This is a genomic window from Nocardiopsis sp. CA-288880 (assembly GCF_050955985.1).
In the GTDB taxonomy this organism is placed as follows: Bacteria; Actinomycetota; Actinomycetes; order Streptosporangiales; family Streptosporangiaceae; genus Nocardiopsis; species Nocardiopsis tropica.
This window is the reverse complement of record NZ_CP192105.1, coordinates 4,773,370-4,831,040: the sequence shown is the minus strand read 5'-3', so window position 1 is coordinate 4,831,040 and position 57,671 is coordinate 4,773,370. Positions and strand designations below refer to the sequence as shown.

Here is a 57,671-nt window from a genome sequence, read left to right as displayed (position 1 = left end):
GTTTCGGTGGATATTTGGGGGCTTTGGGTGATCCTTGTGAGCTTCGAGGCGAAATGCGCAGTTAGTTGCCCTTGTGGTCTGTGTGTGCATCAAAAGTGATGTACAACACTGAAAAAATGTCCGGGAAGTCCTGATAACTTCCTGATCGGTCCCAGGTCGCCACCAAGGTCCCGCTCCCATGGCGAGACATCCCCGCTCGGTGTTCCCCCTTCTGGGCTAGAGAGCACTTTGCCATGCCCCGCGCCGTGCCAGCACTGAGCGCTGCCGTTTTGTCGGCCGTGTTGCTCACGCCCTTCCTCGCCTCCACCTCCCATGCGGCACCGGACCTGTCCGAGGACGATGGGTCGGTGGCCACTGCCGAGCTCCTGGAGGGGGAGGCGCTCCGACAGGTCCAGGAGACCGGCGAAGCCGTCGAGATCACCGCCGCCACCACCGAGACCACCCGACACCTCGCCAACCCCGACGGCAGCTTCACCATGGAGCAGAGCGCCTTCCCGGTGCGGGTCAGGACCCAGGAAGGCTGGACGCCGGTCGACACCGACCTGGTCGTGGCCTCGGACGGCCGCCTTCGCCCAAGGTCGGTCAGCGCGGACATCGCCTTCTCCGGCGGGGGAGACCGGGCCCTGGCCGGCATCGGCATCGGCTCCAACTCCGTCGACCTGGGTTGGCACCAGGACCTGCCGGTCCCTACCATCGACGGCCCCCAGGCCACCTACGCCGACGTCCTACCGGATGTGGACCTGGTCCTCACCGCGGGGGTGGACGGGTTCGGACAGGTGCTGGTGGTACACACGCCGGAAGCAGCCCTCCACGAGGATCTCGCCGAGCTCGAGATGACTCTGGCCACCACCGGTGTCACCATGCGCCTGGCCGAGAACGGCACCCTGGAAGCCCTCGGTGACCTGGGCCATGAGAGCGTCTTCACCGCGGTCGCCCCGGCCATGTGGGACTCCGGCGGCGCACAGGAGACCGGTGAGGACCCCACGCTGATGGCCCCCATGGGAGCGTGCACCGCACTCCTGGACGTGGACCTGACCACCGACAGCATCCGACTGGTACCCGACGCGGCCATGCTCGGCGACGCCGAGACCGCTTACCCCGTCTACATCGACCCCTCTCTCGCCGTAAGCAGGGTGGGCCGCACCTACGTCGACGCCAACTACCCGAGCCAGTCGTACTGGAACTACTCCACTTCCCACGACCCCGGCGTCGGCTACGAACCCAGCGACGGCAGTACCAAGCGCGCGTTCTGGCGCTTCAACGTCGACTCGCGCACCCGCGACGCCGACATCACCCGGGTCACGTTCCGTCCCAGGGTCACCCACGCCTACGGGTGCACCAACGCGCAGATCCAACTGTGGCGCACCGACGCCATCTCCTCCTCCACCACCTGGAGCAGGCAGAACACCACTGCGTTCTGGAACACCAGGCTCGATACCAGGACCATCAACGCCGGACGCTCCAACTGTCCCGGCGGCACCTCCCCGACGGTGGAGTTCGATGCCACCGACGGGTACGTGTTCAGCCGTGACGCGGGTAACGCCACCACCACGCTGGGCCTGCGCGGCAACGAGAGCAAGTCCTCCAGCAACCACGACTGGCGGCGCTTCGACTCCAACCCGACCCTGCAGGTGGACTACAACAACCCGCCCGAGATCCCGACCAAGGTCTCGGACTCCCACGGCGGCACCTGCTCCACCGACACGGACAACCCGCGCCTGGTCAACGAGACCCGGCCCACCTTCACCGCCTACGTCCGCGACCGTGACTCCACCTCCGCCAACCGCCAGAAGGTCAAGACGCGCTTCGCCTGGTGGGTGGACGGTGAGCAGGTCGGCGAAGTGGACTCCTCCTCCACCAAAGTGGCCGTCTGGTCCTCGGGCTCCTACCAGTCGGTGCGCTCCGGTGAACTGCCCGAGGACGTGCTGATTGGCTACCGCGCCAACGCCAACGACGGCACCTCCTGGTCTGGATGGACCGGCTACTGCTACCTGATGGTCAGCACCGCCCGCCCCGAACAGGGCCCCTCGGTCAGCTCCACCGACTATCCGGCCGGGGACGAGTTCCACGGTTCCCCTGGACTGCCCGGTGAGTTCACCCTCTCCAACAACGGTGTCGAGAACGCCCAGAGCTACTTCTACGCCCTCAACGACGACTCCTGTGTCACCGAGGCCGAGCCCGCGCAGCCAGGAGGCGAGGTGACGGTGACCCTCACCCCGCGCCTGGAGGGGCCCAACTGGGTCTACGCGCGCACGGTCGACGCCTTCGGCAACTCCTCCGACTGCGTGCTCGCCTATTCCTTCCTCGTGGCCGCCCCCAGCGACCCGGTCGCCCACTACACCTTCGACGAAGGACAGGGCAACCGCGCCGCTGACACTGCCAACCCAGACCAGGGCGCCACCCTCTCCGAGGGGGTGGACTGGATCCGCGGACGCGTCGGTTCGGTGGACAACCCCGACACCGACCCCACCCCCCGCCTGGAGGGCACTGCCGTCCACACCAGCGGCTACACCGCCGGCGACCCCGGACCTTACGACGAGATCACCGCTGACGCCTCGGCCGTTGACACCTCAGGAACCTTCTCCGTCTCGGCGTGGGTCAGGCTGGACCGCGCCCACGCCCACCACACAGCCGTCGCCCAGGAAGGCGAGGAACAGAGCGCCTTCCATCTCGGCTACCAGGGCAACACAGGTGAGTGGGTCTTCAAGATGTCCCCGGAGGACGAGTACTGGGACGGCTCACGCGAGTGGGCCAGCGTCACGTCTCCCGTACCCGCCGAGGTCGGGGTGTGGACCCACCTGCTCGGTACCCACGACGCGCAGACCGGTGAGATCACCCTGTTCGTCGACGGCGTCGAGCAGGGGACGGACACCCACACCGGACCGTGGAACGCCCGGGGGCCGCTCACCGTGGGGCGCGCCCTCTTCCAGGGAGTCGGCAACTACTACTGGCCCGGCGCGATCGACGACGCGAAGGTCTGGGACAGGCTCGTGCTGGACGAGACGGTGTCCGAGTCCGAGACCGACTCCGAGGTGTGGCGCCTGGCCAACCAGCCGGTGGCAGCCCAGGGCCGATGGATGCTCGACGAGTACGAGGGAACCGCGGTGGCCGACGCCACCGACCACGGACTCGACGCCGTCCTCAAGGCCGATCCCGCCACGGCGTGGAACCTGGCGGAGAACTCGTTCACCGCATCTCCGGGGCTGCGTCTCAACGGCGTTGAAGAGTACGTCGAAGCGACCGGACCCGCCCTGCGCACCGACAGGAGCCTCAGCGTCTCGGCATGGGTGCGCCTGGACGAGACCGGTGAGGCGGTCAACACCACCGCGGTGAGTCAGGCAGGCGAGTTCCAGAGCGGGTTCCATCTCGGCTACCAGGGGTCGCGTGGAGCGTGGGTGTTCAAGATGGCTCCTCACGACGAAGCTCCCACCTCCGGTTCGGCCGGATGGACCTACGCCTACTCCACGACCGCCGCCGGTCTGGGGGAGTGGAGCCACCTGGCCGGTGTCTACGACCACGCCACCGGAGAGCTGGTGCTCTACGTCAACGGTTTCGAGGAGTCCCGCGTGCCGGTGGACCACGCCTGGCACGCCGACGGCCCTTTCCGGATCGGCAGCGCCCAGCACAGCGGTTCCAACGCCTACCACTGGACCGGCGACGTCGATGACGTCCACGCCTACCAGGGAGTACTCGACCAGCGCGGTATCCACCACGTCCGGGACGGCGTCTTCCCCAGCACTTGAGGCTGCCCCGTCGCCACATCCCCCACCCCCCACCCCGTGATCGTCCCCTGCCCGTTCGGGCGGGGCCAGGAGGACTGCTGTGACCCCGCGCAGTGACACCCCCGTCCGTCTCGGTCCTATCCGCCGAGGCCTTACCTACTCGGTCGGCCTCGTCCTCATGGCCGGACTGCTCAATACCCTTCCGGCGTCCGCCACGGCCTACAACCCGCGCCCGGAGGTGGAGGACCTGCCCTCCGTGGAGGGGCGGGACCTGGTCGCCGAGGCCTCGGCAGGAAGCAACGCGGTCGCCGAAGCGGACGTGACCGAGCCGGAGCAGGTCGACTGGCCCGAGGCCTCGGCCACCGAGGTGGACCTGGGCGGAGCACAGGCGAGGACGCTCGGGGCACAGGAGCAGTCACCGGTCACGGTCACGGCTGTGGCAGAGGAGGACCTCGCCGGCTGGGAGGTCCCCGAGCACTGGGGTGAATGGGCGCCCCCGATCCCCGAGTCCGACCCGCCCGAGGAGGAGACTCCCGCTTCGGAGGAGACGCCTTCGGCGGAGGAACCGCCGAGCGAGGACCCTCCGACACAGGAGCCCGATCCGGACACCGCCGCGGAAGAGGAACCGCAGGGCGCGCAGCCTTCCCCGTCCACAGGTCCGTCTCCCCAGCACAACGAGATGCGCAGAGACCCCGTCGCCGCGGACGAGCCCGAGGTAGATGCCTTCGCTTCCCCCGACCCTGTCGAGTCGGTCCAGGTCGAGGTCCTGGACCAGGCCGACGCCGAGACGGCCGGAGTGCACGGCCTGCTCGTCAACATCACCCGCACCGATGACTCGCCGACCATCGCGCCGGTCCGGATGGAGGTGGACTACTCCGAGTTCGCCGCCGCGTTCGGCGGTGATTACGCCTCCCGCCTGCGCGTCGTGGAACTCGACCCCTGTGTCCTGGACGACTCCTGTTCGGCGGATGACACGGTCGCCTTCGACGCACCCCAGCTCCTCGACAACAGCGTTGCGGACCAGAGCCTGTCCGCCGTCGTGAGTGCCGCCCCCGCTCAGGGGTCCCTGTTCGCCATCGCCTCCGCCCCTTCCGGGGGCAACGGCGACTACCGGGCCACCAAGCTCTCCCCCTCCTCCACCTGGAACGTCAACACCCAGTCGGGCGACTTCTCCTGGTCCTACGACCTGTCCGCCCCACCCGCGCCCAGCGCGCTCGTCCCCGCCATGGGCCTGAGCTACTCCTCCGGCGGGGTGGACGGACGCGTGGCCACCTCCAACAACCAGACCTCTTGGATCGGCGACGGGTTCTCCTACGCCCCCGGCTCCATCGAACGCCGCTACACCGCCTGCGCCGACTCCGGACACAGGACCGGTGACCTGTGCTGGAACACCGACAATGTCACCTTGTCCATGAGCGGACACTCCGGTGCGCTCATCAAACACGATGACGGTACTTACCGGCTCTCCAACGACGACGGCACCAAGGTCGAAAGGCTCACCGGCGCTGCCAACGGCGCGCACGAGGGCGAGCACTGGAAGGTCACCACCCCCGACGGCACCCAGTACTTCTTCGGCCGCAATCGCCTGCCCGGCTGGTCCAGCGGTGACCCCGAGACCGACTCCGCTCAGACCATGCCCATCTACGCGGCCGAGTCCGGACAGCCCTGCTACGACTCCACCTTCGCCGAGTCCTGGTGCCAGCAGGCCTACAAGTGGAACCTCGATCACGTCGTGGACGTGCACGGCAACGTCATGACGTTCTACTACGACGCCGAGACCAACCACTACGGCCGCAACCTCACCAACACCGCCACTCCCTACGTGCGCGCCGCCAATATCAAGCGCATCGAGTACGGGCTGCGCAGTGACGACGCCTATGCCACTGCCCCGGCTCGCGTGACCTTCTCCACCTCCGAACGCTGCCTGGTCACCGATTCCTTCGACTGCGCGGCCGAGGAGCGCACCTCCGACAACGCCGAGCACTGGCCTGACGTCCCCCTGGACCAGGACTGCAAGTCGGGCTCCTCCTGTGCGGGCAAGCACTCGCCCACCTTCTGGTCCACCACGAAGCTCGACGCCGTCACCACCCAGATCCACAACGGCGACGAGTACACCAAGGTCGATTCCTGGGCCCTGGAGCACTCCTTCCCCGAAGCAGGCGACGGCACCGGCCCGACCCTGTGGCTGGATTCCATCGAGCACACCGGCCACGTCGGCGGTACCGAGTCGCTGCCCAAGGTCACCTTCGGCGGCACCCAGATGCCCAACCGGGTGGACTCACCCACCGACGACATCGCGCCGATGCTGCGATGGCGCATCACCGAGGTCCGCACCGAGACCGGCGGACAGCTCGACATCACCTACTCCGCGCCCGAATGCGAACCGGGCAAGACACCGCAGCCGCACGACAACACCAAGCGCTGCTACCCGGTGAAGTGGACCCCTGAGGGCGGTGCGGAGCTGACCGACTGGTTCCACAAGTACGTCGTCACCGAGGTCAACGAACTCGACCTGGTCACCGACCAGCCGACTCTGACCACCAGCTACGACTACGTGGGAACACCGGCCTGGCGCTACACCGAGGCCGACGGCATGGTCGAGGACGAGTACCGCACCTGGGCGGACTGGCGCGGCTACGACCGCGTGATCGTTCGTACCGGTCACGCCGGCGAGGCCCGGACCGAGACCGAGTACCTGTACTTCCAGGGCATGGACGGCGACAAACAGTCGAGCGGTACCAGGGACGTCTCCGTCACCGACTCCCACGGCGTCGAGCACACCGACCACAAGGAGCTCAACGGCGCCCTCCTGGAGACCATCGTCCGCGATGGCGAGGGCGGTCAGGAGATCTCCCGGGAGATCACCACTCCTTGGCTGCGCAAGACCGCCGAGGTCACCCACGACTGGGGCAGCCAGACCGCGCACATGATCCGTACCGAACGGGTGGACAGCTTCGCCCGCCTCGCTGACGGCACCTGGCGCCACGCACGGGTGGACCACACCCTCAACGACGACGGCGTCATCACCCGCACGCGCGACCACGGCGACGTGGACGTTGCCGGTGACGAGAAGTGTGTCCACACCACCTACCTCAGCAACACCGACGCCTGGATCCTCAACCTCGTCTCACGTACCGAGACACTGGCCGTGGACTGCGGAGAGACCCCGGAACGCCCCGAGGACGTCGTCACCGATGAACTCGTCCTCTACGACGGCGGCGGCCACGGTGAGGAACCGACCCGAGGTCTGCCCACCCGCACGGAGAAGCTCGACTCCTACTCAGGCGGCGAGCCCGTCTACCAGACGGTGCAGGAAGCCGAGTTCGACTCCTTCGGCAACACCGTCGCCGAGACGAACGCCAACGGCGGGGTGACCACCACCGACTACACCCAGACCGCCGTGGGGCTACCGGAGTCGGTGACCGAGACCAACCCGGCGGGACACACCACAACCACGGTCGTGGACCCGGCGCGCGGGATGCCCGTGGCCGAGACCGACGCCAACGGCCGCACCATGCACATGGCCTACGACCCGCTCGGCCGTCTCACGAGCGTGTGGCTGCCGGACCGGAACCCCGACACAGACACCCCGACCGCGAAGTTCGAGTACCACATCCGCCAGGACGCGCCCACCTCCATCGTCACGCACACTCTGCGCACCTCGACCGAGTACGCCACCGGCTACGAGATCTTCGACGCCTTCCTGCGCCTGCGCCAGACCCAGACCCCCAGTCCGGCAGAGGAAGGGGGACGGCTGATCACCGACACCTTCCACGACACCCGGGGCCAGGTGGTGAAAGAACGCGAGGCCTACTACAACACCGAGGAGCCCAGCGGCACCCTGTTCGTGGCCGCTGACGACGCCGACATCCCCCGCCAGACCGAAACCCTCTACGACGGGGCAGGACGCGTCACCGACCTCCTGCATGTGGGGTTCGGCGAGGAGCGCTGGCGTACCAGTACCGAGCACCACGGGGACCGCACCCTGCTCACTCCGCCCGACGGAGGCGTGGCCGCTACCTCCATCACCGACGCCCAGGGGCGCCTGACCGAGGTACGCACCCATCACAGCCCCACCCCTGAGGGCGACTACGACGCCATCACCTACACGTACGCCAAGAACGACGAACTGGCCACGGTCACCGACCCCGAGGGCAACACCTGGACCTACACCTACGACCTGCGCGGTCGCCTGGTCCAGACCGAGGATCCCATCGCGGGCACCAACACGATGACCTACAACCGGCTCGACCAGCTGGTGACCACCACCGACGCCCGCGGCCAGACACTCGCCCACTCCTACGACGCCCTCGGCCGCCAGGTAGGCCTGCACGACGACTCACCGGAGGGGCCGCTGCGCGCCAAGTGGGTCTACGACACTCTGGCGGAGGGGCACCTCACCTCCTCCACCCGGTACGTGGACGGCAACGCCTACACGTCTCGGGTGGTGAACTACGACCAGTTCTACCGGCCCCTGGCCACCGAGGTCCTGATTCCCTCCAGCGAGCCCGGGCTCGCTGGACGGTACCGCTTCACCACTGCCTACAACCCCGACGGCACCGTGCAGTCACAGCGGATGCCCGCCGTCGGAGGCCTGGGCACCGAGTCGGTGGCCTACACGTACAACGACCTCGGCATGCCCACCCACATGTCCGGGTTCACCGACTACGTCGCCGCCACCGTCTACAGCAACACCGGTGAGCTGCGCCAGCGCACGATGGACATCGGCGACTCGAGCACCCACGCCACCTACCTGACCCGGCACTACGACCAGGCCACCGGGCGCATGGCCCAGACCACCCTGGTTCCCGAACGCGGTGTCACCGGTTCCCTGGTGCACCAGTACTACACCTACGACGACGCGGGCAACGTCCTCAATCTGCGCGACGAACCCACCGCCGAGCACCTCCAGTCGGATGTGCAGTGCTTCACCTACGACCACATGCGCCGCATGACCGGCGTGTGGACCCCTGACGCCACCGGTGACGAAGCCTGCGCGGCCGAGCCCTCGGCCGACGCCTTGGGCGGAGCCGCACCCTACTGGCACGCCTACACCTACGACACCCTGGGCAACCGCACCACCGAGGTCCAGCACGGCCCCGCCGGGGACATCACCCGTACCTACACCCACGGCGACACGACCGGACTGCGCCCGCAGGCGCTGACCCAGGTCGAGCAGACCAGCCCGGGCGGCGACCGACTGGAGACCTACGCCTACGACGAGGCCGGGAACATGACCGGCCGCACCACCGCCGCCCGCGACCAGGACCTGGAGTGGGACGCCGAGGGCAATCTGGACCGCGTCACCGAGGAGGACGGCTCCCAGACCTCCTACGTCTACGACGCCGACGGCCAGCGCCTGATCCGCCACGCCCCGGACGCCTCCACCCTGTACCTGCCCGGCATGGAGCTGCGCCTGGACCGGCAGAGCCTGATCAAGGAGGCCACCCGGTTCTACTCCTTCGCCGGCGAGACCGTGGCCGTGCGCAACAACGACGGCACCCTGTCATGGATCCACTCCGACCACCACGGGACCGGACAGGTCGCGATCGACGCCCGCACCGGGGAGACGACCCACCGGCACACCACCGTGTTCGGCACCGAACGGGGCAGCGCGGGCGCGTGGCCCGCAGAGCGCGGGTTCGTTGACGGCACGATCGACGCCTCCACCGGGCTGACCCAGCTGGGGGCGCGCGCCTACGACTCGGGCCTGGGCCGGTTCATCTCGGTGGACCCGCTCATGGACGTGACCGACCACCAGCAGATGCACGGTTACACCTACGCCAACAACAACCCGGTCACCTTCACCGACCCCGACGGGTTGATGCTGATCGGTGGGCACAAGGGGAGTGCTCGCCCGTCGCGGGTCTCTCCAGGCGCTCAGCTGGCGCAGGACAAGTGGTTGTGGCACCAGCAGTACAACCACCAGAACAATCCCACTGCTCTCAGGGACGCGACAGAACGTTATCGCCGGCAGACCAGCGGGCACTACAGGAGCGGTTCCGGCGGTGGCGGAACGACGTACCAGGCGCAGCGGGGGCCGTCACAGGCCTATCTGGACGCCCAGCGGGAGAAGGAGGAGGCCAGGCAGAAGCTGATCGCCGCCGCGGCGGGGCTGGCGCAGCTGGTCGCGGACGAGCTGGGGATCACGGCCGGCCTGGAGTGCTTCACCACGGGTGATCTGGGGGCGTGCGGTGAGACGGCGCTGAACGTCGCGTCGATGTTCGTGGGTGGCCTGGCGGGCAAGATCGCCGTCAAGTACGGGCTCAGATGGGGCAAGGCCGCAGAACTGGGGCGTAGGATCGCCGAGCTCGGCGGTGAGCTGATCGACGGGGTCAACGGCCTGATCAGGGCCAACCGCAAGGTCGACAACCTCTGCGCACCCGGTAACAGCTTCGTGCCCGGTACACGGGTGGTGATGGCCGACGGGTCGACCAGACCCATCGAAGAGGTCGATGTCGGCGAGAAGGTGTTGGCGACCGATCCGGAGACCGGTGAGCAGACCGCGCGGACGGTGCTGGCCACGATCGTCGGGTCGGGTGCCAAGCACCTGGTGCAGATCACGGTGGACCCGACCACCGAGCGCGAAGCGGCTGATGAGGACACCGGTTCCGAAACTGAAGGCCAGCAGGCCGAGCATTCGGGCATCCCTGGCCCGGTAACGGCGGGGGACGTGGTCATCGCGACCGACGAGCACCCGTTCTGGGTGCCCGACCTGGAGCAGTGGGTCGACGCGGTCGACCTGGCCCCGGGCACGTGGTTGCAGACCTCGTCCGGCACCTGGGTACAGGTCTCCGCAGTCCAGGCATGGACCCAGCCTGCGACGGTACATAACCTGACCGTCCAGGGCGTCCACACGTTCCACGTGGGTGCGGGATCGCTAGGCATCCTGAACCATAACGCCATGGCTTGTCAGGATGGGCCAGATGGATGGCCCATTCCTACCATGGATAACTGTAAGGAATGTGCGGTAAAAATTCGGGATAAAATCGGTGGTGAAGTATATGAGGTGAGAGACTCTATGGGCGCTCCCTCTCTTGGGCCATCGGTGCGAGATCCTCACGGTAAATGGACAGAACACTTCGTTGTCGTGAAAGATGATAGGGCTTATGATGGGTTCACGGGATCTCGGGGAATGGAGGTTGGGGCCTACCGCCAGCAATGGGATTACGGAGAGTATATCGAAATGGTTGAGCGTCCGGATTTGAGATAAGCGATGGAAATTCGTAGGCTCTGCTTCCACTTGAGGGAGCGCCGAAGAATGTATTTAATGGATGATCGATTTGTCACGGCAGTTGCCTTCGTGGAGGGGTTCAACCTTGCTTTCGGTGGCCAAATGCTGGATGGATTTCAAGCCTGGGTATGTGAGCGCTTGGCCACTGGTCGAATTAGTCGCCATTGGTCCTATGTTCTTATTGAAAAAGAGGTTCCATCTGGGCTCGAAGAAGGTTTTTCGATAGATCAAATTCCTCCTGGGGTGGAAGTTCATTTAATTGAAGTGATGATTGATTTGCTTGAAGAATTCTCCAGGGGTGGTTATAGTAAATTTTAATATTTCCATGCTTGCCCAAACGAAGAAATGTTACTTTTTGTGTGATATTTCAGCGTGGCCAGTGCAATTTGGAGACGTATTTACCAGGTTTGTCGCATGCCTGCCTGAATGCTCGGCAGGAGAGAGCGACAATCAGGAGCTGATCGCCGTTGCGGCCGAATTGGGGTTAATTTCGGTGAGCGGACCGCGCGGACGGTGTTGGCCACGATCGTCGGGTCGGGTGCCAAGCACCTGGTGCAGATCACGGTGGACCCGACTACCGAGAGCGATGCGGTCGGTGAGAGCACCGGTTCCGACAACGCAGGTGAGCAGTCCGAGCAGTCGGGTGTCTCTGGCCCGGTAACGGCGGGGGACGTGGTCATCGCGACCGATGAGTACCCGTTCTGGGTGCCCGACCTGGGGCAGTGGGTCGACGCGGTCGACCTGGCCCCGGGGACGTGGCTGCAGACCTCCTCCGGCACCTGGGTCCAGGTCTCCGCGGTCCAGGCCTGGACCCAGCCTGCGACGGTCCATAACCTGACCGTCCGAGGTGTCCACACCTACCATGTGGCCATAGGGAACTCGTCTCCTCTGGTTCACAATGACGATCCGTGTGGAGTCACTTCACTATGGAACCTAGAACGAAATCATTCGATTCAAGGAAATGCTTCATCGCGAAACGTGTGTAAGCTAGCCGACAGAATGAAAAATGACGGATGGCAGGTCGATCCAATTGCTGTGGTGGGGCATGGAGAAAGACTTCTCGTTATTGATGGTCGCCATTGAATTTCTGCGGCAAAGCGTTCTGGAATCGACGTGCTATATGTTCGAGTGGAACTTCCGAACAGGGGATATCAAGACCTCAATGATGGCTTGCAGTTCTGGCATGGTGTTGGCTCTGACAGGATTCGCTGATGAGTGAATATTTGCCGTTGGATGCAGTCCGGTCTTTTGTTTCCTCTTTGCGCGTGCTTCGAGGTCTAGTAATTGATCGAGTCGGCGGCGCTGGCTGTGTTCGAGATATTGTTTACATGGCGCAGAAGGGGGAGATTCCCCGCGAAGCGGTCCTTGCTGATGGTGTGTCTTACACGGTCCATGGGATTGGCTGCCTGATTAGGGGTCCTGAGGGGCGAGAAGTCGATGTGGATATTGATGATGGCGGGCATGAAGTGTTCAATTCGTGGCGGATTTCCATCTACCTAGAGAGTCTTGGTGGAGATGACAAATTTTCCCGTAGGGACCTTGTTCTTGCTTGTCGGAGGCTCGTTGAAATGGGAGAGTTGGAAAGCTCGGGGGCAGAATTCTTCGGGATCTCGAAAATTTAATATTACCCATTTTGATTCTCTTTCTGGTAATCATTGAGAAGTATGAGAGTTCGTGCTTTCCGCTCGCGCAGATGCGGGGGCAGGTGCCATCCACAGCTGTCCGGTGAATGTCCTGCGCATCTCGGGGTCCAGGTGATGCTTCCTTTTCTCATGGTTGATGTGGAGGTGCTCTAGTTGTCGGTCAGTGTGCTGGTGTGTGAATACGGCGGCGCCGTCATGTCTCGCTGTGTTCGTCAGAATATTAATGAATTCTTGCGAAGGCTAGATTCGCGCAAAGAGTACCCCATGTTGGGTTATGTGGATCTTTATGGCGATACCATATTTAACTCCCGTCAGGTTGGAGTGGTCCTGGAAGAGCTTCGTTCTGCGTCTCGATCCTTCGAGGATGGTGAAATGACTCCTATGATTCAGGAGCTGATTGAATTGGCTGAGTTGGTGCCTTTGCGGCCGCATAGAAAGCTTATTTTCTCTGGGGATTGAAAACTTTTGTCCGAGCGTTCAGGTCTGAGTTCCTGATCTTGTTGGTTCTCTGTTATTTGATTGGACTGGAGACTTCTTGGTAAATTGTGTCTCCATGTATTGTTGAGGGTGAGGTCGGCTTGGGTGAACGCTGCGATCCTGCTCAAACTCAAGGTGACATTCTTCCGTGCCCGCCAACGCTGATTTAGCTGAAAAGCAGCTCGGTCCCCAGATCAGTCCGCCGAGCGAATTTACCGCTGACCTAACCACACCTGGGCAATGTGCCGTTGGAGAAGCTGACCCCAGCTCGGATGCAGAAGGTCTTCGAGCAAATCTCGCAGGGTGTGGCGTCTAAGTGAACAAGAAGGTCCTGGGTGAGGATCGGCAGGAATTTTAGAATTAGCGGAATTAATTGGAAAAATGCCATTGAAATTGACTGTGAATGATGGAAAATAAATGGGGCTTCTTTCCTGAAAGAAAGACTGGCGATCCGATTCCTGGGAATGTGAAGTCCTTGCCGAGGGAGAAGCTTATGGAGTTGTGTCGTAAAATGTGGCCCGGCCTGAAGCCGCCTAGGCGCCGAGTTGGTTTCGTTGAGGGGATGCCAAGTGATGCCACTGCTTTCTTGTTCGCAAGGTTCAAAAAAAGGGGAGACGGGAGATATCGCACGGCCTGCCTTGTTTCCTGGGGGGTAGACTTCAGGTGGTTCACGTTGGATGTTGGGCACGAAGACTTCTTTCTGTTGGAGGATGCTGAGATCCTGGCTCTGCGGAGCGTTGTAAGTTCTTTGTTGGGGTATGTGGAATCGGGTCTGACTCCTGATGTCGCGCTCGAAGTCGGCAAATTTATCAAGGACGAAAAATCTGGTTTTCGTGAAGCGGCGGTGGCTTGCCGTGTAATTTTTGTTCAGGCCCCCGAGCGCTGATTTTTGTTTGTGATGTAGTTGATCTTTTTGTGGTCCGACATGGCTTGAGTGAATGATAATGCATTCTGGAATTTAGTGAGAGTGTTCTCTTGGTGGGGGTTTGGTGCAGTACCGGATTTCCTTCTTAAGGCTCAGATTGATGCTTCGCGAGAGTGGCTGTCGATCATTGAAATTCGTTCCGGGGGAGATTCTGGAGGGAGTATTCGGAGACGTTCGGGAGGCTTTCGATGTCGCAGTTGCGGAGAGTTCGATGTTCTTGGATACTTACAGGTTCAGGTATGCTTCCTACCCTGATGTTGCGGAGGCCAGGTTCGGGTGGAATGAGTTCTTCGAAGTCCTGCGTCGGGATTCGGAAAATGGCCTTTTCGCCGTGAGGTCGTCTTCATGGAGGGCGATCCTGCTGACAGATTCCCGGGTGCAGAAGATCGAAGCTGCGATCGTCGGTCCGCCCGAAGACTTCACGTGGCCGGAGGGGGCTGCGGATTCTTAGCTGTGGGCTGGTGTGAGAGCCGACCAGCTCATGGTCGACGTCGTTTCTCTGAACGTCTTCCGGTGTCCCGGGTCGGAGAGGGTCTGGTGCACGCGTTCATCGGGTGGAGTCGCCGAGGGCGACCGTAGGCGGCCTGTGGACGGTCTTCGAGTGAACGTGAAGTCGGTCGAGTTCGAAGCTGGCCTGCGGGACTGGTCGGGGTTCAGGACGATGACGGGTGACGCGTCCTTCGTTCCGGTGTGCTTCATGGAGTTGGTCTCCCAGGGCTCCGAGGACGACGCCATGGACCACTACCGGGATCTCGAGAACTCGGTCTTCGTCCAGGGTCAGCTCTTCGAGGCGGCGGAGCCGACCATGGTCCTCGCGATGGCTGCTCTCGCTTCTGATCCTCCGCCCCATGTGAGGACCGTGGTCCTCGAGCTGATATTCCAGATCGCCAACGGTGTGGCCCATGGTGATGTCATCGGTCGAGGAGACCTCGGCCTTGTGCAGAGGCGCAGGGATAGCGCCAGAAGGGGGATCCTGGTTCTGCACAGAGGATCCCTCAGGAAGACGGGTGAGCAGGCTCTGGATGTCGTGGACCTGATCGAAGGCGACCGTTCGAGGCCGGCCGGCTTCAGAGACGTTGCCGCCCGGTCCTGGCGCAGCTGAGAACGGGGTTCCCCGAGTCGGGGCGCGGAAGCAGCGAAGCCCTCATCACCCGTACAGACCGGGAGGGGTGAAGCGGGGGCGGAAGAAGCGGCGGCCGTCGACCACCGCCCCGGCCTCGATCTCCCGCAGAGTCCACGGGTGGGCGGAGTGGTCGTCGACCGCCACACCGCCGTGCGCGAGGAGCAGTGCGACGGCCCGGTGGACCTCCGCGATGCCGTCCACGCGCCCGGAGACGTCGATCTGCACCGCCCAGGCGGGGCGGCGCCCGACGACCGCTTCGAGGACCGCCACGTCGTCGGGGTCCCAGTCGGAGAACAGGTGGCCCATCTCCTCGTCGTCGATGTCGATGTAGAGGGCGCCGTCCAGGATCCACGGCTCGCGCTGCCCGGGCACGCTCCGGTCCAGGAGGGCGGCGGTCACGGACCGCTCGCCCGGGGGGAAGACGAACACGCTGCGCACGCGGGGAGTGTAGCCGGTGCGGTTCCGCCGCGCCCGTGGACGCTTCCGGGCGTACCCCGCCGCCGACGGGGCGTACAGCACGGTCCGACCGTTCAGCCGTCGCCGTCCCCGGCCGCAGTCCCGGCGCCACCGTGGCCGGGGGAGTGGATGTGCAGCTCGCCTATCCGTCCGGCCTGGACAACGATGCCCGCTCCGTCGCCGTGGAACTCGTTCCGGCTGATGAGGGGCTCCGCGGCGGGAGGCCCCGTCCCGGCCGGGCCGCGCCGGGGATCCGCCCGCTCCAGTCCGGGCCACCTCTGCGCGGCCTTGTGGGTCAGAATCCTCACGAGGAGGTCAGCGGTCCCCGCGGCGACCTTGCAGGCGAACAGGCCCGCGGCGATGACCAGGAGGAACTGGAGGAGCGTGGCGGGGCCGAGGTGGAGGGCGAGTTTCCGGGCAGGCTCCGCCAGCTGTGACGGCTCCGGAAAGACGAAGCCAGAACGCTCAGGGCCAGTGCCTCGATCTTCGCTCGCGCCTTCCCGTTCGCCCGAAGGGTGACCATACCGACGCTACCGGAGGCGGACTGCGGCGCGCGAGGGCGGGACGTGTCCGGACCCGGCCACGGAGCCCGCCGGGAGCGCCGAACCGCGCGGACCGGCCACCACGCGGCGGCCGGGCCGACCGGGGTCCCGGCCGGCCCGACCACGGGCGTGTCAGAGTCCGACCATCGCCATCCCCCGGGCGTTGTACCGGTCCCCCCGGACGCCCACCCGTGCGGCGAGTGCGTCCAGGTCGGCGACCTCGTCGGCGGAGAGCGCGATCCGGGTGGCCCCGGAGTTCTCCGCCACCCGGCCCCGGCGGCGCGTGCCGGGGATCGGCACGATCCACGGATGCTGGGCGAGCAGCCAGGCGAGCGAGACCTGGCCCGCCGTGGCCCCCTTCGCCTCGGCGAGGGCGCGGACGTGCCCCACCAGCGCCCCGTTGGCGTCGATGTTGCCGGCGTCGAACCGGGGGATGGTGGAGCGGATGTCGCCCTCGGCGAACTCGGTCGAGGAACCCACGGTCCCCGTCAGGAAGCCCTTGCCGAGCGGGCTGAACGGGACGAACCCGATGCCGAGTTCGCCGCAGGCCGGCAGCACCTCCGGCTCGGGGTCGCGGGTCCACAGCGAGTACTCGCTCTGCACCGCCGTGACGGGATGGACCGCGTGGGCCCGCCGGATCGTCCCGGCGCCCGCCTCGGACAGTCCGAAGTGGCGGACCTTGCCGGCCGCGACGAGTTCGCCGACCGTCCCAGCGACGTCCTCGATCGGCACGTCGGGGTCGACCCGGTGCTGGTAGAAGAGGTCGATCACGTCGGTGCCCAGCCGTCGCAGCGACGCGTCCGCGACGCGTCTGATCTGCTCGGGCCGGGAGTCGGTCCCGACCATCCTGCCGTCCTGGATGTCCCAGCCGAACTTGGTGGCGATCACGACCCGGTCGCGCAGGGGCGCCAGGGCCTCGCCGACGAGTTCCTCGTTGGCGTAGGGCCCGTAGACCTCGGCGGTGTCGAAGAAGGTGACACCCTCCTCCTCCACGGCGTGGCGGATCACGCCGACCATCTCGTCGCGGTCCCCCGGGTTGGGCCCGTAGCTCTGGGACATGCCCATGCAGCCGAGGCCGACGGCGGAGACCTCCAGGCCCTGTCCGAGCGTGCGCGTGTGCATGACGGCCTCCTCAGGCCTCGGGGATCTCGATGCCGAAGTTCTCGCGGGTGATGTCGGCGGCCTCGGGGCCGCCGCGGATGCCGGTGTCCAGCGCGTCGACGGCGGCGAGCTGCTCGCCGGTGAGCTCGAAGTCGAACACGTCGAAGTTCTCCGCGATCCGGGACGGCGTCACCGACTTGGGGATGACCTGGCGGCCCTGCTGGAGGTGCCAGCGCAGCATCACCTGTGCGGGTGTCTTGCCGTGCGCGTCCGCGATCTTCCCGATCACCGGGTCCTCCAGGGTGGAGCCCTTCGACCCGTCGCGGTAGAACGTGATGCCTCCGATCGGCGACCAGGCCTGGTTGAGGATGCCGCGCTCGCGGTCGTACTCCAGCAGCTCCGACTGCCGGAAGTAGGGGTGGACCTCGATCTGGTTGACCGCGGGCACGGTCCCGGCCCCGGAGAGCAGCCGGTCGAGGTGGTCGGGCATGAAGTTGGAGACGCCGATCGCGCGCACCCTGCCGTCGGCGTGGAGCTTCTCCAGGGCCTTGTAGGCCTGGACGGTCAGCTCGAACTCGCCGGGCAGCGCCTGGTGCAGGATCAGCAGGTCCAGCTGCTCGACGCCGAGCTTGCCGGCGGACTTGTCGAAGGCGTGCAGGGTCTCGTCGTAGCCGTAGTCGGTGATCCAGACCTTGGTCTCGAGGAAGACCTCGTCGCGCGCCAGACCGGAGCGGCGCACCGCCTCGCCCACCTCGCGCTCGTTCCCGTAGGCCGCGGCGGTGTCGATGTGCCGGTAGCCCGTGGACAGGGCGGTCTCCACGGCCGTGATCGTCTGCTCCGGCGGGGTCTGGTAGACGCCGAAACCGAGGACCGGCATGTCCACGCCGTTGTTGAGAGTGACGCTCGGAATGCTCATGTACGCCACGCTAGATCAGGGGTGGCCTGCGGAGGAGTACCTGGTGATACGGGTACCCGCAGTGCCCCCCACGCACCGGATCCGGCGGCCGGACCGGCGCGTCCCCGGCCGGGCGCGCCCCCGTCCCGCGGCCGTCCCGGGTAACGGCAGTACCTCCCACGCCGCGGGCGGTGCGCCTACCGTGGGGGCATGGCAACGATGGACCTGCGCAGTGAGATCCGCGAATTCCTGAGTTCGCGGCGGGCGCGCATCACCCCGCAGCAGGCGGGCCTTCCGGCGTACGGGGGCAACCGCCGGGTCAAGGGGCTGCGCCGCGAGGAGGTCGCGATGCTCGCCGGGGTCTCGGTGGACTACTACGTGCGCATGGAGCGCGGCAGCCTGGCCGGCGCCTCCGAGGGCGTGCTCGAGGCCCTGGCCTCGGCGCTGCAGCTGGACGAGGCCGAACGCGAACACCTCTTCTCCCTCGCGCGGGAGTCGGGCGCGCGGAGCGGGCGCCGCGGGCGCAGCGCCCCCGCGACCGTCCGACCGGCGCTGCGACAGGTCCTCGACGCGATCACCGACGCCCCGGCCTGGATCCGCAACGGCCGCCACGACGTGCTGGCCATGAACCGGCTCGCCCGGGCACTCTACGCCCCCGTGCTCGCGGACCCGCGGCGTCCGGCGAACACCGCCCGGTTCGTCTACCTCCAGCCGGAGGCGGCCCGGGAGTTCTTCGTCGACTACGACCAGGTCGTCCGCGACGCGGCCGCGATGCTGCGTCTGGAGGCGGGCCGCAACCCGCACGACAAGTCGCTCATCGCCCTGGTCGGCGAACTCTCGACCCGCAGCGAGCTGTTCCGGCAGAGATGGGCGTCCCAGGACGTGCGCTTCCACCGCTCCGGCCGCAAACGGCTCTTCCACCCGGCCGTCGGCCTGCTCGAACTCGACTTCGAGGCGATGGAACTCCCCTCCGAGCCGGGCCTGCAGCTGAACGTCTACACCGCGCCGGCCGACTCACCGGCGGCCGACGGGCTCAAGCTGCTGGCCTCCTGGGCGGCCGACCAGGAGCGGCTCTCCACCGAGGAGCCCCCGGCCACCCGCTGACCCGTCCCCCTGCGCAGCCCGGGCCCCGCCCCGGACCCCCTCCGTCCCCGGGCCGTCCGGAGCGCCGGGCGGGCGCGCGGCGCACCCCCTCAGTGGAACACCCGGTCCGACCCGGCGGGGGAGGCCAGCCGGACGGCGGACTCCAGCATCAGCGCGTGCACGAACGCCTGGGGGAGGTTCCCCCGCATCTGGCGCTGGCCGATGTCGTACTCCTCGGCGAACAGCCCGGGCGGTCCGCAGGCGGCGCGGTTGCGCTCGAACCAGCGCAGTGCCTCGCCGTGGTTGCCCTGCTGGTGCTCGGCCAGGGCCGTCACGAACCCGCACAGGAGGAAGGCCCCCTCGGCCTCCTCCAACGGGCGCCCGTCGTGCCGGAAGCGGTACGCGTAGTGGTCGTGGGTGAGTTCGCGGACGAAGGCCCGCAGGGTGTTCACCGTCCGCGGGTCCCCGGCCGGAAGGGCGCCGCGGAGCGGGGGCAGGAGCAGGGAGGCGTCCAGCCCCGGGTCCTCGGGGCTGCGCTGCCACCGGCCGCCGGGGTGCAGGCTGGTGGCGGCGGTCTCGGCGACCATGGCGTCGGCCAGGCGTGTCCACTCGTTCACGCGGCCCGCGGTGGGGGCCGCGCCGGCCAGGGCCCGGAGCCCGGCCGCGCAGGTGAGCCTGCTGTGGGTCCACGCCCGGTCGCCGATCTCCCAGATGCCGGCGTCCGGCCTCCTCCTGTACCGGGCGACGGCGCCGACCGCGGCGTCCGCTGCGCGCCACCCCTCCGGTTCCAGCCGACCGTGCCGGTGGGCGGTGGCCAGCAGGATCAGCGCCTCGCCGAAGGCGTCGAGCTGGAACTGCCGGTTCACCCAGTTGCCGACACGGTCGAAACCGCCCGGGTACCCCTCCAGGCCGAGCGTCTCCTGGTCGGGTATCCGCTCCCCGGCGACGGTGTAGGCCGGGGCCATGTGCGGGCCGTCCTCGAGCAGCCGCGCCGAGACGAAGTCCACCGCGCAGTCCAGGAGGGGGAAGCTCCCCGTCGCGGCCGCGGCCAGGCCCGCGTAGCACTGGTCCCGGATCCAGACGTACCGGTAGTCGTAGTTGCGCCCGGTCCTGGCGCGCTCGGGGAGGCTGGTGGTGGCCGCGGCCACCATCCCCCCTGTGCTGCTGGTCAGCCCCCGCAGGACCGCGTAGGCGTGTCGGGAGTCCCGCGGGGCGAGGCCGTGGTCCAGGGCGGGGACCGTCCTGGACCACTCGGCCGTCGTCGCCTCCCACGCGCGGGAGGCGTCAACCACGGCGCCGAGGGGGCCGTCGGCGATCTCCAGCACCAGGTCGTGGTGTTCGCCGGCCGCGAGGGAGACCTCGGCCGCGAGGCCCGCGGGCTCCCCGCCGCGTGGCACGGGGTGCGCGCGGGGCGCCCCGCTCCACCGCAGGCGCAGGTCGCCGGACCGCGCCGTCCACACGCCCTCCTCCAGGTGGAACGAGGGCGCGCCGCTCCGGCCGAAGTCCGCCGCGGGCTCGAGCCGCAGGTCGAGGCGGGCGTCCCCCTGCACGGCCGTGATGCGCCGCAGCAGCACGGCCCGGTGCGGGTCGCCCGGGAACGCCAGCGCCTCACGGCACTCGGTGATGCCCTCCGAGGTGGTCCAGCGGCTGCGCCAGACCAGTGTGCCGGGCTCGTAGTGGCCGCCGCCGACGAAGCGCCCCCGCGGGGCGACCGTGTAGTGGCCGGGCCCTCCGACGAGGTCGCCGAAGACGGCGCCGGAGTCCCAGCGCGGGGCGCACATCCAGACGATTTCTCCGTGCAGGCCGATGAGGGCCCCGCGCTCGCCGTCCGCGAGCAGCGCGTAGTCCCGCAGGGTCTGCGGCGCGGGCCTTCCGTGTGCGTCCCCCATGGTCCTCCTCGTCCCGGGCGCCGCGTCCGGCACGGCGGCCTCCCGCACCCGGTCCGGCCCCCGGCGTTCAGCCGCGCTTGTGGTGGCGCCCCCGGCCGGGGAGGAAGTCCTGGATCTTGGCCTTGACCCCCTGCCTGACGATGCCGGCGCTCTCGCTGTCGCCCTGGAGGACCGCCGAGGCCGCGGCCTCGATCTGCTCGAGGGTGGCGTGCGGCGGGATCGGGGGGACGTCGGGGTCGGTGCGGAAGTCGATGACGAAGGGCCGGTCCGCGCCCAGCGCCCTGTGCCAGGCGCCCTGGACGTCCTCCGGCCTCTCCACGCGCACCCCGTCGAGGCCGATCAGGCGCGCGAAGTCGGCGTAGGGCACGTCGGGCAGGGACTGCGAGGGCAGGAACTGCGGCGCCCCGGACATGGCGCGCATCTCCCACGTGACCTGGTTGAGGTCGTGGTTGTTGAGGACGGCCACGACCAGCCTGGGGTCCTTCCACTCCTGCCGGTACTTGGCCGCGGTGACGAGCTCGGCCATGCCGTTCATCTGCATGGCCCCGTCGCCCACGAGCGCCACGGCGGGCCGGTCCGGGTGGGCGAACTTGGCGCCGATGGCGTAGGGGACCCCCGGCCCCATGGTCGCGAGCGTGCCCGACAGGGACCCCCGCATGGTTCCGCGCATCCGGAGGTGGCGCGCGTACCAGTTCGCCGCCGAACCCGAGTCAGCCGTCAGGATCACGTCGTCCGGCAGGAGCGCGTCCAGGGCGTGCACGACGTACTCGGGGTTGATGGGATCGGCCTCCACGGCGGCCCGGCGCTGCATGACCTCCCACCAGCGCGCCGTGTCCTTCTCGACCTTCCTGCGCCAGGCCTTGCGCTTCCTGTCGCGTTTGAGCTGGGGGAGCAGGGCGGCGAGGGTCTCCTTGGCGTCCCCGACGAGGTTGACCTCGAACGGGTAGCGCAGGCCGATCATGTGCGGGTCGATGTCGATCTGCACCGCGCGCGCCTGGTCGAAATCCGGGAGGAACTGCGAGTAGGGGAAGCTGGACCCCACCACCAGCAGGGTGTCGCAGTCCCGCATGAGCTCGTAGGAGGCCCGTGTGCCCAGGAGGCCGATCGAGCCCGTCACGTACGGCAGGTCGTCGGGCAGGACGTCCTTGCCCAGCAGGGCCTTGGCCACCCCGGCGTCCAAGCGCTCCGCGAGCGCGACGACCTCGGCCCGCGCGCCCGCGGCCCCCTGGCCGACCAGGACGGCGATCCGTTCCCCCGCGTTGAGCACCTGCGCGGCCCGGGAGAGGTCCGCGGGCCTCGGGACGGGGACGGGGGAGGACAGGCCGAGGCTGGACGGGACCATCTTGAACTCGTGGGTCGGCGGCGAGTAGTCCATTTCCTGCACGTCGGCGGGGATGATGACGGCGGTCACCGTCCTCCTCGCGTACGCGGTGCGCATCGCCCTGTCGATGACGTTGGGCAGCTGCTCGGGCACGGTCACCATCGCGCAGTAGTCCGAGGCCACGTCCTTGTAGAGGCTCAGGAGGTCGACCTCCTGCTGGTAGGAGCCGCCCATGGCGCTCCTGTTGGTCTGCCCCACGATCGCCACCACGGGGACGTGGTCGAGCTTGGCGTCGTAGAGGCCGTTGAGCAGGTGGACGGCGCCGGGCCCCGAGGTCGCCGCGCAGACGCCGACCCTGCCGGAGAACTTCGCGTAGCCGACCGCCTCGAAGGCGGCCATCTCCTCGTGCCGGGCCTGGACGAACTTCGGATTGTCCTCCGCGCGCCCCCAGGCGGCGAGCAGGCCGTTGATGCCGTCGCCGGCGTAGGAGAAGACGTGCTCGACGCCCCATTCGCGCAACCGCTGCAGGACGTGGTCCGAGACCTTGACCGCCATGGGTTCCCTCGTCTTCCTCGTGGTGGGACAGGTGCCGCGACCGTGCGGACCGGTGGCGCGCGGGCGCCGGTCAGGCCCACCGCCGTGCGCGGTACCGGGCGCCGGCCGCCCCGCTGGGCACGGCGGCCGGGAGGGGCTCCTCCAGTTCCCCGGTGGCGGGCCCGCCCCGGAGCCGCGTCCCGTCGGGGGCGATCGGGGTGTCGGTGTCCTGCCCTCCCGGGCCGGTTCCCCCGGCCCGGGAGAGAACGGGGGTGCCGAACCGGGGGCCTGCGGAGACGGCCGCCGCCGATGCCCCGGCGTCGCGGCGCACCATGACCCCTACGGGGACCCGGCGGCGGTCGGAGGCGTCCGGGGAGCAGGCGGCCGGACCGACCGCGTCGCACCGCGCCTTCCCGTCGACCCGTCGGCGCAGTTTCTTTCGCGGGGCCGCGACGTCCACGGGAGTGCCCTCGTCCGTGGCCGGACCTGAGACTGCGCTTTTCGGCATGGGGGCAGCGTTCCCGCAGGCGGTGTCGGCCACGCCGGGAATTCGGGACGGGCGGCAAAAAATGGCCCGGGCGGCGGCAAAGAAGGCAATGGGAGTGTATTCGGGAAGAAATCCATGGGCCTGGGAAAGGGAAACGCTGTGCGCATTCCCCCTTTCCGTTCCCGATCGGGAGGCGGGCGTCCGGCCGTTCCGTCGGGAGTCCTCCCCGCGACGGCCTCCGCCACCCCGCGGCGCGCGGTCGCTCCGGACCGGTGCAGCCACCGCGGCGCCCAGGCCGGCAGGGCGGTCCGCACCGGGCGGGCCCCGCGGTGACCTCGGAGCCGCTCAGGCCGCCCCTGGGCTCTGTGGCGGCGGCCGGCGTCCCGCGGAGCCACTCCGGCGGGGCCTCCGGGCGCAGGCCGCCGGACCGGGCCGCGCGGCGAGCACACCCGGGCGGGCGGGCTCGCCGAACGGCTCCAGACGGGGCGCGCGGCGCGTCAGAGCAGCCCCTTCAGATAGGCGCCGGTCCGGCTGTCCGGGGCCGCGGCGATCCTCGACGGGTCCCCCTGGGCGACGATCCGGCCGCCCTCGGAGCCGCCGCCCGGGCCCAGGTCGATGACGTGGTCGGCGGTGGCCACGACCCGCATGTCGTGCTCGGCCGCCACGACGGTGGCTCCTGCCCCGACCAGGTCGTGCAGGCGGCCCATCAGCACGTCGGTGTCGTACGGGTGGAGTCCGGTGGTGGGCTCGTCGAGCAGGTAGACGGAGTCGGCGACCCGGCGGCGCTGGAGCTCGGTGGCCAGTTTGATCCGCTGGGCCTCGCCGCCGGAGAGCTCGGTGGCCGGCTGGCCCAGGCGCAGGTAGCCCAGCCCGACCCCGGCCAGGGTCTGCAGCGACCGCCGCACCGACGGCTCCCCGGTGAAGAAGTCCTCCGCCTCCTCGACCGACATGGCCAGCACGTCCGCCACCGTGCGCCCCCGGTACCGCACCCGGAGGGTGTCATCGTTGTAGCGGGACCCGCCGCAGGCCGGGCACGGGGCGTAGGCGGTGGGCAGGAACAGCAGCTCCACCGACACGAACCCCTCCCCCTCACAGGTCGGGCAGCGCCCGCCCACGACGTTGAAGGAGAACCGGCCCGGCCCGTAGCCCAGGGCCCGCGCCTCCTCGGTGGCGGCGAAGAGCTTGCGCACCGTGTCGAAGAGCCCGGTGTAGGTGGCCAGGTTGGAGCGCGGTGTCCGCCCGATCGGCTGCTGGCTGACCCACACCACCCGCCCGTGCCCGGCGGCGTGGTCCGCGACCGCCGCCAGCAGGGTGGACTTGCCCGAACCGGAGACCCCGGTGACGGCGGTGAACACCCCCAGGGGGACGTCGGCGTCCAGCCCCTTGAGGTTGTTGCGGGTGACCCCGCGCAGTTCCAGGTGTCCGCGGGGCGTGTGGGGGCGCCTCTCCGGCAGGGCGTCGTGGAACAGGTAGCGGCGGGTCACCGACTCCGGGACGTCGCGCAGCCCCGCCACCGGACCGCTGTAGAGGACCCTCCCGCCGCGCTCGCCCGCCTCGGGGCCCACGTCCACGATCCAGTCGGCCCCGCGCACGATGTCCAGGTCGTGCTCGACGAAGCACACGGTGTTGCCCCCGTCCCGCAGGCGCCGCAGGATCCCCGACAGTGCCTCGCAGTCGGCCGGGTGCAGGCCCGCCGAGGGCTCGTCCAGGACGTAGACCACGCCGAACAGGCCCGTGCCCAGCTGGGTGGCCAGTCGGATCCGCTGGAACTCGCCGGTGGACAGGGTCGGGGCCGGGCGGTCCACGCTGAGGTAGCCCAGGCCCAGTTCCTCCAGCACCTCGACCCGGCCGGTGATCTCCCCGGCCAGCGCCCCGGCGGCGCCGGCGTCCTCCCGCCAGGGGCGCAGCAGGGCGGCCAGCTCGGTCAGGGGCAGCCCGGCCACCTCGGTGATGGTGCGGCCCGCGAAGGTGACCCGCAGCGCCTCCCGGCGCAGCCGCCTCCCGCCGCACTCGGGGCAGGTCCGGTCGACCATGAACTCCGCCGCCCTGCGGCGCCGCGCCTCGCTGGCGGAGGAGGCGTACGCCTTGAGCACCAGCCGCCGGGCGCTGCTGTACCGGCCCTGGTAGCTGCGGTGCACGCGGCCCGCCTCCCGGACCGGGTGGACGGTCACCACCGGCTGCTCCTCGGTGAACAGGATCCACTCGCGCTCCTCCCGGGGCAGCTCCCGCCAGGGCCGGTGGATGTCGTACCCGAGGGTGTCGAGGATGTCGCGCAGGTTCTTGCCCTGCCAGGCCCCCGGCCAGGAGGCGACGGCGCCGTCGGCGATGCTCAGCGAGGGGTCGGGCACCAGCGACTCCTCGGTGACCTCGTGCTCGACCCCCTCCCCGTGGCAGACGGGGCAGGCCCCGGCCACGGTGTTGGGCGAGAAGGAGTCCGAGTCCAGGCGGTCCGCGCCGGGCGGGTAGGTCCCGGCGCGGGAGAACAGCATGCGCAGCGTGTTGGAGACCGTGGTGAGGGTGCCCACGGTGGACCGGACCGAGGGCGCGGTGCGCGGCTGGGCCAGGGCCACGGCCGGGGGCATGCCGGTGATGTCGTCCACCTCCGGGGCCGGGAGCTGTTGGAGCAGGCGCCGCGCGTACGGCGCCACGGACTCCAGGTACCGGTGCTGGGACTCGGCGTACAGCGTCCCGAAGGCCAGCGAGGACTTGCCCGACCCCGAGACGCCGGTGAAGGCCACCAGCGCGTCGCGGGGCAGCTCCGCGTCCACGTTCCTCAGGTTGTGGATGCGGGCTCCGCGCACCCGGATGCGGTCGTCGTGGTTTTCCATGGGACCAGGCTTACCCGGTCGCGGTCCCCGCCGGATCCATGGACCGTCCGGGTACGGCAAACACCCCGGGCCCCGCACGCCCCGGGCCGGCCCGGGAGGGGCGCCCGCGCCCCCCGGACACGGGTTCCGGGAGACCCGGCCACGTTCTGCCCAACTCCGGGCGCCCCGGACGCCGTCGGCGGGCTCGGGCCCGGCAGCCCCGCCCGCAGCCCCCCGCACCGAGGCGGTCCCGGGGCCGGCCGCCTCCCCGCCGTACGGCCGTCCGACGCGGCGCCGCACGCCCCCGGTCGGCCCCGTGTCAGCGGTCGGCGGTCCCGCTGTGCGCGCTGCGCGTGCGCCCGGCGGGACCGGTGTCGGCCCCGCGTGGGCGGCCCCTCCTTTCGTGGCCTGGTCCCGACCGCCCACCGAGGGAGACACACCATGTGGACCGGACCGCTGCACACCGCCGAGCGCGAGTTCCTGCGTTCGGACCTGGACCCGCGAGAACTCGCCGCCCTGCTCGAACCGTTCACCGACCCGCGCCCCGAGACGCTGCTGGAGGTGCGCGGGGCCCTGCTCTCGGGAACGGTCGCGCGCCAGGTGCGCGACGCCGTCTGGCGGCGGGTGATCACCGACGCGCGCCTGTCGGAGGAGTGGATGGTCGCCGCCGTCGGCCTGGCCGTGCCCGGATTGAAGGCGTGCGCGCGGCGGCTGTGCGAGGGCCTGGACGCCCGTGCGGCCGAGGACGTCCAGGGAGAGGTCCTGGCGGGTTTCATCGCCGCCGTCCACGAGATCGACACCGGCTGGTACCGGCTGCCGTGGATGCTGCGCTGCCGCGCCCAGCGGGCCGGCCTGCGGGCGCGCCGCGACGCCCTCGCCCACCCGGTGGCGGGGGAGGGGCCCGAGCGGGGCGCCCTCGCGCCCCGGCCGCCCGGGAGCCCCGACCTGGTGCTCCGGGACGCCGTCCGCCAGGGCGTGCTCAGCGAGTCGGAGGCGTGCGTCATCGGCCTCACCCGGCTGGAGGGCGTCCCGCTGACCCGGGTGGCGAGAGAACGGGGGACCGCGTACTGGAAGCTCGCCAAGCGGCGCTCCCGCGCCGAGAAGCGCCTGGCGGACGCGGTCCGCTCCGGCCGGGTCGCCGCCCGCTCGCCGGTCCCGGCGCCGGCCTGAGGGTCCGGACCGGGTAAAGGAATGCCTTGACCCGGTCCAATCCCGCCCCTGCACCGGCTTCTTTCCCAGTAGGCGAGCGGAAGGGGGCGGGATGGTGGATCCGCGCGGTACGGGACGGACGCGGCGCCTGCCTGCGGCACGGACCTGCGTCCTCGCGGCGGGAGCGGCCCTGGCGCTCGTCGCCCTCGGCGGCGACCCGGCCGCGGCCGAGGTGGAGGCCTACACCGTCCACATCAACGAGGTCGTCCGGCGCCTGACCCGGGTGGGGCAGAGCATCGCCGTCTCCTTCGCCGTCCTGTTCACCGTGGTCGCCGGTCTGCGCTGGATCCTGGCGGGCGGCGAGCCGGGGGAGATCGACAAGTCCAAGCGCGCCTTCGCCGGCGCGGGCATGGGCTACCTCGTCGCCTTCTCCGGCGAGGTGATCCTCCTGGCCCTGGACTACGTCAACGGCTACGACGCGTGACGGGGGCGCCGGGGAGGCCGGGGGAGCCGGAGGAGCACGGGGACGCCGCCACGGAGCAGACCTACGCGGAGGTCTTCGACTGCGGCGCCCTCGAGGTCTCCTGCCACATCACCCAGTGGTTCCACGGGCTGGTCGTCGGCGTCCTGGACCCCCTGCTGGGCTGGGTCGCGGGAAAGCTGTTCGCGACCCCCGGGCCGACCGCGGGGGTGACCGCCGTGTGGGAGGGCGTGTCCGCCACGGCCAACGCCCTCTACCTGCTCCTCGTCCTCGCCGCCGGGTTCGTCCTCATGGCGCACCACAGCGTCCAGGCCCAGTACGGGGCCAGGGAGGTCCTGCCGCGCCTGGTGGTGGGGTTCGTCGCCTCCAACGCGTCGCTGAACGTGGTGGGCCTGGCGGCGGAGGCGTCCACCGCCGTCGCCCGGGCCGTCGGCGACGACGGCATCGACGCCGGCGCCGCCGCCCGCCACCTGAGCAGCAGGTCCACCCCCTTCCTCGCCGACGAGACCTCGGCGGTGGTGCTGTTCCTGCTGGTCCTCGTGGTCCTGCTCGTGCTGTGGGTGGTCGTGGAGATCGTCCGCGTGGTCATCGTGGTCCTGCTGATGGTCGGCGGCCCGCTCATGCTGATGTTCCACGGGCTGCCGCAGACCAACCGGGTCGCGCAGATGTGGTGGCGGACGCTGGCCGCGGTGTGCCTCGTCCCGGTCGCCCAGGCGATCGCGTTCGTGGCGCTGACCCGCGTCTTCTTCGAGGGCGACACCCGGGCGCTGTTCGGGGTCGTGCACATCGTGCGCGGCGAGGCCGACCTCTTCGACCTCTTCCTCCTCCTGGTGCTCGTCTACGTCCAGATCCGCATCCCCGTGTGGGCCTACAGGGCCGTGTGGTCCCCGCCGGCCGGAAGGTCTCCGGCGGCGGACGCCGCCAAGTCCCTGGCCTCGACCGCGGTCCTGGTCGCGGTCACGGCCGCCACCGGAGGGGGAGGGGCGCTCGCCGCCGCGGCCCGGAGCACGGGCGGCCGGACCGGCGCGCTCCTGCGGGCGGTCGAGCGCCGCCCGCGCGCCGAGGCGGGCGTCCCCGCCCTCCCCAGGCGCGTGCGCACCTGGCGCTTCGGCACCCCGGGCTCCGGGTCCTCCCCGGGCTCCGGGTCCTCCCCGGGCTCCGGGTCCTCCGCGCCGCACCGGCCGACCGCCGCCCCCGCCGCCCGGGGCGCACCGGGGCCCGCGCACGCCCCGCCACGGGGACGGGGAGGGCCGGCGGACGCGGCCGCGCACCGGAGGCCCCGCAACGCCCCGGCCCCGCCGCCCGCAGGACCGCCGGACGGACGGGGAGGGACGCCCCGGCCCGTCCCGCGCCGCCCGGGCACACCGCCCGCGACCGGGACCGACGCCTCCGCCACCCGGCCGGAGCCGCCACGGGACCACGGTGCCGAGCCGCGGCGCGGGCGGCCCCCGCCGGACCCCGGCGCCCGGCCGGCACGGCCCCGCGCCGAGCCCGGGCACCGCAGACCCGTTCCGCCCCGGCACCGGCCGCGGCGCGAGACCTGAACCGATACCGAAGGACGGCCCCATGGACCAGGACGCCTCCACCTGGCGGGCACGCGTGCCCGCCGACATCGAGCGCCCCGAACCCGTGCTGTGGAACCTCACCGCGCGCCAACTGCTGCTCATGGCCCCCGCGGCACTGGCCTCCTGGGCCGTGTTCTCCGCCGGGTCCGGACACCTGCCCGCGTGGCTGCTGGGAACCGCGGCGGCCGTGCTGCTCGGCCCCGCCTGGGCCCTGGCCTGCGGACGCAGGGACGGCGTCGGCCTCGACCGCCTCGCCTGGTCGGCCCTGCGCTGGAGGACCGCCCCCCGGACGCGGCGGGCGGACGAGGCCCTGCCCGCGGTCGGCGCCGACGGGGTGGTGGACCTGGGCGGCAGGTCCGCCGTCGTCCTCGCCTGCACCAGCGTCCCGCTCCACCTGCTCTCCGGGGAGGAGCAGGACCGGGCTCTGGCCACGTTCGCCGCCCTGCTCGACTCCCTGGCCGAACCCGTCCAGATCCTCGTCCGGCGGCGCCCCACGGACCTGGCCCCGCACGCCCGGCGGCTGCGCCGCGACGTCCCGCGACTCCCCGCGGGGCTGCGCCGCGCGGCCCTGGCCCACGCCGCGTTCCTCGACGACCTGCAGGCCCGCCACGAACCCACCCGCCACAGCGTCCTGCTCGTCCTCACCTCCGACGGCGCCCCGGAGACGGCGGGGGAGGCGCTCCTGCGCCGCGCGGAGGACACCGCCTCCCACCTGGCGGCGCTCGACGTCCGCGCCCTGACCTGCGACGGACCCACCGCCGAACGGCTCATCCGGGAGTCCCTCCCCACCGCCGGCACCGAGGGGGTGCACCGGTGACCGCACCCCGGATCCGCCTGCGCCCGCGCCGCCTGGACGCGGACGGCTGGTTCGCCCGGACGATGGTCGTCACCGGCTACCCGCACCAGGTGCGCGCCGGATGGGCCGACCCGCTCCTGTCCTTCCCCGGCAGGGTGGACGTGGCCTGCCACCTCACCCCGGTCCCCGGGCCGCTCGCCGCCCGACGCCTGCGCCGGCGCCGCGCACGCCTGGAATCGGCGTGGCGCACCGACACCGCCCACGGGCGCCTGGAGGACCCGCAGCGCACCGCCGCGGCCGAGGACGCCGCGGACCTGGCCGAACGCGTGGCACTGGGGGAGACCCGCCTGTTCCGGCTCGCCGTCTACGCCACCGTGCACGCGCCCACACCGGAAGAGCTGGACGCCGACGTGCGCCGTCTGGCGGCGCTGGCCGGATCGATCCTGGTCGACCTGTCGCCCGCCACCTACCGCGCCTGGGAGGGATGGCGCTCGACCCTGCCGCTGGGCACCGACAGCCTGCGCACCGGGCGCACCGTGGACACCGAGGCCGTCGCGGCGCTGATGCCCTTCGCCGGGGCCGAACTCCCCGCCGGCGCCGGACGCACCGCCGTCGTCCACGGGGAGAACGCCCACTCCGGCGGGCTGGTGGTCTGGGACCGCTTCCACGGCGGCCTGGACAACGGCAACGCCGTCATCCTCGCCCGCAGCGGCGCCGGAAAGTCCTACCTGGCCAAACTCGAACTCCTGCGCTCCCTCTACACCGGTGTGCAGGCGAGCGTGATCGACCCCGCCGACGAGTACGGGCGCCTGGCCGAGGCCGTCGGCGGCGACCGCGTCCGCCTCGGGCTGCCCGGGGGCCGCCTCAACCCCTTCGATCTGCCCGCCGCCGAGGACCGGGCCCCCGCCGCCCGGGCCCTGTTCCTGCACACCCTGGTGACCGCCATGGTCGGCGCCCTCACCGCGGACGAGGGCGCCGTCCTCGACCGGGCCGTCCTGGACGCCTACGCCGGACGCGGCATCACCCCCGATCCCGCCACCTGGCACCGCACACCACCGGTCATGGCGGATCTGGGTACGGCCCTGCGCGACTGGACCGGCCCGGCCGAGCAGGCCGGCGCCGCGCACACCCTGGCCGCCAGACTCGGCCCCTTCACCCACGGCTCCCGCCGGGGCCTGTTCGACGGACCCACCACCGCCCGCCTCACGGGCCACCTCACCGTCGTCTCGCTGCGCCACTTGCCCGAGGAGCTCAAGACCGTCGGACTGCTCCTGATCCTGGACGCCCTGTGGCGCCGCGCCCGCGACCCCGCCGACCGCAGACCCCGGCTCCTCACCATCGACGAGGGCTGGACCCTGCTCCGCGACCCGGTCGGGGCCCGCTACCTGTTCGACCTCGCCAAGAACGCCCGCCGCCACTGGACCGGGCTCACGCTCGTCACCCAGGACGTCGCCGACCTGCTCGCCACCGACCTCGGCCGCGCCGTCGCCGCCAACGCCGCCACCCAGATCCTGCTCCGCCAGGCCCCGCAGAACCTCGACGCCGTGTGCGAGTCCTTCCACCTCTCCCGGGGAGAGCGCCGGATCGTCGCCACCGCCGAACGCGGCAGCGCACTCCTGGCAGCCGGCCGCCACCGCGCCGTCTTCCGCGCCCTCGCCTCACCCGTCGAACACCGGTTGATCACCACCGACCCCGCCGAACTCGCGCACCTGGAAGGCGAAGACCGATGAGCGCACTGTTCCCGGCCACCGCTGCCGCCACCGCCGGAGCCGCCCTGCTGCTGTGGGCCGCCTCCGTCATCGCCCTGCGCCTCGCGCGCACCGCCTACCTCTCCCGAGGGGCCCACACCCTGGAGATCCACGCCCCGCCCCGGACCACCGTCGACCACGCCCTCGCCTTCTGGACCCACACCCTCGGACTCCTGCGCCCACGCTGGACCCACCGACTCGTCCCACCCCACCTGGCCTGGGAGTACGTCGCCTCCTCCGACGGGGTACGCATCCAGGTCTGGGTCCCGGGAACCGTCGACGCCCGCGCCCTCGCCCGCGCCGTGGCCGCCGACTGGCCCGGCGCCACCACCCGCCTGCGCCGCGCCACCGCCGCCATTCCGCGGGGCGAACACGTCACCGGGAGCTGGCAGCGGCTGGCCCGCGGCGACCAGTACCCGCTCCGCACCGGCTTCACCGACGACCCCCTGCGCAACCTGTTCGGCGAACTCTCCGACCTCACCCCGGGCCAGCACGCCGTGGTCCGCGTCTGCGCCCGCCCTGCCGGACCGCGCCGGGCGGCCGGCGCCCGCACCGCCGCCGCACGCCTGCGCGGCCTCGGCGCCCCGCTCCTGGCGACCGGCACGCCCTTCCGCGGCGGCGGCCGCACCACCCTGTACCCCGGGACCGCCGACGACGTGCGCGCCATCCTCACCAAGGCCGCCTCACCCCGACTGGCCTGCCAGGTCATCGTCCTGACCAGCACCGAGCACCCTGGCCGCCCGGCGGCCGGACGCCTGCGCGCCCGCGCCAAGGGCATCACCGCCTTCCTGTCCGCCTACACCTCCGGCCTCAACGGGTTCCGCCGCCAGTGGACCCCCTTCCCCGGCCTGTGGACGGGCCGCCGCCACCTGGCCCGCGGCTCCCTGCTCAGCACCGCCGAACTCGCCGCCATCGCCCACCTGCCCACCGACGCCGCCGTCCCCGGACTCACCCGCGCGGGCGCCCGCCGCGTCGCCCCCGACCCGCGGGTACCCCGCGCCGGACGCGTCCTGGGCGAGGCCGACGCCGGACCCCGCCGCCCCGTCGCCACGGGGATCGCGGAGGCCCGCCAGCACACCCACGTCATCGGCAAGACCGGCTCCGGCAAGTCCACGCTCCTGGCGCGCATGGTCCTCCAGGACGCCGAGGCCGGACGCAGCGCCCTGCTCCTCGACCCGCGCGGCGACCTCGTCCTGGACGTCCTCGACCGCCTGCCCAAACGCTCCGTCAACGCCACCGTGCTGTTCGACCCGGCCGACCCGACGCCGCCGCCCCGGCTCAACGTCCTGCGCCTCGGCACCCCCGAGCACGCCGCCGACACCGTCACCGGCATCTTCCGCAGGATCCACGCCTCCTCCTGGGGGCCGCGCACCGAGGACATCCTCAGGGCCACCTCCCTGACCCTCGCCCGGGCCCAGGACCCCGGCCTGACCATCGGCCACATCCCGCGGCTCCTGGCCGACGACGCCTTCCGGGCGGGAGTCCTCGCCGGACAGCGCCCCGATACCGCGCTCGACGACTTCTGGCACTGGCACACGCTCCAGTCGCCGCAGCTGCGCGCCGCCGCCACCGACCCGCTCCTGAACAAGCTCCGCGCGATCCTGCTCCGCCCCTGGGCCGCGTCCGTCCTGGCCTCCGGAGCCTCCACCGTCGACCTGCCCCACCTGCTCGACCACGGCGGCCTGGTCCTCATGCGCCTGCCCAAGGGCCGCCTGGGCGAGGACACCGCGTCGCTCATCGGCACCCTGGTCCTGGCCGCCGCCTGGAACGCCGTCACCGCCCGCGCCGCCACGCCCGAGCACCGGCGCCCGGACACCTGCCTCTACCTGGACGAGGCCGCGAACTTCCTGCGCCTGCCCGGCTCGGTCGCCGACATGCTCGCCGAGGCCCGCGGCTACCGCACCGCCATGGTCATCGCCCACCAGGAGCTCGGCCAGCTCCCGCCCGCCACCCGCGCCGCCGTGGCCGCGAACTGCCGCACCAAGGTCTTCTTCACCACCTCACCGGACGACGCCGCCGCGCTCGCCCAGCACACGCTCCCGCACCTGAACGCCCACGACCTCTCCCACCTGGGACCCCACCAGGCCGCCGTGCGCACCCTGCACGGCGCCGCCGAACTGTCCGCGTCCACCATGCGCACCGAGCCCCTGCCCGAACCCGTCAACGGCCGCGCACGCCAGGTCCGCAAGGCCGCCCGCCGCTTCGCCCCGCAGCCCGAACGCACCCGACGTACCGACCCGCGCCGACAGGAGCACCGCTGATGGCCACCATCCGACTCACCGAGCGCGACCTGCGCATCCTGGACACCCTGCACCTCCACCGCGTCCTGACCACCCCGCAGATCGGCGAACTGTTCTTCTCCGGCACCACCTCGCGCGCGGCACAGCGCCGCCTGCTCGGATTCGCCGAGAACGACCTCGCCGACCGCTTCACACCCCGCCACCCTGGCTGGAACGCGCCCCACCACTGGACACTCGGACCCGAGGGCGCCAGGGTCGTCGCCACCCGGCTCGGCCTCACCCCCAAGCAGATCGGCTACCGGCCCGACACCCACCTGCGCCTGCGCGCCTCCACCCGGCTCGGCCACGCCACCGGCCTGGCCCAGACCTACGTGCGCTTCGCCACCACCGCCCGCGCCACACCCGGAGCCACACTCCAGCGCTGGTGGTCCGAGGCCCGCTGCCGCACCGCCTGGGGGCACCGCGTCTGCCCCGACGGCTACCTGCGCTGGCGTCAGGACGGAACCACCCTGGACGCCTTCGTCGAGTACGACACCGGCACCGAGCCGCTGGTCCGCCTCACCGAGAAGATCAGCCGCTACCGCGACCTCGCCGTGGAGACACGGCTGGCCACCCCGGTCCTGTTCGTCGTCCCCGGCCCCAGGCGCCTGACCAGTTTGTGCCGCGTCCTGGACGGCGGCCCCCAGGTCCCGGTCCACGTGACCACGCACGCCCGGCTGGCCTATCCCGGCCCCACCCGCCCCGTCTGGCGCAGGGCGGGAGACCCCGCCTGCGGTGTCCGCCCGCTCGTCGACCTCGCCTGAGCGGTGCTCAAACCGGTCGTCGGGACCGCCGCCCTCGTCATGGTGCTGGTCGCGGTGCTCGGCGCGGTCGGGACGGGGAGCGGCGAGCGCGAACGCGTCGAGAAAGCGCGGGCACAGGCCGAGGAGGTGCCGGGCATACCCGCGGTCCTCCTCGACGCCTACCGGCGCGCCGCCCGCGGCCTGGAGCAGCGGCACCCGGGCTGCACGGGGATGAGTTGGACGGTCCTGGCGGGCATCGGCCGGGAGGAGTCCGACCACGCCGCCGGCCACACCGTCGCGCCCGACGGGGACACCGATCCGCCCGTCGTCGGCCCGAGGCTGGACGGCACCGGAGCGGGCGGCAACCGCACCGCCCACACGGACAGTGACAAGGGACGTTGGGACGGTGACACGGAGTACGACGCCGCGGTGGGGGTAACCCAGTTGCTGCCGGCGTGGTGGGCCGGGCACGGAGTGGACGGCGACGGGGACGGCGAGGCCGACCCGCACAACGTCTACGACGCCACCGCCTCCACCGCCGCGGAACTGTGCACCGGCCACCCCCTGGCGACGGTGGACTTCACCCACGAGGAACAGCTCGCCGACGCGCTCTCGCGCTACAACCCCTGGGACACCTACGTTGAGAACGTCCTGGCCAACATCGCCGAGTACGAGGAGTTCGACACCGCAGCGGACGGAGGGCACGTCGTGAGCGGATCCGGCGGCGAGAAGGGCCGGACCGCCGCCGAATGGGCCCTCGAACAGGTCGGCAAGCCCTACGTGTGGGGAGGGACGGGCCCCGAGGGGTTCGACTGCTCGGGCCTGGTCATGAAGGCCTGGCAGGCCGCCGGGGTGCGGATCCCGCGCGTGACCACCGACCAGGTCGATGCCGGGGAGACGATCGCCCTCGACTCCCTCGCCCCCGGCGACCTGCTCTTCTACGACACCGGCAGCGGCCCCGCCCCCTCCCACGTGACCATCTACGCCGGCGACGGCAAGATGGTCAACGCCGCCCGGTCGGGGACGGACATCCGCGTCGAGCCCGTCGAGGGGCCGTACTACTCCGCCCGCTTCATGTCCGCGATCCGCCCGGGGTAGGGGAGGGGAGAGGGAGGCGGGGAACGGGGAGCCGGTGACCTCTGCCGTGTCGAGGTGGTTCAGGACTTGTCGTCCGCTCTCCCCAAAGCGCGGGCGATCTCTCGACTGTCAGGTTCGGTGTAAGCGACGGTCAGACCGTTGCTGGGGCACAGCAGAGCCGCAGTCCGGCTGACACGCTGTGTCAGTGCTGCAAGCTCGGTCGCCACGTATGCGATGAGAAGGGCAGGTGCACCAGGGCGGAGGGCAGTGGGCATTGGTGCGGAGGGATGGGCCTTCCCTGTTCCGAGCTCTTTGGGGGTTCGATGTGCGGACGGAGAAGCCGAGGTCAGGGTGAGGGAATCCATCAACCAGTGAGAATGACTTCCTCGATGCCCAGGCGCCTGGTCAATCCGACAGCTTGGGTACGGATGGAAGGCCGGGCTCGGTGTAGAACCCGCCGTAGCGTGTCGTGCGCGTCGCTGTTGTAACGGAGGTCCTCCGAGCCGGTCGTCTCCGCTTGCAACAGGTAGAGCATCGCCGCCCCAGGGTCGAAGCGGAGGATGTGACCACGCGCCAGGTCCAGGGACCATGTGGTGTGGCGTTCACGTGAAGCGAGGGGAGATGTGTCGATTCGGTCTGCCAGGGCCAGAGCCGACGCGGCCTGGCCGTCCTCCAGCTCGATACCGACCGCGTGCAGGGCCACGTTGGAGGGGCCGAAACAGGTCCTTCCCACGTTGGTCTCACCGGTTTTCTCGGCCAGGGGTGCTGCCCGGTCGTTGATCCATTCCAATGCTGTGAACTTGTCCCCTGAACGGGCCTGGGCTACCGCTGCAGTCAGCCACAGGGCCCCCGTGATTGCTCCGGCACCACGGTTAGTAGTCGAGGACACCTGGGAAATAGCGTCGAGTGCGACCTCCTTCGCCGCGCCGTGCTCTCCAAGGGCGAGGAGGGCGTGATGCAGGTCCGGGGCGAGCTGGGCCTCTGTTGGTACGCGAGTGGGTTCCTCGGCTCCGGTGAGGAGTTGCACCACTGGAACCGCAAGAGATGTGGCCAGGGCTTCAACCGTGTCGAGTGACGGAGTACGGTTCTGCCGTTATATCCGACCAACGTATTCGGGGTTCAGCCCGGCAAGCCCCGCTATGACCGCTTGGGACTTGCCCTGGCGTGAACAGTGCCATAGTAACCGCCGTGAGAACGACTTCCCCAGAGACACCAGGAAGCCCTTCACGGTGGAGCGTGGATGAGAAGCCCATAGCAGAACGGCCTCCCAGGCTGTCGGCACCTCCTTCCCCATTCGGAGACATGATGTCCAATCACCTGTTCGTACTCTGGGACGTCGACCACACCTTGCTTGAAACGAGGGGTGTCGGCCGCAAGGTTTTCGCCGAAGCATTCGAAATAGCAACCGGTCAGCCCATGTTCGCTGGTATGGCCACAGCATTGGGGCATACCGAACCAGTCCTCCTGGAGGAGACCCTCCGCCTCAACGGCATACTGTGTCCGGACGAAGGACTCTTCGGGCGCTTCGCACGGGCTCAGGTCGCGGCCTACCACAAGCACGCAGAGGAGTTGTGTGCGCGGGGACGCCTCCTGCCCGGGGTGGAACGAACGCTGGAAGCGCTGAGTCATCAGCCGAACATCATCCAGAGCGTGCTCACTGGGAACACCAGGGGCGCGGCCGAGGTCAAGCTTGCCGCGTTCGGGCTCGACCGTTGGCTCGACCTCGACATCGGTGCCTACGGAGACGACCATGTGAACCGGTCCGCTCTTGTTGGATTCGCACGTGAGCGGTCCGAGGCCAAACTCGGAGAGGCCTTCCCGGATTCCGACATCATTCTCATCGGGGACACGCCTCGGGATGTTGAGGCCGGGCATCTCGCAGGCGTCCGTGTCATCGGGGTTGCCTCGGGGGCGAGTCCTGTACAGGAACTCCAGAGCGCGGGGGCCGACTACACGATCGAATACCTGGACGAAGCTGACATATTAGACATTCTCTCTGTGCGTCTTCGGTCCTCGTGAAGCAGCGCCATCTTCCTTTAACGTCCTCTCAAGCCGACCATCACCACACCGCTGAGGACTTCCCGCAAGCAGTCTTTATTTTTCCTGGTTGCTCGCCCCGGCAACTGACGGAGGGCCATGACCTCGGTCTCTGCTGCGCCGACGTCCGCGGAGCAGGGCTCCTATGAGCATCCGACCGACGTACGGACCGGGAATCGGTGTCGTCTCTCGGCCTCTGGGCAGGCGTGGCCGCCCGGTGCCGCTCCGAGCGGACACGTCGCGCGAGGAGTCATCCGTGCCGGTCGAGGACCACCTTGAACGCCCCCGGCTGTTCTCACCGCGTCCTGTGACTCGAAGACCTGCTTCACGCAGTGATGACGGGCTTCGCCCGTCGCAGGTTGAGAGCCAGCTCCTCGCGGTTCTGCCGGGCATGGCTCACCCATGCGGGTTGGCCGGGCGCGGTGCGCCAGGACTCGCTCAGCGGACTGTTGTCCACGGTGTCGAACCCGAACTGGTCGTACAGTCGCGTGACCAGGTCGACTGCTTCGGGATGGTCGCTCGAAACCGACAGCGCCCTTCGGGCGGGGTCGCCGGCGGGGCGGGCCGTCCGGAGCAGGCTCGGAGCCTGGATATGCGTGAAGGCCTTGGCGACCTTCGACGTGGTGAGCTGTTCCTGGCGTAATTCGTGAACGGTCTTCGCACCGGAGTCGACCACCGGGAAGTGGCCGTCGCGCCAGGTCATGTAGTTGTTCGTGTCCAGCACGATCTTGCCCGCCAGCTCCTCGACGGGCATGTCGTTGACCGGCTTGAGGGGTACGGCGACGACCGCGAAGTCGCCCGATGCCGCGGCCTCCGCCGCATGCGCGGCACGAGCCGACGAGCCCAGTTCGGCGACCAGCCCGGCTAGGGTCTCCGGCCCCCGCGAGTTCGCGATGACGATCTCGTATCCGCTCGCTATCGCCGCGCGCGCGATCTGGCTGCCGACCTCGCCTGCGCCGAGGATGCCGATCGTGGTCACGGGTTTCTCCGATTCATTCTGGTAGTGCAGATGTCTTCGCGTGCGTGAGCCGGTGCCGCACCGCATATGCCCCTGAGGGGATCGTCCGGGTACGGTGCCGCGCCTTTCACGTGCTGAATTGCCGGGCCTGTGATGCCGTGTCCGCGGTGGGCAGGGCCGCCGAGGCCAGGAGGGCCAGCTTCTCCGCGTCCGAGGACCCGGCGTCCGGGTGGTACACCACGAGTTGCAGGGTCTCCGCCCCGCCGATGCTCAGCCGCTCCCTGTTGAGGTTGAGCTCCCCGACCTGGGGGTGGTCGAACCGGAGCTTCTCCCCGCGCTGTCCCCGCACCTCGTGCCGGGCCCAGAGCTGGCGGAACCGGGCGCTGGCCAGGGCCAGCTCTCCGGTGAGTTCGATGAACCGGGGGTCGTCGATCTCGTTGCCCACGGCCTGCCGCAAGTTCGCGATGTAGCATTCCGTGACGTTCTCCCACTCCGGGTGCAGAGCCTGCTCCGCCGGGTCCAGGAACATGTCCCGCAGCTGGTTGCCCCCCACCACCAGGCGCGGAGAGAGCTGCCTGGCCAGGGCGTTCGAGGCCAGGATGTCGAAATACCGGTCCTCGACGAAGGCCGGTTGGGCGAGGGAGTCCAAGAGCTTGAGCGTGCCGGGAGGCACACTCTCCTTGCGCGGCCGCCGTCTGCGCCTGCGCGGTGTCTCGGTGACCAGGGTCGACAGGTGGGCGAAGTGGGCGTCGTCGAGGCGCAGCACCCGCGCGATCGACTCGAGCACCTGCGCCGAGGGGTTGCGATCGCGGCCCCGCTCCAGCCGCAGGTAGTAGTCCGCGCTGATCCCGGCGAGCATGGCGACCTCCTCGCGCCGCAGCCCGGGAACACGCCGCACGCCGAACTCGGGGATACCCGCCTGCTCGGGTGACACCAGTTCGCGTCGAGCACGCAGGAAAGCGCCCAGGGGGTTCGATGTCTCACTCATACGACCAGCCTAAGGAGTGCCGGGGCGGACAGAGGGGGCCCTGTCACACCCCAGGCTCCGGAGGGCCCTGTCGTCGACGCGCGACCGTGCATAGCGTTCCCCACGACCCGATCGCGACATCTATTTCGAGGGGACGGGCATGACCGTCACATTGATCACCGGCGCCAACAAGGGCATCGGTTTCGAGACAGCCCAACAGCTCGTGGCGTTGGGCCACACCGTTTACATCGGCGCGCGCGACGTCGGACGGGGCGAGAGGGCGGCGGCGGAGGCCGGCGCGCGCTTCGTGCAGCTCGACGTGACCGACGACGCGTCGGTGGCCGATGCGCTGGGCGCCATCGACTCGGCCGAGGGCCGGCTCGACGTCCTGGTGAACAACGCGGGAATCCAGGTGCTCGGGGCCCCCGACGGTCCCACGGCCCTGCGGGTCTTCGACACCAACGTGGTGGGCATCGTGCGCGTCACGGAAGCGGCGCTGCCCCTGCTGCGCAGATCCTCCAACCCCACGGTGGTGACCGTGTCGAGCAGTGCCGGGTCGTTCTGGGCGGTGACCAACCCCGAGCGGCCGGAGTTCCACCTGCCGTCCGCTCTCGCCCTCTACTCCGCGTCCAAGACGGCGGCCACCATGCTGACGCTCCAGTACGCCAAGTCCGAGCCGGGCATCAGGTTCAACGCGCTGGAGCCCGGCACCACCGCCACGGACATGACGGCCGCCTTCGGAATCGGAAGGCCGCCCGCGGAGAGCGCGAGGGCCGTCGTGCGTCTGGCGGGTCTCGACGCGCACGGTCCGACCGGGACCTTCCAGGACGAATTCGGGGAGTTGCCCTGGTGAGCCCGTGCGGACCCCGGAGGAGAAGCAGGAGCGACCGCCGTCACGGCCGGTCCGCGGAGGGCATCGCGAGTCGTCGGGATTCCGGTGCGGCTCCCGACCGGGCCCGGAGAGGAAGACGTCATGGCCGACTTTGACATCCACGAGTTCTACCGTCGTTACGTCGGGGAGCTCAACGCCCACAAGTTCGACGGCATGGACGAGTTCATCCACGACGAAGTCGTGCTGAACGGTGTTCCGGGCACCCGGGACACCGTCATCGCGCTCCAGAAGGCGGACATCGAAGCAGTGCCGGACTTCCACTGGGAGCTCCAGGAGTTCCTCGTCGACGGCGACCGCGCGGCGGTACGGGCGATCAACACGGGGACCCCCGTGAGGGAATGGCTCGGAGCGGCTCCCACCGGCGCCTCGTTCGAGATCGTCGAATACGCCGTCTACGAGATCCGGGACGGACGCTTCGCGCAGATGACAGCCCTGCACGACGCCTCGGATCTGGATCGGCAACTGGCCGGCTGACCACCGGGGCCGCAGCCAGCCCCTTCATCGAACCTTCCGGACGCCCGGTCCCCGCCTGCCTCCGCACGAACGCCTCCCGGGCGGCGCCGTAGCGGTTCCGGCAGGCGGGGAGCGTTCTCTCCATGGGCTTCCGGCGCGGGGGCCTCAGGTCGCCCCGGCCGTCCTCCCGGCCTCGGAAGCCGGCCGTCCTGATCGCCGGGCCTGGAGGCCCGCTCCTTCACGCCTCCCAGGCGGAGCGGCGCAGCAGGCGTGCGCCGTTGAGCGCGACCAGCACGGTGGATCCCTCGTGTCCGGCCACCGCCAGCGCCAGCGGCAGCGTGGCGACCAGGTCCCACGTGACCAGGACCGTGATCACGGTGGCGGCGACGGCGAGGTTGGCGATCACGTACCGGCGGGCCCTGCGGGACAGTCGCACCAGGTTGGCCACCGAGCCGAGCTCGTCCCGCACGATGATCACGTCGGCGGTGTCCAGGGCCAGGTCCGAGCCCCGGCGGCCCATGGCCGCCCCCGTGGAGGCGGACGCCAGGGCGGGGGCGTCGTTGATGCCGTCGCCGACCAGCAGGACCCTCTCGCCTCGGGCCTCCAGGCCGGTGACGAGGGCGACCTTGTCCTGTGGCAGCAGAGAGGCGTGTACCGTGCCGATGCCGGTGCGCTCGGCCACCGTGGCCGCGGCGGCCGGGTTGTCGCCGGTCAGCAGTACCGCGGGAGCTCCGATGAGGTCGGCTGCGGCACGGACCGCCGCGGGGGCGTCCGGACGCAGCCGGTCCGTCAGCGTGATCGTTCCGATCAGCGACTCGTCGCGTCGCACCTGTACCAGGGTGCCGGTGGTGGAGGAGTCGGCGGCGCCCCGCTCGACGGTCACGGTGCTCCCGTCCACACGGCCGACGACCCCGAGTCCGGGCAGGGCCCGAAAGCCGGTGACCTCCTGCAGGGGCAGGTCGCGTTCGGCGGCGGCGCGCACGATCGCCCGGCCCAAGGGGTGTTCGCTGTAGTGCTCGACCGCCGCGGCCAGGGCCAGGACCGTGTCGGCGCCGTGGCCGGTCACGGGACCGATGTCCGTGACCTCGGGGGCGCCCTCGGTGAGGGTGCCGGTCTTGTCGAAGGCGATCACAGTGGTGCGGCCGATGCCCTCCATGACGGTCGCGGACTTGACCAGGACGCCGTGGCGGCCGGCGTTGGCGATGGAGGCCAGCAGCGGCGGCATGGTGGAGAGCACCACCGCGCAGGGGGAGGCGACGATCATGAACACGATCGCGCGCAGCAGCGCGTCCTCGAAGGCGTGGCCGAAGAACAGCATCGGCACGGCCAGTACCAGGAGGGTGGCGACGACCACGCCGAAGGAGTAGGTCTGTTCGACCTTCTCGATGAACAGCTGGGTCCTGGCCTTGGTCTCGGAGGCTTCCTCGACCAGGGTGACGATGCGCGCGATCACGGATGCGGAGGCGGGCCGGGTGACCTGCACGGTGAGGGTGCCGGTGCCGTTGACGGTGCCCGAGAGGACCTCGTCGCCCACCCCGCGGACCACGGGCACGGACTCGCCGGTGATGGCCTGCTGGTCGACCTCGCTGGTTCCCTCGACCACGGTCCCGTCGCCGCCGATGCGTTCCCCGGGGCGGACCAGGATGCGCTCCCCGGGTTCCAGGTCGCGGCTGGCGACCGTGGTCGTGGTGCCGTCCCCGTGCAGGAGGGTGGCCTGTTCGGGGGCCAGGTTCAGCAGGGAGTCGACCGAGTCCGCGGTGCGCTGGGTGACGACGACCTCCAGTGCGCCGGAGGTCGCGAAGATGACGATGAGCAGGGCCCCGTCGAAGACCTGCCCGATCGAGGCCGCGGCGATGGCGGCGACGATCATCAGGAGGTCGACGTCCAGGGTCTTCTCGCGCAGGGCGCGCAGCCCGGCCAGGGCGGGTTCCCAGCCGCCGGTGGCGTAGCAGGCCAGGTAGAGGCTCCACCACAGCGGCGCCGGGGCGCCGCTCAGCTGGAGCCCCCAACCCAGGAGGAACAGGGCCAGCGCGGCCAGGGCCCAGCGCACCTCGGGCAGCTTCAGTCCGGTGGCGAGGACCGAAGGGGGCCGGGGCAGGACCCGGTCCTGGACGACGGCCGGAGCCCGGGGCGGTGTCATGCCTGTTCCTGGGCGGTGTCGCCGGTGTCTGCGGCGGGGCAGGAGGCGGCCGTGCCCCGGTGCGGGCGCGCATCGACTCCGGCACGGTGGTGGGCGGGGGTTTCGTCCAGGGCGTGCTCGGCCTGGAAGACCGCCTGGGCGACCAGTTCTCGGGCGTGCTCGTCCTGGAGGCGGTAGAAGACCCGGGTGCCCTCCTGGCGGGTGGCCACGATCCGGCCCCAGCGCAGTTTGGCCAGGTGTTGGGAGACGGTGGTCGGCGACTTGCCGACGGCTTCGGCGAGCTCGCCGACCGAGTGCTCGGTCTCGCGCAGGGCCAGGATGATCCTGATTCTGGTGGGGTCGGCGAGGAGTCTGAACACCTCCGCCGCGAGATCCACGTAGGGGCTGTCCGGCCCGAAGCTGCAAACCTTCTTACCTTCACTCATGCGAATATAATAAGGTTCGAGTGCTTCGAGGGCAAAGCGGGGTGCGAGGCGGCGGGGGGCAGTGCGGCGCCGACGCGCTCGGGCGCGGGGGCGCCTCGGCCCGCTCCCGGACGGGGTGGCCTCGAAGGCGGGGGCCGGGCCGTCCCACGGGTCGTCACCGACGCCGTGGAACGGCCCGGCCCCGGTCGACGGGGCCGCCTCTCGCGGGGATCTCCGGCATGGACGACGTCACCGGGGTGCTTCGCAGCGATGCGGCCCGGCCTTCGCTCCGGCAGGAGACCCTGGCTCAGAACGCGTCGGGGTAGAGGCGGTGGGCGATCGTCTCCACCGCCTCGATGTTTCCGAGGGTGCCGGGGTGCAGATCGCTGGAGGGAACGGCGATGAGGAGGTCGTTCTCCACGGCGGGAAGGTCGGGGAAGGTGCTGCGAAGGTAGTCGAGCGACCGCTCCTCGTTCCCGGGCCCGCTCACTCCGAACACGATGGCGTCGGGGGCCCGGCTGATGATCTCCTCGGGGTTGATCTCGGCGGCGAAGAAGTCCGCGAACTCGGGGGAGTCGGGATCGAAGACGTTGTCCCCGCCGGCCGTGGCGATGATGTCCGCCTCGACGCCGGCGCCGATCGCCGACAGCGAGTTGCCCTCGATGAAGACCTGGGCGACGGTGGGGCGCGGCGAGCCGCTGATCGCGGATTCGACGGCGGCCAGCCGCTCCTCCGACTCCTGGGTGAGCTCCTCCGCGGCGTCGGGAACACGCAGGATCTCACCGAGGTTGGCGATGTCCGTCAACAGGTCGGTGACCTCTGCGGTGTTGCGGCGCTCCGCGCATCCCCCGGTCGCGACATAGGCCTCGGCGCCGTTCTGGTTCAGCTGGTCGATTCCGGCGAAGCCCTGTTCGGCGGTGAACTCGTACTCCGTGGGGGAGACGACGAGATCGGGTTCGACGGCGAGCAGGTCCTCACGTGCCGGCGGCGCGTCGGTGCTGATCTCAGGGACGTCGGCCGCGTGTTCGGCGATGTCGTCCGACAACGGTGAGACGGCGGTCTGGGCCTGGCCGACCAGGGAGTCCTGGACGCCGAGCCGGATGAGCAGTTCGGTCTGGGAGGGCATCATCCCGACGATGCTGGTGGGCGTGGCCCCGAAGGAGAGTTCGCGTCCGCAGTTGGTGATCACCACCGCTTCCCCCGCATCCGCGGTCTCCTCCGGGCTGACGACCCCCGTGCCGCAGGCGGTCAGCAGCAAGGGCGCCACGAGAGCGGTGCACGCGACCGCGAGGTTCGGGAGACGGCCGCGGAACACCGACGGGGTCTCGGCTGAGGGATGTGTCATGGGGCTTCGGTCTCTTCCTGGGTTCGGGAGAACTGGTGGGTCGTGGGGCGGCCGTTCGGACTCTCCGGACTGCGGGAGTCGAAGAGGAAATGGCGCCGTCCGGAAAGGGGGTGGGCGACCGAGGTCGAGTCCACACCGAAGACCGAGCGGATCAGGTCGGTGTGGAGGACTTCCTCCGGAGCCCCGAGAGAGAGCAGGCGTCCCTGGTGGAGAACGCCGACGGTGTCGCATGAGCGCGCCGCGAGGTTCAGGTCGTGCAGAGCGACCAGGACGGTGCGGTCGGTGGACCTGATCAGATCGAGGAGTTCGATCTGGTGGGCGATGTCGAGGTGGTTCGTCGGTTCGTCGAGGACCAGGACCGGGGTGTCCTGGGCGAGCGCGCGGGCGAACAGGACCCGTTGCCGCTCACCCCCGGACAGCGCGGAGAACGAGCGGTCCGCCAGGTGCGCGGCTCCCACGCGTTCCAGGGCCTGTTGCGCTGTGGCGATGTCCTGGTCGGAGTCGCGACCGTATCCGCGTCCGTGCGGGATCCGCCCGAGCAGGACCATGTCGAGCACGGGCATCTCGAACTCCTCGCTGTGCTCCTGGGCCATCACCGCCACGCGACGGGCCAGGTCCGTGCGTTTGAGGGCGGTGATGTCGGTGCCGTCCAGGCTCACACGTCCGGACGAGGGAGCGGCCAGGCCGGAGGCCACCCGGAGCAGTGTGGACTTGCCGCTCCCGTTGGGACCGAGCAGTCCCAGCACGGAGCCCGAGGGCACCTGGATGCTCACGTCGCTCACGACCGGCCGTCCACCGCGGTGGGCGGCCAGGTGCTCGATGTCCACCCTCATCGGTCCACCCCCACGCTTCCCGCGCGGTCCCGCCGCAACAGCCACAGGAAGAAGGGCGCTCCGATCAGTGCGGTGAGCACGCCCAGCGGGATCTCCGACGGGGCTGCGAGGGTACGGGCCAACAGGTCGCAGGTCGCGAGGAACGCCGCGCCTCCCAGAAGGGCGACCGGGAGCATCTTCCGGTGGTCGGCGCCGACGAGGATGCGTGAGATATGGGGGATGACCAGGCCGACGAAGCCGATGCCGCCGCAGACCGCGACCACGGACCCGGTCAGCAGGGCCGCGGCGACAAGGACCCCGCTGCGCATCCGGTTGACGTTGACGCCCAGTGACGCGGCCGCGTCGTCTCCGATGAGCAGGGCGTTGAGGGCGCGCGCCCGGAACGCCGCGTAGAGTCCCACGGCGATCAGGGCCGCCACCGGCAGGGCGAGGTGTGCCATCGTGGCGGCGGAGACCGAGCCCAGCAGGAAGAACATGATGCTGAAGACGTTCTGGGCGTCGGTGGCAATGGTCAGGTAGCTGGTCACGGCGCTGAACAGGGAGCCGAGGGCGACCCCCGCGAGGATGAGGCGCTGTGGTGCGATGCGCCCGTTCTTGTGGGCGAGGAGGTAGACGGCCGCCGTGGCCATCAGGGCTCCCACGAACGCCGCGGTTCCCATCCCCAGGGAGCTGACACCGACGCCCAGCACGATGAACGACACCGCGCCGACGCCCGCGCCGGCGGAGACGCCCAGGATGTAGGGCTCGGCCAGGGAGTTGTGCACCACGGCCTGCATCAGCGCACCGGCCAGGGCGAGTGCGGCCCCGGCGGTCGCGGCCAGGAGCGCGCGGGGGAGCCGGAACTGCCAGATGGCGTTGTCCTGCAATGTGCTCAGTGATCCGTCGGACATCCAGGGCATGCCGGGCACGAGGTGGCCGATGACGATACGCAGGGCGTCCGTCGGGGAGACGGGGATCGTCCCGACGGTCGTCGACAGCAGGAGGACCGCCACCAGGACGAGAACGAGGGTCGGCACGAGTAGGCGAACGGCGAGGGCGCCGCGTCGTCGGCGGCCGGCTGCTCGCGTGGTTCCGGGGGGACCCTGCGGGCCGTCGGGCGCGTCACCCTCTGGCCGCGCCCTGCACAGCAGGAGGTGAAGGGGGGTCGGCGCGCGTCCCCCCGTGGTTGTTCTTGCCATCAGCGGTGGTTGCTCTTTCAGGTGGTCTGTGGCCAGGTCGTGCGTGACCCGGTCGGGGCGGCGAAGCTGAGGACGGTCGCCCCGGGAAGGTGGGGGCTGGCGAGGTGGTTGCTGCCGTGACCGGTGCGCGGCACGCGCTACACGGTGGCGTCGCCGCCTGCGCGCCGCACCGCTCGGACGACCGCCGCGGTGTCGGCGGTGTTCACCCGGGAATCCTCAGCGGGCACGCCGCCGAGAACGCGAGGGGGAGTGCAGGCGGGAGTGGGGGCCATGGCGCGTTCCAGGGGGAGAGCCGGCGCAGGTGCTCGATGCCCCCAGGGGTGTCCGGGCCACCGAACCCACCGAGCCGTCGTCGCCCCGGAAGGCCGGCGCGGAGCTCCTCCGACCGCGCGGAAGCAGCGTGAGAACCCCGGCGTGTCCGGCCGGGACCGCGTCGCCGAGCTCACTCGCGGCCCCGCCGCCGACGGCGTACGTGCGTACCGCACGGCAGTCGGTCACAAGGAGCTTCTGGGGGTTCATGGGGCAAAGCTATTGTAAGTGAAAATCATTTTCAAGTACGGTGTGTGGCGTTCGCCCCCACGGACACGCGTCGGTACGGAGCACCAGCGCGCGATCCGGCTGTAAAAGGGGTCTCGTCGTGAACGACCGGATCGTCACCGAGATCGAGGAGTCCGCGTAGCCGGCACATCAAACGCATCGGGCCGGACGTGGTCGGTTTCCACGAGCGCTTCCCCCGGCGGGTCCACCGAGGACCTGCGGCGGTCCCACCGCGCCGCCGCCGGCCTGTGCGGTTCGGGCGTTCTGACCGGGCGGTGGCGCCGCCGCCCGGTGCCAGGGTTCGCCGCCGCACACAACCGCCGGATCGTCCACGCCCCGGCGATGCTTCCCGGCGGACACGTCCTCGACAAGGAGCCCGACGCATGATGATCGTCCCCCAGCTGTGGCGGGAGGCAGCTCGATTCCCCGCGGCTCTGGCCTGGAGCGTCGGACTGCTGGTGCTCGTCTTCCTCACCCATCTCGGCCAGGCCGGGGCGATCGCCTGGTCGATGTCGGCGGTGCTGGACGGACGCCCCCGGGACGTGCTCGTGGCGGTCGCGCTCATCGTCGGTATCGCGCTGCTGAGACTGGCGCTCTCCCTGGCACAGACCTCTGCCGCGACGCTGCTGGGAGGCCGGGTCCGACAAGCGGTGCGCGGCCGCGCCATGGCGGCGGCGCTCGTACCCCGACGCCTGCACGACACGGCCGCCCGCGACGGGTCGATGCGTTCGGGCCTCGGCGACGGCGTCGACGGCACCGACGCCTACGTCTCCAAGTACATCCCCGCCGTCATGCACATCTTCCCCACCTGCGCGATCACCGTGTTCGGGCTGTTCCTGCTCTCACCGGGAGCCGGGCTGCTGGTCGCCGCCGCCGTCGTGTTCGCGCTGCTGGGTCCCCTGGCCTGGAAGCGGATGATGGCCCGGCGCGGGCTCGATCACTGGGACAGTTACGACGCGCTCAGCGCCGACCTGCTCGAATCACTCCGCGGCATGGCCACCCTGCGTACCCTGGGCGATGTGTCGGGAACCCGGGAACGGCTGGACGGCCGTTCGGAGGCACTGCGCCGCGCCACCGAACGCGTCATGCGCGGTTCCCTGGCCGAAACGGCCGTCACCGACCTCGCCGTCCAGGCAGGGGTGGTCGCCGCCGCGATCGCCGCCACCGCGCACGCGGTCACAGGACAGGCCCCGGCCGTCGAGGTCTACCTGGTCCTCCTCCTGGCCTCGGAGGCCTTCCGGCCCATCCGCGACCTCTCACGGCACTGGCACGCCGGGTTCCTCGGACTCACCGCGGTCCCCGCCCTGGACCGCATCGGGGCGTTCACCGAACCGCGCGGCACCGCTCCGGATTCCGCGACGCCCGCTCCCGGGGGACGGGCCCACGCCGACCGTACGGCGGACCTGCTGAGCGTGAGGGGGTTGACCTTCCGCTACCCCGACGCCCACCGGGACGTCCTCGAGGACTTCGACCTGACCGCCCGGAGGGGGACCCTCACCGCCGTCGTCGGAGCCTCCGGGGCGGGAAAGTCCACCTTCTTCGACCTCCTCCTCGGCTTCCTCGTCCCACGTGCGGGGCACGTCGAACTCGACGGGCGGCCTCTGCGCACCTCCGATATCGCCGTGGTCTCCCAACGGCCCGTGCTCTTCGCCGGGACCATCCGCGACAACCTCGCCGTCACCGGCGACCCCGAAGAGGCGGAACTGTTCGCCGCCTGCGAGGCCGCCGGGATCCTGGACGAGATCCGGGGTTTTCCACTCGGCTTCTCCACCGAGGTCGCCGAAGCCGGCACGAACCTGTCAGGCGGTCAACGCCAGAGACTTGCCCTCGCCCGTGCGCTGCTCGCGCGCCGGCCGGTCCTTCTCGTGGACGAACCCACGAGCGCGTTGGACGCCGATCGGGCCGCCGGTGTCATCGACACGCTGCACCGCGTCGCCCGCGACCGCGTCGTCGTGATGATCAGCCACCGTCCCGAATCCCTCACCGGGGTCTCTCACGTACTGCACCTCGGCCCGGTGCACCTGGACAGGAACCCGTCATGACCCCCCTCTCCGCGGCCGACACCTTCCGCGGGCTGCTTCCCGTCCTGCGACCGGAATGGCGCGGAATGCTGTGGAGCTATGCCGTCGGTACCGCGAGCGCGCTGACCCTGGCCGGCGCCACGATCCTCACCGCCTGGGTCGTCGGCCACGCCGTCGTGGAGCGAACAGCGCCAGAACCCGCGTGGTGGGCCGTGATCATCGGGCTCGTGCTGCTGCGCGTCGTCCTGACATGGCGGGAAATGGACGTCTCGCATGCTCTGGCCTACCGTGTTCTGGCCCGGCTGCGCATGGCGCTGTTCGACGCGTACGCGCGCAGCGTCCCCGGCCGGCGCCGCGAGCACTCGGGCCGCGCCGCCACCGTGGCGATGGACGACATCGAGAAGCTCGAGTTCTTCTACGCCCACACGATCGCCCAGCTCGGTGCCTCCCTCACGCTGTTCACCGCTTCCCTGACCACCGCTTCGATCCTGTTGCCGGAGGCCGGGCTCGTCGTCTTCACGGCCAGCCTCGTCCTGGCGAGCAGCGCGCTGTACTGGGCGCGAACGGCCAGACGCCTGGGGGAACAGGAGCAGCGGGAACGATCCGACCTGTCCACACGGATCGTCGACGCCCTGGGCGCACTGCGCGAGGTGCTCGCCTACGGCCTGTCCCCGCAGGTCGTCGCCGAGACGAGCGCGGCCACCGCGCGCGCCACCGCCATCGCGCGCCGCCGCGAACTGCTCGAGCAACTGGTCACCTCGCTGCGCGAGTCCATCACCACCGCAGTGGTCATCGGCGTCATCGTCGTGGGAAGCGCCGCCGCCGGCGTGCTCTCGGACACCGCACAGGCACGACTCTCCCCGGCCGAGCTGCCCGCCCTGATCGCCCTGGCCCTGGTCGGCGTCGCGGCGGTCACGGACGCCACAGCCACCTTCACACGGCTGCACCCCCTCGTCGCCGACGCCGAGCGCGTGACATCCGGGATCAACCGGCCCCCGGTCGTCGCGGTGTCCGACAACCCGCGGCAACTGCCGCCCGGACCGCTCGGTCTGCGCTTTCGCGACGTGTGCTTCGCCTACGAGGACCGGCCGCCCGTTCTCACCTCCTGGTCCCTGGAAGTGGCCCCCGGGGCACACGTGGGGCTGAAGGGGCCCTCCGGCTCGGGCAAGAGCACCGTGATCGCTCTCGCGGCCCGTCTCTGGGATCCTTCGTCCGGCATCGTGGAACTCGTCACGACCCAAGGCGCGGGAGTGTCCGTCGCGGACGTCGACGACCGCGCTCTACGCGAGTCGGTCGCCCTGGTCGACCAGGATTCCGTGCTCTTCCACGGCACCGTCCGGGACAACCTGCTGCGCGGCGGCGCCCCGCGGCCGGACAGTGAGTTGAACACGATGATGGAACGCGTCGGCGCGGCCGACTGGATCGGTCTCGACGACGATCTCGGCGAAGCCGGCGTACGCCTCTCGGGGGGCCAGCGAGCACGCCTGTGCCTCGCCCGTGCACTCGTACGGCGGCCGCGGGTCCTCCTCGTCGACGAGGTGACGGCCAGCCTCGACCCCGCCACCGAGCGAGTGATCTCGGACATCATCGCCGACTTCCCCGGTACGGTCCTCGTCGCTTCCCACCGTGCCGAGACCCTCGCGCGTCTCGAACACGTCGTGGACGTCGCCGGCACCGCTCCTGCCGGGGCGGGGGACGCGGCTCCGGAGGCCCGGACGCGGTCAGCGCACACCTGACACCGGGCTCGTCGGGTCCGTCGGCACCAGGACCTGTTCACCGGCGCCCGGGGCCGCCCGCTCCGACGCGGGAGCTCCCGACAGCCGGTCCCCGAGGCGAGGGGGTCCGATGGCGCCGGGCGCCGGCGACCTCCGGCGCAGGAGGGCCCGCTGCGCCCGGAAGGGGGCGGTACGGCACCCCGTCCGGGAAGTGCGGCGACGGAGCCGGCTGCGAGACGAGCACGGCCGGGCAACGCTCCCCCCGCCGGGCGGGTCGCGGTCCCGCGACCGGGAGGACCGGCATCCACCGAACGGTGGATGCCGGGGGTCGGCCGGATGCGCGGGGGATCGGGGCCGGACGGGCGATCCGCTCCGGGGCCCGGGCGGACAGGCTTGTGGGCATGGCGATCGTCGAGGTCACAGAGCTCAGCAAGAGGTACGGCAAGCAGGTGGTCCTGGACCGGGTCTCCTTCTCCGTGGAGGAGGGGGAGGTCTTCGGGATACTCGGGCCCAACGGTGCGGGCAAGACCACCGCCGTCGAGTGCGTGGAGGGCCTGCGGCGCCCCGACTCCGGGACCGTGCGGGTGCTCGGGCTGGACCCCGTGGGGCAGGGGGCGGAGCTCCGGGAGCACATCGGTGTCCAGCTCCAGCACACGCAGCTGCCCGAGAACATCAAGGTGTGGGAGGCGCTGGACCTGTACGCCTCCTTCTACGACAGGCCGCGCGACTGGCGTGAGCTGTTGGAGAGGTGGGGGCTCGCGGACAAGCGCGACGCCCGGTTCGCGAAGCTGTCCGGCGGGCAGAAGCAGCGCCTGTTCATCGCCCTGGCCCTGGTCGGGGATCCCAGGGTCGCGTTCCTGGACGAGCTCACCACCGGGCTCGACCCCCAGGCCCGCCGGGCCACCTGGGAACTGGTCAAGCGGGTGCGCGCCGAGGGCGTGACCGTGATCCTGGTCAGCCACTTCATGGACGAGGTCGAGGAGCTGTGCGACAGGGTCGCGGTCTTCGACCGGGGCGGGGTCGTGGCCCTCGACAGCCCCGAGGGTCTGATCGACGGCGTCGACGCCGAGTACCGGATGAGCTTCCGGTTCATGGACGGGGAGGCCCCCGAGCCGGGCGGACTGTTGGGGAACCTCCCCGGGGTGGCCTCGGTGTCCCGTACCGGCGACCTGGTCGTCGTGGCCGGGCGGGGGGACTTCGCGACCGAGGTCACCGCGTCCCTGGCCCGGGAGCACGTGCTCGTCCGCGACCTGCGCATCGACAAGCGCACCCTGGACGACGCCTTCATCGCCCTGACCGGCCGCTCCCTCCAGACCTAGCCTCCCCCTCCGGGCCCGAGCGGCCCGGCCCCCGAGAACGGAAGAACCGTCGTGAAGACGCTTGCCAAGCTCACCGCCGTCGAGACCAAGCTGCTCGTCCGCGAACCCGGAGCGGTGTTCGCCCTGGCCATCCCCCTCTTCATCCTCGTGGCCTTCGGCAGCGGGATCACGGAGGGCGACACCGTCCTGCTGCCGATGGCGGTGACGCTGGCGATCGGCATGGTCGGCCTCTACCTGCTCCCCACCACCCTGGCCTCCTACCGGGAGAGGGGCATCCTGCGCAGGCTCTCGGTGACCCCGGTCCGCCCCGGCAACCTGCTGGCCGTCCAGCTCCTGCTCCAGCTGGCCCTCACCGTGTTCGCGGTCTCCCTGCTGCTCGTCGCGGGCATCGGCCTCCTCGGGGCCCACGCGCCCGGGGCCGCGGGGTTCCTGGCGGCCTTCCTGGCCGGCACGGCCGCGATGTTCTCCGTCGGGCTGCTCATCGCCGCGCTCGCCCCCAACGGGCGGTCGGCCAACGGCTTCGGCGTGCTGCTGTTCTTCCCTCTGGCCTACCTGGGCGGACTCATGCAGCCCGTCGAGCACATGCCCGATATCCTGGCGCTCGCCGGGGGGTACACCCCGATGGGCGCCCTGCGGCAGAGCCTCGACGACGCCTGGAGCGGCGGCGTCCCCGCGCCGCTGCCCCTGGTCACCATGGCCGCGTACGCCGTGGTCCTGGGCCTGGCCGCGGCCAGGTCCTTCCGCTGGGAGTGAGTATGGAGACGGTGTCCGAGCGCGACCTCGGCCTGCGGGAGGAGCGGCTGCGCCGCCTCCTGGCCTCTGTGCCCTACGCCCTCCTGGCGGCCTCCACCCTCCTGGCCCTGGTCACCCACGACCTCTCCCGGGCGCGGCTCCTGGAGACGCTCGGCCTCGCAGCGCTCACGGCGGCCCTGTTGTGGGCGATGACGGCGCTGAACCCCGGCCCGGCCTCCCGCCCGGGACTGACGGCCGCCTGCGTCGCCGTCCTGGTCGTGATGATCGCGGTCCTCAGCGCCCGCAGTGTCTGGTTCGCGGGCTTCTTCGGCTTCACCGGCTACGTGTACTCGTGGCAGTTCCTCCGGGGCCGGTGGAGGCTGGCGGGGGTGGCCGCCACCGCCGCCGTCACGGTCGCCGCCTACATGGGCGGGTTGCCCGACCCCACGCTCCCGTCCGTCCTCCTGTACCTGTTCTTCATCGCCGCCGTGGTCGTCCTCGTCGCGGCGTTCAGCCTGCTCGGCGAGGTCACCACGGAGCACAGCGACGAGCGCGGGCGGATGGTGGAGCGGCTGCGGGAGACCATCCGGGAGAACGAGGGCCTCCACGCCCAGCTGCTGGTGCAGGCACGCGAGGCCGGGGCGCACGACGAGCGCGAGCGCATGGCCAGGGAGATCCACGACACCCTGGCCCAGGGGTTCGTCGGCATCATCGCGCAGCTCCAGGCGGCCGAACGGGCCGAGGCCTGGGGAGGGGGCGGGAGCACGCCGGAGGGCGGCGGGACCGCCGGGGGTTCCGCCGGCGGGGCGGAGGGGGACCGTGCCGAGTGGCGGCTCCGGGTCGCCAACGCCGTCCGCCTGGCCCGCGAGAACCTGGCGGAGGCGCGCAGGTCCGTGCACGCCCTGGGACCGGTGCCCCTGGAGGACACACCGCTGCCCGAGGCCCTGGCCGACCTCACGGCCGAGTGGTCCCGACTGAACGGCGTGCGCGCCGACTTCACCGCGACCGGACCGGTCCGTCCCCTGCACGGGGAGGTCGAGGCCGTCCTGCTCCGCACCTTCCAGGAATCGCTGGCCAACGTGGCCAGGCACGCCCGGGCCGCCCGGGTCGGCGTGACCCTGTCGTACATGGAGGACCAGGTCGTCCTGGACGTGCGCGACGACGGTGCGGGCTTCGAGCCGCTCCTGGCCCCGAAGGCCGGCGGCCGGGGTCCGGACGGCGGGTTCGGCCTGACGTCGATGCGGCAGCGGGTGGGCCGCCTGGCGGGGACACTGGAGATCGAGTCCGAGCCCGGTTCCGGGACGGCGGTCTCCGCCTCCGTCCCGGCCGTTCCGAGGGAGGCCCCCGGTGCGTGAGGCCCCCGTCCGCGTCCTGATCGCCGACGACCACCCCGTCGTCCGGGACGGCATCCGCGGCATGTTCGCCCGCGACCCGGGGTTCGAGGTCGTGGGGGAGGCCGCCGACGGCGCCCGTGCCGTCGAGCTCGCGCGGTCCCTGGAACCCGACGTGGTCCTCATGGACCTGCGCATGCCGGGGACGGGCGGTGTGCACGCCATCCGCGAGCTGGTCCGGTTGGGGCTCCCGGCCCGGGTCCTGGTCCTGACCACCTACGCGACCGACAGCGACGTGGGTCCCGCCATCGAGGCCGGGGCCACCGGATACCTCCTCAAGGACGCCCTGCCCGAGGAGCTGATGCGCGCCGTCCGCCTGGCCGCGCGCGGCGAGACCGTGCTCTCCCCGCTGGTGGCGACCCGGTTGGTCGGCCGCGTCCGCGAGCCCGCCGCGGCACTGAGCGACCGGGAGCTGGAGATCCTGCGGCTCATCGCCGACGGCTCCACCAACAGGGAGGCGGCGGCCCGCCTGTTCATCAGCGAGGCCACGGTCAAGACCCACGTCCTGCACATCTACGGCAAGCTCGGCGTCAACGACCGGGCCGCCGCCGTCGCGGCGGGTTTCCGGCGGGGTCTGCTGGACCTGGGCGAGGGGTAACCCCGGTCTCCCGGCGGCCCCTGTGCGGTCCGGGCCCCTGCCCCGGGTGGGGCGCCGGCGCCGACCGGGGGCGGCCCGGCGGTGAACCGGCCCGGCGGTGTACCCGGTCCGGGCACACCGCCGGGCGTGCGGGGCTGCCGGTCGGCGAACCCTCGGGGGGCGCGGGAGGACAAGCCGTGCACGGTCGGTGAACCCCGGGGCGCTCGCGGAAGGACAGGTCGTGTCCGTTCGGTGAACAGATGTGCGCGCGCCTGCGCGGCGGCATGATCCGCGCCGATTCGGACTGGTGGCCGGGTCCGTAAGCGTTCGTCCTCAATGCACTCCCACCCCGGGCCGCAGATGCCTGCAAAAGCACCCATCTCCGCTGTGCACAAGGCGTAAAGCTCCGATTTCCGTTTGCCGCCAGGGCATCTCCGGCAATGATCAGGGCGCACGCGGACATCACCGGCGACGCCGTGTCCTCCCCGTCCCCGAAAGCCCCGCAGCATTCGAGAGGCCGCACATGCTCCCTGCCATGACCCGAGTCGAACGCGAGGAGTTCCTCGCCGGAGTCCACGTGGGCGTCCTCGGAGTCGACGACCCCCGTGCGGGCGGCGCCCCGCTGGTCGTGCCGGTCTGGTACTCCTACGCCCCCGGCGGCGACGTGGTCGTGCAGACCGGCCGCGACTCCCTCAAGGCGCGCCTCATCGGCGCCGCGGGCAGGTTCAGCCTGTGCGCGCAACAGGAGGAGCCCCCCTACCGCTACGTCAGCGTGGAGGGGCCGGTCGTGGACGTCGCCGACCCCGCCGACCCGGACGAGCGCCGCGCCATCGCGGTCCGCTACCTGGGCGCGCGGGAGGCCGGCGACTACCTGGCAGCGACTTCCGGCCAACTCGACGACGACGTCACCTTCCGCATGCGCCCCGAGCGCTGGCGGACGGCGGACTTCTCCGCGTTCGCCGCGTCGGTGTTCACCTGACGCCAGCACGACCTCGACTCGACGAGAGGAACCCCTCGTGACGAAGAGTCCGGCAACGCACGCCCCCTCCGAGGCGGACCTACGCGGTCCGGTCACCGACCACCTCCGCGACGCGCTCCTGCACGACATCTTCGCCACGTGGGCGGCCAGACAGCCGGGCGCCCCCGCCGTCCGCCACCGGGGGCGCGAACTCACCTACGGGGAGCTGGCCCGGCGCTCCCGGGACGTGGCCGCGGGGCTGCTGGCCGCCGGGGCGCGCCCCGGCGACGCGGTCGGCGTCTGCGGGCGCCGGTCCCCCGAGGCGCTCGTCGCCTTCCTCGGGGTCCTGCGCGCGGGCTGCGCCTACGTGCCGCTGGACCAGGACCACCCGCCCGCCCGCGTCAACGCGATGGCCGAGGACGCGGGCGTGCGCGTCGCGGTGGTCCTTCCGGGGGCGGTGTGCCGGGTGCGGCGCCTCGCCGCGCGTGTGGGGATCGAGGCCGACACCGGGCCCGCGGCGGCCGGGCCGCTCCCTCCGACGGGCGCCACGGCCGGCGACTGCGCCTACGTCATGTTCACCTCGGGCTCCACCGGCCGGCCCAAGCCGGTCGCGGTGCCGCACCGGGGGGTCGTCCGCCTGGCGGTGTCCGACCCCCGCCTGCCCCGGCCCGGCCCGGGGGACCGGGTCCTGCACGGCTACGGCCTGTCCTCGGACGCCTCGACCATCGAGATCTGGTCGGCGCTGACGGGCGGCGCCTGCCTGGTCATCGCCGACCGGGAGGAACTGGTCTCCCCCGAGGCACTGCACCGGCGGCTGCGCGAGGACGCCGTCGACATCGCCTACCTCACCACGAGCGTCTTCCACCACGTCGCCCGGACGGACCCCGGGGCGTTCCGCGGCCTCGACTTCGTGTCGGCCGGGGGCGAGGCCATGGACCCGGACCTGGCCCGGGCCGTGCTGCGCGCCTGCCCGGACACCGAGGTCGTCAACTTCTACGGCCCCACCGAGAACACGGTGGTGTCCACGTTCCACAAGGTCCGCGGACTCGCGGACGGGGCGCGCTCGGTGCCCATCGGCCGTCCGATCGCCAACTCCACCTGTCGCGTCGTGCGCGCCGACGGGACCACCGCCCCGGC

46 protein-coding genes (1 of these 46 running past the window's edge) are annotated in these 57,671 nt (G+C 70.7%); 30 read left to right on the top strand and 16 right to left on the bottom strand.

Annotated elements, in window-relative coordinates:
* Nucleotides 1-233: 233 nt before the first annotated feature.
* From ACQPYD_RS21060 to ACQPYD_RS21020, 9 genes are all read left to right on the top strand, one after another.
* Nucleotides 234-3,743, top strand: coding sequence for a LamG-like jellyroll fold domain-containing protein (locus ACQPYD_RS21060; protein ID WP_433697316.1), 3,510 nt, complete (start codon nt 234-236; stop codon nt 3,741-3,743).
* Between the two features lie 79 nt (nt 3,744-3,822).
* On the top strand, nt 3,823-10,935 hold the full coding sequence (locus tag ACQPYD_RS21055) for an RHS repeat-associated core domain-containing protein (protein WP_433697315.1): 7,113 nt from the start codon (nt 3,823-3,825) through the stop codon (nt 10,933-10,935).
* Nucleotides 10,936-10,992: 57 nt separating this feature from the next.
* The gene (locus tag ACQPYD_RS21050) at nt 10,993-11,274 is read left to right on the top strand and encodes a hypothetical protein (RefSeq protein ID WP_433697314.1); all 282 of its coding nucleotides are present in this window, start codon (nt 10,993-10,995) and stop codon (nt 11,272-11,274) included.
* 198 nt (nt 11,275-11,472) lie between these two features.
* Nucleotides 11,473-12,039: a polymorphic toxin-type HINT domain-containing protein gene (locus ACQPYD_RS21045; protein WP_433697313.1), complete on the top strand. Its 567-nt coding sequence runs from the start codon at nt 11,473-11,475 to the stop codon at nt 12,037-12,039.
* Between the two features lie 128 nt (nt 12,040-12,167).
* The gene (locus ACQPYD_RS21040; RefSeq protein ID WP_433697312.1) at nt 12,168-12,578 is read left to right on the top strand and encodes a DUF6896 domain-containing protein; all 411 of its coding nucleotides are present in this window, start codon (nt 12,168-12,170) and stop codon (nt 12,576-12,578) included.
* Nucleotides 12,579-12,752: 174 nt separating this feature from the next.
* On the top strand, nt 12,753-13,058 hold the full coding sequence (locus ACQPYD_RS21035) for a hypothetical protein (protein WP_433697311.1): 306 nt from the start codon (nt 12,753-12,755) through the stop codon (nt 13,056-13,058).
* A 421-nt stretch (nt 13,059-13,479) separates the two neighbouring features.
* Nucleotides 13,480-13,962: a hypothetical protein gene (locus tag ACQPYD_RS21030; protein ID WP_433697310.1), complete on the top strand. Its 483-nt coding sequence runs from the start codon at nt 13,480-13,482 to the stop codon at nt 13,960-13,962.
* A gap of 103 nt (nt 13,963-14,065) precedes the next feature.
* Nucleotides 14,066-14,452, top strand: coding sequence for a hypothetical protein (locus ACQPYD_RS21025; RefSeq protein ID WP_433697309.1), 387 nt, complete (start codon nt 14,066-14,068; stop codon nt 14,450-14,452).
* A gap of 12 nt (nt 14,453-14,464) precedes the next feature.
* Nucleotides 14,465-15,103 carry a hypothetical protein gene (locus tag ACQPYD_RS21020; RefSeq protein ID WP_433697308.1) on the top strand — a complete coding sequence of 213 codons (639 nt, stop codon included), beginning with the start codon at nt 14,465-14,467 and terminating at the stop codon, nt 15,101-15,103.
* A 45-nt stretch (nt 15,104-15,148) separates the two neighbouring features.
* Here ACQPYD_RS21020 and ACQPYD_RS21015 read toward each other — a convergent pair whose 3' ends face one another.
* From ACQPYD_RS21015 to ACQPYD_RS21000, 4 genes are all read right to left on the bottom strand, one after another.
* Nucleotides 15,149-15,562 carry a hypothetical protein gene (locus tag ACQPYD_RS21015; protein WP_433697307.1) on the bottom strand — a complete coding sequence of 138 codons (414 nt, stop codon included), beginning with the start codon at nt 15,560-15,562 and terminating at the stop codon, nt 15,149-15,151.
* Between the two features lie 92 nt (nt 15,563-15,654).
* Complete coding sequence (locus tag ACQPYD_RS21010; protein ID WP_433697306.1) at nt 15,655-15,888, bottom strand: hypothetical protein; 234 nt, start codon at nt 15,886-15,888, stop codon at nt 15,655-15,657.
* A 366-nt stretch (nt 15,889-16,254) separates the two neighbouring features.
* Entirely contained in the window at nt 16,255-17,244 is a 990-nt protein-coding gene (locus ACQPYD_RS21005) for an aldo/keto reductase (protein WP_352986669.1), read from the bottom strand.
* 10 nt (nt 17,245-17,254) lie between these two features.
* A complete protein-coding gene (locus tag ACQPYD_RS21000; RefSeq protein ID WP_433697305.1) occupies nt 17,255-18,139 on the bottom strand; it encodes an aldo/keto reductase in 885 nt (294 codons plus the stop codon).
* Between the two features lie 198 nt (nt 18,140-18,337).
* Between ACQPYD_RS21000 and ACQPYD_RS20995 the strand changes: the two genes are divergently transcribed.
* Complete coding sequence (locus ACQPYD_RS20995; RefSeq protein WP_433702094.1) at nt 18,338-19,222, top strand: helix-turn-helix transcriptional regulator; 885 nt, start codon at nt 18,338-18,340, stop codon at nt 19,220-19,222.
* An 89-nt stretch (nt 19,223-19,311) separates the two neighbouring features.
* Here the strand turns inward: ACQPYD_RS20995 and ACQPYD_RS20990 are convergent, their stop codons facing one another.
* The 4 genes from ACQPYD_RS20990 to ACQPYD_RS20975 all read right to left on the bottom strand — a co-directional run bounded on the left by ACQPYD_RS20990 (nt 19,312) and on the right by ACQPYD_RS20975 (nt 26,260).
* Entirely contained in the window at nt 19,312-21,090 is a 1,779-nt protein-coding gene (locus ACQPYD_RS20990) for a glycoside hydrolase family 15 protein (RefSeq protein WP_433697304.1), read from the bottom strand.
* A 67-nt stretch (nt 21,091-21,157) separates the two neighbouring features.
* On the bottom strand, nt 21,158-22,966 hold the full coding sequence (locus tag ACQPYD_RS20985) for a thiamine pyrophosphate-requiring protein (protein WP_433697303.1): 1,809 nt from the start codon (nt 22,964-22,966) through the stop codon (nt 21,158-21,160).
* A 70-nt stretch (nt 22,967-23,036) separates the two neighbouring features.
* Nucleotides 23,037-23,453 (bottom strand): hypothetical protein, encoded by a 417-nt coding sequence (locus ACQPYD_RS20980; RefSeq protein WP_433697302.1) that lies wholly within the window; start codon nt 23,451-23,453, stop codon nt 23,037-23,039.
* Nucleotides 23,454-23,929: 476 nt separating this feature from the next.
* Nucleotides 23,930-26,260, bottom strand: a complete 2,331-nt coding sequence (locus ACQPYD_RS20975; protein ID WP_433697301.1) for an ATP-binding cassette domain-containing protein — start codon at nt 26,258-26,260, stop codon at nt 23,930-23,932.
* Nucleotides 26,261-26,680: 420 nt separating this feature from the next.
* Here ACQPYD_RS20975 and ACQPYD_RS20970 point away from each other — a divergent pair, with 420 nt between their 5' ends.
* The 8 genes from ACQPYD_RS20970 (at nt 26,681) to ACQPYD_RS20935 (ending at nt 36,098) form a co-directional block, all read left to right on the top strand.
* Nucleotides 26,681-27,409: a hypothetical protein gene (locus ACQPYD_RS20970; protein WP_433697300.1), complete on the top strand. Its 729-nt coding sequence runs from the start codon at nt 26,681-26,683 to the stop codon at nt 27,407-27,409.
* Between the two features lie 91 nt (nt 27,410-27,500).
* Complete coding sequence (locus ACQPYD_RS20965) at nt 27,501-27,872, top strand: pilin (protein ID WP_433697299.1); 372 nt, start codon at nt 27,501-27,503, stop codon at nt 27,870-27,872.
* On the top strand, nt 27,869-29,413 hold the full coding sequence (locus tag ACQPYD_RS20960) for a hypothetical protein (RefSeq protein ID WP_433697298.1): 1,545 nt from the start codon (nt 27,869-27,871) through the stop codon (nt 29,411-29,413). Before ACQPYD_RS20965 ends, ACQPYD_RS20960 begins: the two co-directional genes overlap by 4 nt.
* Nucleotides 29,414-29,435: 22 nt before the next feature.
* Nucleotides 29,436-30,251 (top strand): PrgI family protein, encoded by an 816-nt coding sequence (locus ACQPYD_RS20955; protein ID WP_433697297.1) that lies wholly within the window; start codon nt 29,436-29,438, stop codon nt 30,249-30,251.
* Nucleotides 30,248-31,960 (top strand): VirB4 family type IV secretion system protein, encoded by a 1,713-nt coding sequence (locus ACQPYD_RS20950; protein ID WP_433697296.1) that lies wholly within the window; start codon nt 30,248-30,250, stop codon nt 31,958-31,960. The genes ACQPYD_RS20955 and ACQPYD_RS20950 overlap by 4 nt, the downstream gene beginning before the upstream one ends.
* Nucleotides 31,957-34,239, top strand: a complete 2,283-nt coding sequence (locus ACQPYD_RS20945; protein WP_433697295.1) for a type IV secretory system conjugative DNA transfer family protein — start codon at nt 31,957-31,959, stop codon at nt 34,237-34,239. Before ACQPYD_RS20950 ends, ACQPYD_RS20945 begins: the two co-directional genes overlap by 4 nt.
* Entirely contained in the window at nt 34,239-35,021 is a 783-nt protein-coding gene (locus ACQPYD_RS20940; RefSeq protein WP_433697294.1) for a replication-relaxation family protein, read from the top strand. Before ACQPYD_RS20945 ends, ACQPYD_RS20940 begins: the two co-directional genes overlap by 1 nt.
* Nucleotides 35,022-35,024: 3 nt before the next feature.
* Nucleotides 35,025-36,098 (top strand): C40 family peptidase, encoded by a 1,074-nt coding sequence (locus ACQPYD_RS20935; protein ID WP_433697293.1) that lies wholly within the window; start codon nt 35,025-35,027, stop codon nt 36,096-36,098.
* 343 nt (nt 36,099-36,441) lie between these two features.
* Here the strand turns inward: ACQPYD_RS20935 and ACQPYD_RS20930 are convergent, their stop codons facing one another.
* Nucleotides 36,442-36,867, bottom strand: coding sequence for a hypothetical protein (locus tag ACQPYD_RS20930; RefSeq protein WP_433697292.1), 426 nt, complete (start codon nt 36,865-36,867; stop codon nt 36,442-36,444).
* Nucleotides 36,868-37,005: 138 nt separating this feature from the next.
* Between ACQPYD_RS20930 and ACQPYD_RS20925 the strand changes: the two genes are divergently transcribed.
* Together ACQPYD_RS20925 and ACQPYD_RS20920 are read left to right on the top strand one after the other, a co-directional pair.
* Nucleotides 37,006-37,152 carry a hypothetical protein gene (locus ACQPYD_RS20925; RefSeq protein WP_433697291.1) on the top strand — a complete coding sequence of 49 codons (147 nt, stop codon included), beginning with the start codon at nt 37,006-37,008 and terminating at the stop codon, nt 37,150-37,152.
* Between the two features lie 161 nt (nt 37,153-37,313).
* Entirely contained in the window at nt 37,314-38,096 is a 783-nt protein-coding gene (locus ACQPYD_RS20920) for an HAD family hydrolase (RefSeq protein ID WP_433697290.1), read from the top strand.
* 343 nt (nt 38,097-38,439) lie between these two features.
* Here the strand turns inward: ACQPYD_RS20920 and ACQPYD_RS20915 are convergent, their stop codons facing one another.
* Nucleotides 38,440-39,093 carry an NADPH-dependent F420 reductase gene (locus ACQPYD_RS20915; protein WP_433697289.1) on the bottom strand — a complete coding sequence of 218 codons (654 nt, stop codon included), beginning with the start codon at nt 39,091-39,093 and terminating at the stop codon, nt 38,440-38,442.
* 106 nt (nt 39,094-39,199) lie between these two features.
* Nucleotides 39,200-40,060, bottom strand: coding sequence for a helix-turn-helix transcriptional regulator (locus ACQPYD_RS20910; RefSeq protein ID WP_433697288.1), 861 nt, complete (start codon nt 40,058-40,060; stop codon nt 39,200-39,202).
* Nucleotides 40,061-40,199: 139 nt separating this feature from the next.
* Here ACQPYD_RS20910 and ACQPYD_RS20905 point away from each other — a divergent pair, with 139 nt between their 5' ends.
* On the top strand, nt 40,200-40,892 hold the full coding sequence (locus ACQPYD_RS20905; RefSeq protein WP_433697287.1) for an SDR family NAD(P)-dependent oxidoreductase: 693 nt from the start codon (nt 40,200-40,202) through the stop codon (nt 40,890-40,892).
* Nucleotides 40,893-41,012: 120 nt separating this feature from the next.
* Entirely contained in the window at nt 41,013-41,405 is a 393-nt protein-coding gene (locus ACQPYD_RS20900) for an ester cyclase (protein ID WP_433697286.1), read from the top strand.
* Between the two features lie 217 nt (nt 41,406-41,622).
* Here ACQPYD_RS20900 and ACQPYD_RS20895 read toward each other — a convergent pair whose 3' ends face one another.
* From ACQPYD_RS20895 to ACQPYD_RS20875, 5 genes are all read right to left on the bottom strand, one after another.
* Nucleotides 41,623-43,524 carry a heavy metal translocating P-type ATPase gene (locus ACQPYD_RS20895; RefSeq protein ID WP_433697285.1) on the bottom strand — a complete coding sequence of 634 codons (1,902 nt, stop codon included), beginning with the start codon at nt 43,522-43,524 and terminating at the stop codon, nt 41,623-41,625.
* Nucleotides 43,521-43,949, bottom strand: a complete 429-nt coding sequence (locus ACQPYD_RS20890) for an ArsR/SmtB family transcription factor (RefSeq protein ID WP_267945191.1) — start codon at nt 43,947-43,949, stop codon at nt 43,521-43,523. Before ACQPYD_RS20890 ends, ACQPYD_RS20895 begins: the two co-directional genes overlap by 4 nt.
* Nucleotides 43,950-44,235: 286 nt before the next feature.
* Entirely contained in the window at nt 44,236-45,273 is a 1,038-nt protein-coding gene (locus ACQPYD_RS20885) for an ABC transporter substrate-binding protein (protein ID WP_433697284.1), read from the bottom strand.
* Nucleotides 45,270-46,106 carry an ABC transporter ATP-binding protein gene (locus tag ACQPYD_RS20880; protein ID WP_433697283.1) on the bottom strand — a complete coding sequence of 279 codons (837 nt, stop codon included), beginning with the start codon at nt 46,104-46,106 and terminating at the stop codon, nt 45,270-45,272. Before ACQPYD_RS20880 ends, ACQPYD_RS20885 begins: the two co-directional genes overlap by 4 nt.
* Nucleotides 46,103-47,122: a FecCD family ABC transporter permease gene (locus ACQPYD_RS20875; RefSeq protein ID WP_433697282.1), complete on the bottom strand. Its 1,020-nt coding sequence runs from the start codon at nt 47,120-47,122 to the stop codon at nt 46,103-46,105. Before ACQPYD_RS20875 ends, ACQPYD_RS20880 begins: the two co-directional genes overlap by 4 nt.
* A gap of 1,082 nt (nt 47,123-48,204) precedes the next feature.
* On the opposite strand from ACQPYD_RS20875, the gene ACQPYD_RS20870 reads away from it, so the two are divergent.
* The 8 genes from ACQPYD_RS20870 to ACQPYD_RS20835 form a co-directional block, all read left to right on the top strand.
* Nucleotides 48,205-49,863 (top strand): ATP-binding cassette domain-containing protein, encoded by a 1,659-nt coding sequence (locus ACQPYD_RS20870; protein ID WP_433697281.1) that lies wholly within the window; start codon nt 48,205-48,207, stop codon nt 49,861-49,863.
* Entirely contained in the window at nt 49,860-51,578 is a 1,719-nt protein-coding gene (locus tag ACQPYD_RS20865; protein WP_433697280.1) for an ABC transporter ATP-binding protein, read from the top strand. The genes ACQPYD_RS20870 and ACQPYD_RS20865 overlap by 4 nt, the downstream gene beginning before the upstream one ends.
* A gap of 380 nt (nt 51,579-51,958) precedes the next feature.
* Nucleotides 51,959-52,876: an ABC transporter ATP-binding protein gene (locus ACQPYD_RS20860; protein WP_433697279.1), complete on the top strand. Its 918-nt coding sequence runs from the start codon at nt 51,959-51,961 to the stop codon at nt 52,874-52,876.
* Between the two features lie 51 nt (nt 52,877-52,927).
* Entirely contained in the window at nt 52,928-53,629 is a 702-nt protein-coding gene (locus tag ACQPYD_RS20855) for an ABC transporter permease (RefSeq protein WP_267945182.1), read from the top strand.
* Nucleotides 53,630-53,631: 2 nt separating this feature from the next.
* A complete protein-coding gene (locus ACQPYD_RS20850) occupies nt 53,632-54,963 on the top strand; it encodes a sensor histidine kinase (RefSeq protein WP_433697278.1) in 1,332 nt (443 codons plus the stop codon).
* On the top strand, nt 54,956-55,597 hold the full coding sequence (locus tag ACQPYD_RS20845; protein WP_433697277.1) for a response regulator: 642 nt from the start codon (nt 54,956-54,958) through the stop codon (nt 55,595-55,597). The genes ACQPYD_RS20850 and ACQPYD_RS20845 overlap by 8 nt, the downstream gene beginning before the upstream one ends.
* A 514-nt stretch (nt 55,598-56,111) precedes the next feature.
* Nucleotides 56,112-56,555, top strand: a complete 444-nt coding sequence (locus ACQPYD_RS20840) for a pyridoxamine 5'-phosphate oxidase family protein (protein WP_433697276.1) — start codon at nt 56,112-56,114, stop codon at nt 56,553-56,555.
* Nucleotides 56,556-56,592: 37 nt separating this feature from the next.
* Nucleotides 56,593-57,671, top strand: partial view of an amino acid adenylation domain-containing protein gene (locus tag ACQPYD_RS20835; RefSeq protein ID WP_433697275.1) — the 5' end (the start) only. 2,059 nt of this gene lie beyond the right edge of the window; only the first 1,079 of its 3,138 coding nucleotides appear in the window; the start codon lies at nt 56,593-56,595; its stop codon lies off the right edge, out of view.

What these genes read in the sequence shown, in the direction of transcription:
- ACQPYD_RS21060 (WP_433697316.1), top strand. Translation starts at nt 234, where the DNA reads ATGCCCCGCGCCGTGCCAGCACTGAGCGCTGCCGTTTTGTCGGCCGTG.
- ACQPYD_RS21050 (WP_433697314.1), top strand. Translation starts at nt 10,993, where the DNA reads ATGGATGATCGATTTGTCACGGCAGTTGCCTTCGTGGAGGGGTTCAAC.
- ACQPYD_RS21040 (WP_433697312.1), top strand. Translation starts at nt 12,168, where the DNA reads ATGAGTGAATATTTGCCGTTGGATGCAGTCCGGTCTTTTGTTTCCTCT.
- ACQPYD_RS21030 (WP_433697310.1), top strand. Translation starts at nt 13,480, where the DNA reads ATGATGGAAAATAAATGGGGCTTCTTTCCTGAAAGAAAGACTGGCGAT.
- ACQPYD_RS21005 (WP_352986669.1), bottom strand. Translation starts at nt 17,244, where the DNA reads ATGCACACGCGCACGCTCGGACAGGGCCTGGAGGTCTCCGCCGTCGGC.
- ACQPYD_RS21000 (WP_433697305.1), bottom strand. Translation starts at nt 18,139, where the DNA reads ATGAGCATTCCGAGCGTCACTCTCAACAACGGCGTGGACATGCCGGTC.
- ACQPYD_RS20995 (WP_433702094.1), top strand. Translation starts at nt 18,338, where the DNA reads ATGGACCTGCGCAGTGAGATCCGCGAATTCCTGAGTTCGCGGCGGGCG.
- ACQPYD_RS20990 (WP_433697304.1), bottom strand. Translation starts at nt 21,090, where the DNA reads ATGGGGGACGCACACGGAAGGCCCGCGCCGCAGACCCTGCGGGACTAC.
- ACQPYD_RS20985 (WP_433697303.1), bottom strand. Translation starts at nt 22,966, where the DNA reads ATGGCGGTCAAGGTCTCGGACCACGTCCTGCAGCGGTTGCGCGAATGG.
- ACQPYD_RS20980 (WP_433697302.1), bottom strand. Translation starts at nt 23,453, where the DNA reads ATGCCGAAAAGCGCAGTCTCAGGTCCGGCCACGGACGAGGGCACTCCC.
- ACQPYD_RS20975 (WP_433697301.1), bottom strand. Translation starts at nt 26,260, where the DNA reads ATGGAAAACCACGACGACCGCATCCGGGTGCGCGGAGCCCGCATCCAC.
- ACQPYD_RS20970 (WP_433697300.1), top strand. Translation starts at nt 26,681, where the DNA reads ATGTGGACCGGACCGCTGCACACCGCCGAGCGCGAGTTCCTGCGTTCG.
- ACQPYD_RS20965 (WP_433697299.1), top strand. Translation starts at nt 27,501, where the DNA reads ATGGTGGATCCGCGCGGTACGGGACGGACGCGGCGCCTGCCTGCGGCA.
- ACQPYD_RS20955 (WP_433697297.1), top strand. Translation starts at nt 29,436, where the DNA reads ATGGACCAGGACGCCTCCACCTGGCGGGCACGCGTGCCCGCCGACATC.
- ACQPYD_RS20945 (WP_433697295.1), top strand. Translation starts at nt 31,957, where the DNA reads ATGAGCGCACTGTTCCCGGCCACCGCTGCCGCCACCGCCGGAGCCGCC.
- ACQPYD_RS20940 (WP_433697294.1), top strand. Translation starts at nt 34,239, where the DNA reads ATGGCCACCATCCGACTCACCGAGCGCGACCTGCGCATCCTGGACACC.
- ACQPYD_RS20910 (WP_433697288.1), bottom strand. Translation starts at nt 40,060, where the DNA reads ATGAGTGAGACATCGAACCCCCTGGGCGCTTTCCTGCGTGCTCGACGC.
- ACQPYD_RS20905 (WP_433697287.1), top strand. Translation starts at nt 40,200, where the DNA reads ATGACCGTCACATTGATCACCGGCGCCAACAAGGGCATCGGTTTCGAG.
- ACQPYD_RS20900 (WP_433697286.1), top strand. Translation starts at nt 41,013, where the DNA reads ATGGCCGACTTTGACATCCACGAGTTCTACCGTCGTTACGTCGGGGAG.
- ACQPYD_RS20895 (WP_433697285.1), bottom strand. Translation starts at nt 43,524, where the DNA reads ATGACACCGCCCCGGGCTCCGGCCGTCGTCCAGGACCGGGTCCTGCCC.
- ACQPYD_RS20890 (WP_267945191.1), bottom strand. Translation starts at nt 43,949, where the DNA reads ATGAGTGAAGGTAAGAAGGTTTGCAGCTTCGGGCCGGACAGCCCCTAC.
- ACQPYD_RS20885 (WP_433697284.1), bottom strand. Translation starts at nt 45,273, where the DNA reads ATGACACATCCCTCAGCCGAGACCCCGTCGGTGTTCCGCGGCCGTCTC.
- ACQPYD_RS20880 (WP_433697283.1), bottom strand. Translation starts at nt 46,106, where the DNA reads ATGAGGGTGGACATCGAGCACCTGGCCGCCCACCGCGGTGGACGGCCG.
- ACQPYD_RS20870 (WP_433697281.1), top strand. Translation starts at nt 48,205, where the DNA reads ATGATGATCGTCCCCCAGCTGTGGCGGGAGGCAGCTCGATTCCCCGCG.
- ACQPYD_RS20865 (WP_433697280.1), top strand. Translation starts at nt 49,860, where the DNA reads ATGACCCCCCTCTCCGCGGCCGACACCTTCCGCGGGCTGCTTCCCGTC.
- ACQPYD_RS20860 (WP_433697279.1), top strand. Translation starts at nt 51,959, where the DNA reads ATGGCGATCGTCGAGGTCACAGAGCTCAGCAAGAGGTACGGCAAGCAG.
- ACQPYD_RS20850 (WP_433697278.1), top strand. Translation starts at nt 53,632, where the DNA reads ATGGAGACGGTGTCCGAGCGCGACCTCGGCCTGCGGGAGGAGCGGCTG.
- ACQPYD_RS20840 (WP_433697276.1), top strand. Translation starts at nt 56,112, where the DNA reads ATGACCCGAGTCGAACGCGAGGAGTTCCTCGCCGGAGTCCACGTGGGC.